Source organism: Gottfriedia acidiceleris (assembly GCF_050457485.1).
GTDB lineage: Bacteria > Bacillota > Bacilli > Bacillales > Bacillaceae_G > Gottfriedia > Gottfriedia acidiceleris_D.
On sequence record NZ_JBCMJM010000028.1, the window covers coordinates 1 to 46,800 of the forward strand.

Below are 46,800 nucleotides of genomic sequence, written 5' to 3' on the forward strand. Positions count from 1 at the left end.
GAATGGACTTGAAATGCCAATCTTATTTATGGTTGGAGAAGGAAACCTTCATGAAATTAAAGGAGCTATTACATATCCGAATGTGGGTAATCATGTCCACGTTTCTGTCATCCCTTTCGCCTCTCATCTTGTACACATTGACCAACCAGAAATATACACTAAGATATTAGAAGAATTCATATCTAAAAATGAACAACCTAGTAACTAGTCTGATTACAATTGGGTAAAAGAACAATTTTTTGAAATTTTTTTTCTTTTCTTTTTCAACTAACGCAGTGCGTTAGTTAAAAAAGTAAAAAGGAGTTGATCAATAGATCAGCTCCTTTTTCAATAATTGACAAGATCGTTTATTAAGGTGTGATATAATAAAAAGGTAAAAAATGGTATTTACACATATAACAACGTCTTAATATATAAGGGGGATAAATTTGAAATATTTAATAACTCTTATTGTTATTATGTCTACTTATATAACAGGTTGCTCAAACCTAATAGGAAACGAAGAACAAAATATAAAAGTTCAAAAGCATATTGTTGATGTAAATAATTATGAAGACTTCAAAGTAATAACTAGTAATAAGAAAGTTCAAAAGGTAAGAGAGATAATAGATAATATTGATTGGGAACATGCAAAGGTTGATATGGTACACCCAGCCGATTACAGATTTATATTCCAATTTAAAAATCCTGAAATAAATGGAAAAGCAGTGTTATATGAGCTTTGGATAAGTCCAATTAATGATAAAGTGGAACTCGTAATTACCGCCGAAAGTAAATATGTTCAATTAGACAAGAACAACTCAACAGAACTATATGAAATACTCATTGGCGGAAAATTGTCTGACCTAAAATAATAATGACATTGAATATAGGAGCTAATTCAGTAATTTCAATTCCTTATTCAACTACCATGGGAGTGTATTAAATACTTCCATAGTAGTTCAATAAGCAAAAAAAGCTTGTATGGTAAATGGCCTTTCATTTCGATACAAGTTTTTATCTTTAGAGTAAGTTGTACTTTGAAATTATCCACTTTAGGTAGATAGGTATAAAAGAGAGCTGTTCCTTTTATTTAAAGCCAGAATGGTAAAAATCTACTACCATTTTCAAATCAGAAAATTGCTTATCTCGTTAAAATCCAGAGTGCGGCACCAAACATCATCGCACCTGATATGCGATCAATATGTGCTTTAGATTTAGAAGAGGAAAATAGTTTTCTTGCAATCTCAGCCATTAAACCGTAGCTTGATACAACGACACTCATCACGATAATAATAATCAAACATAATATTGTGTAGGTATTCAAAGTTATACCAGATACATCAATTACACCAGGAAGAAGCGCCATGTAGAAAACGATTGCAATTGGATTTGAGAGGGTCATTGCGAGTCCAAGACCGATTTCAGCCACGAAGTCAACAGATTTTGTTTTCACGTTTTCATCAAATACTTGCCCTGCCTTTCGCCATTTTTTAATACCTATCCAAACAAGATAAGCGGCACCTAAATATTTTAACATCTCAAACATCGGACCGAGAGCTTCTACAAGGGCTGTGAGTCCAATAACTGCTCCCGTGAGCATTAGCAATTTACCTAGTATTATCCCAATGGAGAGCGGAATACTAGATAAAATTCCACTAGAAAGAGACCTTGACATTAGCCCAGCAATTTCTGGACCTGGTGCAGCTGCAGATGCAGCAAAGGCCAACATAAAAACTGTGTATTCGGTCATATTGATGCTCCTTTTTTGTGTACTTTTCAATAATTTGAAAATATAACTATTACAAATTCGCTGTTTACCTGATTTATCCCGTAAATATATAAAATGAAGCTAACACAAAGCAACTACTCTTTATTAATAGAATTATATTAAAGTAGGGGTATAACAGTATAATTGACTATATAACAGTTGGATGATATGTGATGGATTATTACTCAATTAGGCGATCACATTCCCCATTTAATAATCACTTTGCAAAATGGAAAATCTCATTTTTGCCACTCCAAAATATACCCGAAATTAAAACTTTTAATAATTTCTCTTTCCGAAAAACTGACTTTGTTAGAAAATTGTCATAAACATTTGAATAATTTGTGAATAAATCCGTTTTCAAATATATCTTTTAGGCAGATTATGTATAATGATGTTAATAATGTATGGGGGTCTTCAAATTATGAATATTACAACTATAATTGAATTAGAAAACCACGAAGTTGAAGATATTGTTGATGCCAAGATGATTTTTTCACAAGAACAAATTCAAGAAAACATTGTAGAAACTTGTGTGGAATGTTTTAAGATAGAAGGTTCTAACGAAATCCTAAAAATAGAAGATACAATGCAAAAAGTATTTGACAGCTTAAAGCAAAAAGGAGTCATTCCTAAGCATTTAGAGGATTTTTCTTATATAATGCCATCCTGTGAACGAATAACACGTAATAATGATTATGAAAATAATGTACCGCAAAAAGTGTTAATTTCATATATATCCTAAAGAAGTTCAATGAACTTCTTTTTTTCATTTTAAAAATAAAATAGATCGGCAGTAATGTCGATCATGTTAATGAACTAACGTATGCTTAGTTGAATACCACGGGTACCTAATTGGTACTCTTTCTTATTAAAGTAAATGGCAGTTTAGTTGAATAAGGAACGGAACTTTATAAAGGAATTTTTTGTTTAATATAGAAATAAACAAACTTAAGAAAGTTGTTATTCAGGGGTGAATGTAATGGGAGATTTGATTAAATTAAACCCAATCGATACAGCACATCAGTTTATTAAAAAGTATTTTCCAAACTGTCAAGGAGCTTTATTAGCTGGTAGTGTAGTACGAGGTGAGGGAACAAAAACATCTGATCTTGATATTATTATTTTTGATAGAAATCTAACTTCAGCTTATAGAGAGTCATTTATAGATTTTGGTTGGGCTATCGAGGTATTTGTACATAACCTAACTTCTTATAAGAGGTTTTTTGAAATTGATTTTAAAAGAGCGACACCTTCTTTGCAAAGAATGGTTTCAGAAGGAATAATCCTAAAAGATGATGGAATAATTGGCTCTATAAAAAAAGAGGCTAATAAGATATTAGATAAGGGACCAGAAGAATGGTCAGAAGAAACGCTAATAACAAAACGATATTTTATTACGGATGCATTGGACGATTTTATTGGTTGCTCTAATAGAGCAGAAGAAATATTTATTGCTAATACACTTGCTGAACTGGTAAGCGAATTCCTATTGAGAACAAACCGTAAATGGATTGGTACATCGAAATGGGTAGTTCGTTCATTAAGACATTATGATGAAGAGTTTGCAAATCATTTTGTAGAGGCTTTTGATAATTTTTATAAGACCAGTGACAAAAATCAAGTTATTCAATTAGTAGAGAATATATTGCAACCCTTTGGAGGACGATTATTTGACGGTTTTTCATCGGGTAAAAAGTAAATACCTTATGTAACTAACGCATGCTTTAGTTGCATAAGGAAATTTAGTTAATGTTGTAAAAGGCTCTTATTTTCAACCATGTTTCATACCAAAATATTTTGAATTTCAATGGTTTTTCTAATTTAATGTTTTTGTCATCTTTTAAGATATATACTGTTTCAGCCTCAACTTTAATTTTATCTCCAAAGCTAAAGACAATATCATAACAATCTTTTTTATATTGACCTTCAAGATCATTTGACCATTCTGCTTTTTCAATAGAAAATCGTCTTTTAATACTTTTCTACCTCCAATAATTCCTGTTCAACTATTGCATGCATTAGTTGAACAACATGATCGACTTTATAGTCGATTTTTTTGTTTTAACTAAATGGCAGATTAGTTTAATAAGATGAACGGAAGTTATAAGAGATAACAGTGAAATAAGCAAATATTTTATTTCTACTATGCGTCCTTTTTTTTTGTTACATATGGTAAAATATGGTAATGATTATCATGGGAAGTGGGGGGGCATTTTGAGAAAATATTTAGGTATTGTTTCCATTCTTGTACTACTCATTGCGTGCTTGATTTTTAAAATATTTATCTATGGAAGAGTAGGGGCTAGGTATGTGCCATTATTCCTAATTGCTTATGTCTTATCAGCAATTTGTTGTTGGTTCAGTTACCGAGGTATCTGGAAGGTCATTGCTGCGATCATTCTCCTCTTTATCCTAGTATGTTGCATCTTTATTGCAATAGGTCTTAACAACTCAAACTTTGGAACATAAACACTATCGGAAAGAAGAAAAATCAGTAAAAAATTCACAATTTTTCCTTCTTCAACTAACGCATGCGATAGTTCAACAACGTAGGAGCCTTGATTGGCTCTTATTTTACTATTTGGAAGTACTATTTAAAAAGGTATTAAATTATTTATGTCGTATTATTGTTAATGGAATATAAATCTTAGAAGTGTTGAACAAGGAGAAAAAGATGAAGAATATATATTTTTTTATAGCAGTAGTAGTAACCATAATAATAATATTTAGTTTAAGGTATTCTTTTCACGTTATTAATGATTCTGCACTTCGAATTATTATGCCTACATTATTAATTGCAGTTTTATGGCTAAGAAAGGTCTTTAAGATTGATTTTTCCAAATAAATTTTCTTGTCTTAAGCAACTAACGCATTGCTTATGTTACAGAGTAGAGGTGATTTATTTATGAGGTTAAGTTCAAGACCACAAACAGGCATAAGACAGGTCTCAAAATGTTTTAGATTATTGTATCCTCTTGAGGACCAAGTAAATAATCAAATACAGCAATTTGTTAAAGTTTCTAATAAAATTGAAATTGTACAAATATTTTTTGATACAGAAATTATTGATGATAATTATGTGAAACTGTTAAAACTTAGGGACAAGATTTTACAGGTTGAAACGTCACTAAATTGGGAAGAGTTCTCCAATTTGAATAGTGTAGATCAAGAACTTTCCTTTATAAGAAAATTGCAGAAAGTAACAATTGAAGTAGCAAATAAATATAAGTTGGATCTTGAACAAATAGAATTAGCTTTTTCAACTATATTAGAAAAGATAAAAGAAAATTAAATTTCTTATTGAACTAACGCATGCGTTAGTTGCATAAGATTAGGTAGAATTTTTTCGAAATCTGTGTTCATTTTTTATTTTTAATAAGTATGTAAGTGTAATTTCTTCGAATCCCACTCTGCATAACAAACTTGTATTAACGATAGGTTAGCCTCAGAAAGCAAATTATGTACCCAATTTTCATCTTTATTTAAATCTAGAAGAGCTTGTATTCGAATCTGGCCATCACTTATTATGATTAAAGGAAGGAACTCTTCTTCTAATTTAATTTTTAAATCTAGCTTCGTAGGATTTAAAAAATTTGATTTTTTAAGTACGCTGACGGTACCATCAATTTCTAATATCGCATAGGCTACTTCATTTACCGAAAAAGTTTTCTTAGCCCTAAGTAATTGGAGAAGTTGATCAATATCTAAGCGATTTCTTTTTAGCTCCTCCCATTGTATACGACCTTTTTTTATGAGGATAGAAGCATCTCCTTCAAAAGCTTTTCTAGCAAATATCGATTTTTGTGTAATCACTAATGTTACAAAGCTCAAAGCACCCCAAGTAAAGATAGCAAAAAGTATTTTAGGCACAGTTGCTTCTCTATTAAAAATTCCACCAATTAAAATATTCCCTAAGGCAAGTGAACAAACCAAATAAAATGGGGTAATCATAGAAATTTGCGCTTTACCTAATACTTTAATGACAATATAAATAGCAATATACCCAAAAATTAATTCAAGAAAAATTTCTTTGTAAATCATATAATATGACACCTCAATTTATATTACTTATTAAATTTTCTTACAATCGTATCTATTTTATTCAATTAATTAGTAATCTCAGTGTTTATTAGATTTTTATTTGCATTATTTTACAACCATTTCAATTTTAATGTTTATTGAAAATTAAAATACCTTATCCAACTAACGCATGCGTTAGTTGAATAAGGTTGTCAAAAAGAAGTAACCCGATGTTCCCACGTAGGAAGATTGGGTTACTTCTTTTTTATATGAGATTTATTAAATTAAGAATGCAATGAACTAGTAATCTTTTGACACATTGTTTCTAGCATTTTTAAAGTTTCTTCATTATTATCTATCAAACGAAATTCAGGTGTAAAAACCTGACTTATTCGTAGGTAATAATAATCAATTACAGTTTGCCGAATAGTCATGTTTCGACTAAATAATACCAATGGATCAACAAGTTTTGAGAAGAATGCTTCGTCTTGTAATATGATGAGTTTAGGATTTGTGCAAATGAAAATCCCTTCATCCATACCTTTCTGATAAAAAGAACATAGCGATTCGTTTCTTTTAGTCAATTCTCCTTCCATTTCTTCCCATAAATTTGGATATAACATTCGTAAGTCTTGCATAAAAGTTTCTGAACAAAAGTTAGCTAACATTAACATTTTTTGAAATACAACCAAAAATCGGGATTGATAATCGACTTTAGAGACAACAAGAGTGGTATCCATTTCAACATAATACTTTATAAATAAGTGAACAAAGTTCTTAATAATTTCGTCTTTCGATTCAAAATACTTATATAAGGTTGCCTTTGACAGATCCATATGTTTTGCAATGTCATTAGTCCTCATATTCGCAATCCCAGTTTTCTTAATCGGATTAATCAACTTGTAAAGTAGAGTAGACCTTGTCTCATCGTCACTGTATCGTGATTTTGCAGATTCTGAACCCATTTTCTTGCCCTCCTTTTAAACCATTTTAATTATATTATACACAAAGGTGACAACTAAGTAATATAACCCGAATAAACTAAATAAACTAAAATATACAAAAACAGTTTACCTAGTTTAATGTGCATTGTACTGTTCTTTATCATTCAATATTAAGAAATGTAAAGGGAGGAGCAAATATTGAATACAAAAATTAAAAGTTTGTTCAACATTAAAGGATATCCTTTGTTAGGTATTTGTTTGTTATTAGTTGGTACAGGAGTATCCATTTCGTTGCCTTATGTTTCCCTATATTTAACTGAAAATATGGGGATAAGTGCTGGAGCATTTGGAATTTTTATGGCATTGAGCCAATTAAGCGGCGTTTTTGTCAATTCATTTTTCGCTAAAAGATCTGATAAAGGTATGAGCAGAAAATGGATCGTGCTAATTGCATTGTTTTCCCAAACACTTGGATATGCTTCGTATTTAGTCTTCGGAAACTTTATTTTCTTACTAATTGCATTTACTTTTTTTAGTGGTTTTGGAGCACCAGCCATCCCTCAAATCTTTGCGTATGCACAAGAATCTACCAATGAAAGTAATTTCGAAAATAAAAAGTTAGCACTTTTTTTACTCCGTTCACTTGTTTCTCTTGGTGTACTTTCAGGTCCATTACTTGGAACAGTATTAATAGAGCAATTTGGTTATACTGGGCTATTTAAAGTAACAAGTATTATTTTTCTTATTAATATACTACTTGTTCTTTTATTTCTTAAGGAGAGAAAAAAGATTAGAACAAACGAACCGAACATTGAACAAAATAACAATTCTCTTGTAAAAAATAAGAAATTACGGTTAATGTTTATTTCTTTTGTTGTTCTCTTTACCGTAAACGCAGTTAATTTTATTAACACACCATTATTTATTATAAAAGAATTGGGAGGTGTACATTCGGATGTAGGTCTTGTATTTGGGATTAGTGCAACTCTTGAAATACCTATTATGCTATTGTTAGGCGTACTTGGGAAAAAGTTTTCTAATCATACGATCCTTATTATCGGATCTTTGATTGCTATTTCTTATTTTGCTATCGTAAGTGTCTCTACTCATTCCTGGCACTTGATGGCAGCACAAATCTTAATGGCATCATTCACAGCTATTCTACTTGGAAATGGGTTAAGTTACTTTAATGAACTTCTACCTGAATCTCCAGGTGTTGCTGCTAGTATGCATGCTAATTCTGATATTTTTGGTAGGATTCTCGGTAGTGTTGGTGCAGGAGTAATTGCAGATTTTGCAGGTTTTCGAGTTGTTAATATTGTATGCTTTACAATAATCTTCTTTTCTCTTTTCATTTTATGGAAAACAAAACCTCAAAATGAAATCAGTGTATCTACTGAAAACGGCCATTCTATTAACTTGTAAATATCAGATTGCTTAATCTGATATTTCTTTATCCGGAAAATTAAAAGTAGTCCAGATAGGACTACTTTTTTAGGTATAATTCATAAACGTCTTTTACTATAAAATTAGAAATTTGAAGTTTTTGTTCAATTAAACAGCACTTAGTGCAATAATATTTGATCTCTTTCTAGTTTTAACCTACCTATTTTAAATATGAATTTCGTCAATAATGTCTGGTAAAGCAACAATTATTGGAGGGGATTCATTAATGTTATTATCTAAAGCATGGAAAAGTTACTATAATGATAAGTTAATTGAAGGATACTCAAAAACTACTCTAAAAGCATATAAAATACAAGCAACACTATTAATTAAACACTTCGGTGATATTGAAATTGCTCAAATCACTACTGATGCTTTAAAAGAGTATCTTGTAATTGCTGGAGAAAAGTTAAAACCTGCAAGTCTAGCACATCGAGTTCGTTTTATAAAATCTTTATTCCGTTGGGCTCATGAAGAGGGTGAAATTAATAACAACCCTTCCTCAAAGCTAAAAGAACCAAAACCTGGAACCAGAATTCCTAAATTCTTAACTGTTAAGGAAATTGAACTCCTTCGAGAAGCCTGCAATACGCCAAGAGAACATGCAATAATTGAGTTTATGTATTCATCTGGATGCCGCATCGGCGAAATTGTCTTAATAAATAAAAATGATATAAATTGGACGAATCACTCCGTAATAGTACAAGGAAAAGGTGATAAAGAAAGAGAAGTATACTTCAATATTCGAGCTGAAATTTGGTTATTTAGATACATGAACGAACGAAATGATGCAGATCCTACATTATTTGTAACCGAAAGAGCACCTCGTCGGTTAAGTATAGCTCAAACGCGCCATATAATTAAGGAGGTTTCTTTACAGGGTGAGTTAACCAAAAAGATTTCGCCCCACCAACTAAGGCACAGTTACGCAACTCACTTAATGGATAACGGAGCTCCAATTGAAGCAATCCAAAGTTTATTAGGTCACGAAAAGAGTGAAACAACACGAATATATGCGAAACTAAGTGGAAAGCAACGCCAAGATCAATATTGTAAATACTTTTAAAAAAGGAACTGCAAAGCTCCATTTAATAGCTTCTTATAAAGCTGAAGTATTCGTTGCGTTAGTGAATTAAGCAGTAAAGGGATCTCCCGAGTAGAGGTCAAATCCTAAAACAAAAATCAGATGCATTCCATTCAATGTAGAGTTTATTTAAACAAGAGCATGAAAAGGCAGCAATAATTGAATAAAATAAAGTACGAATAGATAGAAAGTGAAAAACAGAAAATCCCCTTAAAGGTTTTTTCTGTTTTTTTGTCATAAAGATCTAGTGTTTAATCAATAGGAAAGATAGTATTCTTATTCAACATAGATTAGTATCCTCTTTTTACATTTGGCATCATATTTGTTCAGTTGTGAATGTGGATTTTGCTTCTTTTTCTGGCATTGTTAAGAAAATAACTGCGATGACGATACATATACCACCTAGTAGTTGGTATACTCCGAAAGATTCCTTTAGCCAAGTAATAGAAACAATAGTTGCTACAAGTGGTTCAATACTAGATAAAATACTAGTCTCTGTTGCTGATAAATATTTTAGGCTACCGATGTAGAGAAGGAAAGAAAGAGTACCTATTATAATAATTAAAATTAGCAAAGAGAATGTTGACAATGTAAAGGTTTGTGAAAGTTGCTTCCAGTCAAAAGAATGATTGTAAATAAATAATGCAATACCTCCGATGAGCATACCCCAGCCAATAATAAGAGTCGTCCCCCACTGTTGAATAAGGGAAGTGGGGTGAAGTGTATAGAAGGTAAAACCTATAGCTGTTAACAGTCCGAATAAAATAGTTTCCTTAGACATGACAATATTATGGGCCGATCCATTTGTAATTATAAAGTATGTGCCTATCAGTGCAGAGAAAATTGCTATCACTTGCATAGTAGAAGGAAGTTTTTTATGTTGTATTGCAACATAAATAGTAATAAGAACTGGCCCTAAAAATTGGAATAGAGTAGCGGTCACAGCGTTGCTAATATGCACAGTTTCAATAAAAGCATATTGTGCACCAAGCATCCCGAGAATAGAGAAAATGATAAGGTGTAATAGATGAATAGGTTGTTGCCAAATACGAAATATATTTTGTTTTTTTGTAAGTAAGAAACATAAAATAAAGATACCAGCAAGTAAGAGGCGAATTACTAAATAGTCAATCGATGATATTGTCGTACGTTGAAAAAACCACTGAATTAATGGACCTGATAATCCCCATAAAGTAGCTCCTGTAAGAATCATAAATAGTCCAAGACGTCTGCTGTTTTGCATGATCATGATGCTCCTTTCAAAAATTGATTTTATTCGATTTACATGATAAAAAGAATTATATATAACATCTGGTACTATATAAAGTATCAATAATTAGTTTTGTGAAGGGGTCAGATTTAATGTTAGAGTTAACACCAAATTTGAATATTGAGTCAAAAATGCCGTTGTATGTACAGTTATATGTGTATATAAAAGAAGAAATAAGAAGTGGCAAAATCCCTCCTATGACAAAGCTTCCAGCAAAAAGAAAGTTAGCAATGTATTTAGAAGTGAGTAAAAATACAGTTGAATCGGCATATGAACAACTTCTGGCAGAAGGGTATATTGAATCAGTTACACGTAAGGGATATTTTGTATGTGAAATTGAGCAATTGATGCTTACAGATAAAAAAAGAGAATTCGTTAAGGAAGTATTATACAGGGAACAGATATACAAATATGATTTTACTCAAACAGGTGTAGATTCTAAGTCATTTCCATTCGCTGTCTATCGGAAAATTTCAAATGAAGTATGGCAACAAGAAAATAAGGACCTTCTATTTCTTGGTCATCCTCAAGGTGAATCCAACTTGCGTGAAGAGATTGCGAAATATTTATATGAATCAAGAGGTGTTAGATGTTCAGCGAGTCAAATTGTAATAGGAGCCGGAACCCAATTTTTAATAAGAATCTTGTTTCAATTATTAAAGGGAAAGCATTTTGCAGTTGAAAATCCAGGGTATCATCGAAAGTTGGTTGTTTTTGAGAAGGGAGAAGAAAATGTTCAAATGATCCCACTTGATGAGGATGGGATCTCTATTGCAGCTTTAGAAGCTAGCAATGCGAAAGTTATTTTCGTTACACCATCTCACCAATTTCCTTGTGGAATGATTATGCCAATTAAAAGAAGAGGACAACTATTACAGTGGGCTCAAGAGGAGTATGGACGTTATATTATTGAAGATGATTATGACAGTGAATTTCGTTATTCTGGAAAACCGATTCCAGCATTGCAGGGGCTTGATACAGAAGGAAACGTAATTTACATGGGAACATTTTCAAAAGCTTTACTCCCATCTTTACGAATGAGTTATATGGTGTTGCCAAAACAGCTAATTAAATTGTATCATTCACAATATTTATTCTACACACAAAGTGTTTCGAGAATTGATCAAGAAATCATTAGAAGATTTTTAAACGAAGGACATTGGGAAAAACATATTCATAAAATGCGAGTTGTATACAGAAAAAAGAGAGATGTACTTGTTTCGGCGATTGTAAGGTACTTTTCTAATAAAGTGGAAGTGATAGGAGAAGATTCTGGCTTACATATTTTATTAAAGGTTCACAATGGAATGTTAGAAGAAGAATTAATAAAAAGAGCGGCTGAAAATAGTATTAAAGTTTATCCAGTCTCAATGTATTATAGCGAAGGGAATAATCCCAAAAATACAGTGTTACTTGGATTTGCTATTTTATCAGAGGCGGAGATTGAAGAGGCTATTCGATTGTTATATAATTCATGGTTCAAAATATAGCATGTAAAATAAATAATGCTCAGGGGTTTTCTGTTTTTTTATTGTAAATAGAGAATGTCTTTAAAAAAATGAAAACTTCAGCTAATCATGGAATATTATCTGGTGTACCATCTTTAATATTGTGGGGTGGTTTAAATTTATTTAATACTTCAGATTTTTTGTTTTTGTAAAATAATTTCTTCTTTTTTGTGTTATAATTTTAGAGTGAGATTGTAATATATGCATCTTAGAATTTCTAAAAGGAGCAAAATTTTTAAAATGAAGTGGTTAATTGTATTTGGACCAGTAATAGAATTAGGATTATATGCGATAGTTTCTAAGTTTTGGGTAAGTGATTTTAAAGAAATAAAACCAATAATTATTTTACAAATAGTACTTTACACTTTTCTTATTACACCATTATTACTTTGGGGATATATGCTAAAGCACTAATAAATATATTTTTACAATGAAGTAGCAGACCAACGAAAAATCGGGAAGAATGCTTTTTTTTATCCTTATTTTTCTTGGCCTATAGGTTTATTATGCAACTAATCAAGTGAAAAACAGAAAGGCCCATTATAGGGTTTTTCTGTTTTTTGTTATCAAAAATCATTCTTTCCAAAATTGTTCTAGTAGAATAACAATCATGGTACCTACCAGTAATCCATTACTTAAAACATATTTGAAGGTAGATGGTATTCCGCTAAATGCACTTTCTGGAAGAAACATTATTCCCAAACTAATTAATAATGAAATTCCTAATATCGTTAATCGACGTTGATTTAATTCTTCACGTAAAATCGATTGAAATGAAATTCCGATCATTTGGACAAATGTTGCTAAAAGTGCGGCATTTGCAATAGGACCTGGTAGCAAGGATATAAAGCTTACAAAAGAGGGAATAAAAGAAATTCCAGCTAATATGAGATTTGCTATAAGAAACGGCTTCACTTTTTTTTGTCCTGTTAGTTGAATAAATCCTGCTGATGCAGGTAATGGTACAACGCCAATTGTAGAGAACAATGACGTGAAAACATGTGATATACCTCCGACCCATATACCACGGTTCAATGTTTGTCTTTCGTTTTCTTTAGATAGCGGAGCCACTTGCTTTACAGCCGAAATAGCAGCAATTGTGTTTGCAACTAATAGGAATGTAAATAAAGTGACAGTTAGGGTTATCCCAATATCTAAATTAGGCATGCCCCAAGCAAATACTTCAGGAAACTTAACTAAAGGTGTATCAGAAGGAAGATGGGACGGTTTTCCAAATACAGCATATAGAAGCCAACCAACTGAAATTCCAAGTAACACGGCGTAACTTTTCATCCATCCTTTCCCCTTAATTGATAAGAAAGTAATAATGGCAAAAACAAAGAGTGCAATAGTAGCTAATGTATAATTAGGATGAGTTACAGTTCCTTGTAATCCCATCATTCCTTTTAGTAACACACCACTAAGCTGAAGAGCTAAGATTAAAAGAAATGTCCCTGTAACCAAAGGGGTAAATAAACGTAGAATTCGATGCACAAGTCCTGTTATTCCAAGGACGAAAAGTAATAGACCCGCAATAATTAATCCACCTTCTAAAAGTTGGAGTACATCTTTTGCACTTTGTCCCTGATGCATAGCTACTTGACCTAATATGACAAATATACTTACCCATGAACCGGCAGGACCATCCGCAATGGGATAGCGATGCCCTAACCATGCTTGTAAAAAAGAACTCACTCCCACAACTAAAAAAGTTCGCTGCATTAAAGTTGAAATGTCATCAATTGATAAATGGAATATGCCTCCAATAATGATTGGCAATGCAATTGCATTTGCTAATAGAAACACAAACCACTGTAAGATACTAAAGCTAGTATCAACATATTTATTATTCATATTAATCTCCCTTGCTTAAAAAAGAACCTTATAGAAAAAATCCATCTTTTATAGTGGTAGATTAAAAAAGATGGATTTCTAAGGTTTATATAGTGTAAATTTATTTTAATTTAATAGAAATATTTTTTTATAATTTACCATTTACGATAAGGTAAGAATTTACCATTAAGTGTTAGGATTACACGGTCACCATTTGGATCTTCTTTTTTCTCCACACCTAGTTCGAAATCAATTGCACTCATAATACCTTCACCAACTTTTTCTTGAATTAATTCTTTAATAGTTGGTCCGTACACTAATAACATCTCATATAAACGATATAAGATTGGATCAGTAGGAGGCATTTGCATAGCAGCACCTCTATGTGGAATAATCGTTAATGCTTGTACTACTTCTTCATCTAATTCTAATAGTTCAGCCATTTTTTCTGCTTCTGGACGAGTCATTGTAGCTTGTCCTAATAATGCTGTTACAACCCAAGTCTCAGAGTTTTCACTTACTTTTGAAATTTCTTCCCATGTTAAACCTTTTGCAATTTTTGCTTCCATAATTTTTTGCGTAGCTTCATTTCTATTCATATCGAATAACTTCCTTCCATATTAAGGTAATAATAATTAATTTTTCACGGCATTTAATGCTCTATATCCATCAACTAATAAATCTAGTTTTCCTGTGTTAGGATCAATAGCTAAACCATGTACAGGAATGTCTTTAGGAATAAATGGATGATTTCTTACTAAATCAATATTGGCTTGTATTGAATCTTTGACATCATCAAATCCAAATAACCACTTTTCTAGGTCAATTCCAGCATATTCGATAGCTGAGAAAATTTCTGGTGAAGATACTCCACGATCTAATATTTTTTGAAGTGTTCCTTTTGGATTACTTTGGCTCATTCCACATGCATGGTGTCCAATAATATAAATTTCTTCTGCATTTAATTCATAGACAGCTGTGACAACACTTCGCATGATACTACCGAAGGCTTCTGTAATCGTACCACCTGCATTTTTGATGATTTTTGCATCACCATTGTGTAAATCTAAAGCTTTTGGAAGCAGCTCTATTAAACGAGCATCCATGCATGAAACAACAACCAAACGTTTTTGAGGTATCTTTGTTGCTTCATAAGGAAGGTATTCCTTGTTTTGTACAAATTGTTCATTGTACGCTAAAATTTCTTGTAATAACATGTTTTTAACCACCTTTACATTAAGATGTATTTCTTTGTTGAATCCACTATGTTATAAGTAAAGTGATATAAGAGGATAAATTAAGTATAGTGAATTGTATCGATAAGCAGAATAAGTTGGCGAAACACTATCTGGCTTTCTACTTTCATGATGAAAGGATTGATTTATATCATTGATCAAACAGATTTTGAGATACTGAAATTATTAGGAGGAAACTCAAGAATTCAATGGAAAGAACTTGGTCAAAAAATACATATGACGGGGCAGGCTGTAGGAAATCGAATTCGGAGATTAGAGGATTTAGGAATAATTGAGCAATATACAATCGCAATAAACCGAATCAAATTAGGACAAATAGTAACTGCATTTGTTACTGTGTTCGTAAAAACAGCTAATCATCAAGAGTTTAAGATGTTCTTTCAAGAAGAAGAAGCAGTTTCTGAAGTACATCGTACAAGTGGTGAAGGATGTTATTTATTAAAAACTCATTTTGCTTCGAATGAAGAATTGGATACATTTCTAGAAAGACTATTAAAGTATGGAAATTATCGTGTTAACTTATCAATAGGAAAGTTAAAATAAAGCTAATCACATTTGTAAACTGACACAAATTACGAATGGAAACAAGCCAAACCAAAAAAAGCCCGATAAAGGGCTTTTCTAGTTTTGTAATGTAAATAAATAATTGCTAAACTTTACTAGTTTTAACTGTCATAAAATAATCCCACTTGTATACATAGTCACTTTTGTATTGAGCTCAAAAGGAACTTTTGAATAGTCCTTTTCCCAATTTATCTTCTTCCATGTATCAGGATGATAGGCCATTAAATATCTACCAATTCCTAATGCATCACAATTCGCGTCTTGAAGAAGTCTAAATACTTCATTTAGCTCCATTTCGATATTTTTAGCAATTTTGTTTTCTATTTCCTTTTTCTTGATATTACTAGCTAAATCTTCGCCAGTGAACTCGATTAAATCAATCTTTATTTTTAAATCGATCTTTACTTTAGGTTGCTCTTCGTTTTTAATTTGTAGGTTTCTTTTTATACTTTTTACTTTAAAAGAGATAACCTCATTATTGCTCCCCATTGGTTCCGACAAACTCATCGTATTACTTTTTTTATCTTGCAGTAATAGCAATAATTTTGACTGTTTATTATTTAGGATCTTACCGGTAAATCGATTGTTTTCTAAAAGTGCCACACCTTTAATTTTTATTGTTTCATCATCTATTTTTTCTAAATAAGGGAGGACTAAATCAGTACCTGGATCGTCCATTTTTTTGTAAATAGTTTCTTGTGTCTCTTTTGGAATAACAGATATATTTTCAGCTGACTCAAGCATTTCTGAAAGTGATTGACTGATAATAATATCTTTATAAGTTTGCATTTCAATAATACTAGAAGCCTGTCCTTTTACGATTGCTACTCGTGAAGTTAAAGGGTTTCTAATAAATCGGAAAAAGGTATCAAAATAAGGATACAAATTGTTTTTTGCCAGTTTTTCACCTAATAGCATCACTAGCAATTTGTTGGAAGAATAACTACCAGGAATTTGATAATCAATATTGTTACGTACATCTCTTATACTTGCGCCTTGATCATTAACAATATAATTAGTGGCCTCGGTTTGGTCGCCTTTTGTAATATTAGCACTGACGCTTGCTGTTCCCTTAATACTGTCATTAGGAAGTTGGTCAAATGCAATACTTAGTACTAATGCAGAGTCCTTCAAGGAGTGCTGATCCCAGCAGCCTGTTAAAAAGAAGATTAATAAATAAATAATGTAATGATATTTTTTCATGATACTTTAACTTCCTTACTTTTAATCTTAAAGAGTAGGGATATACATAAGATCAACGCTGGAATCAATAGTATAAAAATAAAACTCGAAATAGATAAGATTTTTATTAGGATATCTAAAAATCCATTTGAAGAAGGTACTAAATTACTAACTAGAAAGATAATCAAGCAAATTGCAAGAGTAGAAAATGTACTAACTCTTTTTCTATTTATTAAATTTGAAATACCGATATTAGCCAAATTTAAATAAGCCACATAGGAAGAGGCAATTATGACAAACCACACTGAAAGAAATAGTAAATCGAGTCGCTCTAGTACTTTGAAAAAAGTTAAGGTTTTAAATAAATAAATTGTTGGTTCTGGAATTAACTCCATTTCTTTTTTACTAAAGAATACGAAACATAAAACGACAGTAAATAAATTAATCATTGTAATAAATAATATAGAAAAAATAGAGCTTTTTATTATTTTTCTATGCGGACCTTTTACAAATGGGTAGACAACTAAAAGACACTCAAAACCATGTAGGAAATAATAAGACGTATAACTTCCTTTCAATATATGGGCAAAGTTAACTTGAGCAACTGGTAGTAAAAATTTCCATTCCACCTGATGGAACGCTTCAATACTAAAAACGAAAATGATTAAAAATGTCCAAAAAGATAATTGGAAAAATCGAGTCATTGTTCGAATATTTTCTTTTCCTAAATAGATACCAATTATCAATAAAAGGAGCAAAATACTCCAAAATGGTGAGTTTGGAAAAACCCATTTACTAAAAACAAATAGATAGGATTGATTAATTAAATAAGCAATAAAGATAAAATATAAAATATAACTAATTTTTAATATTCCACCGATCCACTTTCCAAAAAAAAACGTACAAATTTCAAAAATTGTTAAATTGGGAAACCGCTTAATTAAAAATGAATATAGGAATATAGTACATACAGAATATAGACAAGAAAATAATAAAGAAATCCATCCATCATGAGCACTTTCTTTATATAAATACATAGGTAACCTTAATGTTGCAACATTTAATTGGACTATTACCATATAAAAAAATAATTGAAAGGATGAAATGGTCTCGTTTTGCTTAATTATCATTTTTCCACCCTTTCGTTTCTTGGGACTGAATCGTATCAGTAGGATGTGCATTTGTCGGTCGAGTCTTCATTTTCCAATTTGGCACTCTTATCAAGGTATCCTTTAAATCCTTTATTCGAATCGGTGCAAGAGGTGAAAAGTATGGAGAACCAAAGGATTCTAGTTTAGCAATATGAATAAAAATAATCGTTAAACCGAATATAATACCAACGAATCCATAGATTGATGCCAAAATAATCATTGGAAAGCTTAATAATCGAAGTGTAAAACTCATTTCATGAACAGGAACAACAAATGATGCAACTGCTGTAATGGCGAGTACTACTGTCATGGTATTTGAAACTAAATTAGCCTCTACAATAGCTGTTCCGATAACGAGCCCTCCTACAATGCCGATTGTTTGAGCAATTGGGCTTGGAAGTCGAATGGATGCTTCTCTTAATAATTCCAATATCAATTGCATAATGATCGCTTCGACAAATGGTGAAAATGGTACAAATTCTATGCTGTTTTGAATAGTAGTAACTAATTCATATGGGAGAATTTCATAACCAAATGAAACAATTGATATGTATACTGCAGGTAAAGTTATACAGAGAAAAAAACTAAATAGCCTAATGATTCTTAAAAAAGACCCAACTAAAACTCTCCCATTATAGTCATCAGGAGATTGAAAAAACATAAAAAAAGTAGCTGGCATAATTGAAACGGTAGGACTACCTTCAACGATTACGGCAATTTTACCGTCAAACAAATTAGAAATAACTCGATCAGGACGCTCTGTTTTTAATAATTGTGGGAAAGGAGAAAAGGAACAATCCTCGATAAATTCTTCCAGTTTACCTGATGTTAAATTATTTTCAAGTTGAATTGAATGAATACGATTTTTAACATTTTGTAGAATATCTTTATTTACGATATTATCTAAATATAATATTCCAACATTTGTAGCAGGATCGCCAATTTGTACAATTTCCGTTTTAAAATGAGAACTTCTAATTCTATTTCTTATATAATTTACGTTTTTACTTAGGCTCTCAACAAAACCGTCGTGAGCACCTGAAACGACTTTTTCATTTACAGGTTCACTAGTTGATCTCACTTCAAATAAAATAGTATCTATTATATAGGCTTCCTTGGATCCATCCTCTAATATAATTGTATTTCCATTAATAAGAGAAACATTAATTTCGTTAAAACAATCAGTTGTAGAAATATTTGAAACCGGAAGATCAGTCATAATATTTCCATGTTTTATATTTAAAAGTACCTTTATAATTTTTTCATTAATAATATCTTTATTCGAGATTGTATCAATAAAAGCAATACATAGTGGTCTATTATTGAAAATAATCTTTCTAGTTTTGAAATCAAAAACATTTGAAAACTCTTCTTTTAAGTTTTCTAAATTACTATTAATGTCTTTAGATATTGTTTGTTGTGTTTTCAATAATATTCCACCTCCTGTCGTATATTGTTTGTAAAATAGAAAAACATATTCATTGGTCAGATTAAGAATTGAAGGGTTATAAAGAAAGAAAAGGGCTAACTCATAGTTCAGATTAACTGACATGTGAGAGCTCTATTTATAATTGTGATAATAAAATAGAATGCACTAGTACTAGTTGGGGGATTAACATGAAAATCGGTAATCTCCAATGAAGTTACCGATTCTTTTTATTCATTCCTCTATATCAACAGGGGAATTAATCTGATCTTTGTACAAATCAAAATACAGTTGACCATTCGTTCCACGAACACAATATGAAACATCAGCTAAATTCCAGTCTCGTTGCTCGATTTCAGTAATGATCCAATCTTTTGTTAGGTTATTTTGAGTGAGGTTTTTATTTATTATCTGACCATCCATAATGATTTCAATAGGGAAATCAGATTGTGAAGGACTTGAAATTCCCAAATCTTCTCTAGTTACAAAACGATATAATGGTTTCTTTAATATAGATAAATGTCCATCAGGTTCAAAAATAGCGAATTCTACCTCATCTATATCAAATATATCTCTCCTTCTTAGTGCTTGATTGAATGAATCCATTGTAACTTTTAGTTTTTGGATATTTTTTTCCAATATTTTACCATCTTGTATGACAACAGTAGGTTCTCCGTTGAATATTGCTCTGGCTTTTTTATTTTTTAATGAAACTAAGGTAGCAAGGAATAAAAATGTACTGAAGATTACTAAAGCTGTAATATAGTTTCTGAAATGTATGGAAGTATTAAACGTCAAGTTGCCTGCAATAGATCCTAATGTAATTGAAGTAATATAATCATGGTAAGTCATTTTAGAAATTGTTTGTTTTCCAAGAAGATGGGTAATACAAATAAGTAAAACAAATGCGAAAAGAGTTCGAATTATGACATCAATTGTTCCAATCATTACCTTCACCTTTAGGTTTTTTACTATATTTTTACATAAAAGTTATAGATAATACGTAAAAGATTTCAATAAAATATTAAACAAGTTTTATTAAAGATTATGAAAGTCCTGGATTCATGTGATTCAGTGCTTTTTAATTTTAGAAAAATTGTCAAATAGATAATCTATTGTGTCCAGCATGCAGTATAGAGGTGTTGTCGGTTTAAATGTTGAATAAATCTATACGGTTTGCTTAAAAAACTTAGTTTTATTGAACATAGGAGGGAAGGACATGGACCAAAATAACACATCAAATATAGACGCAACTCAAGTACGTGAAAACAAGATTATAATCACCCGCATTTTTAATGCTCCACGTAAACTTGTGTTTGATGCATGGATGAAAGAAGAGCATTTATCAAAATGGTGGGGACCTAATGGATTTACGACGACTTTTCAAAAGTTTGATATGAAACCTGGAGGTACATGGGAGTTTATCATGCACGGTCCTGATGGGGTTGATTTTTCAAACACTAACGTCATTGTCGAGGTTGTTCAGCTCGAGAGAATCGTCTTCAAACATGATGTGTTTCCTCATTTTCTGGCAACAGCGATCTTTGAAGAGCTTAATGGTAAGACGAAACTAACTTATAGTTCACTTTTTGAAGAAGAACCTGCTGTTTTCGATAAAGTAAAAACATATGCCATTCCAGGTGCTGAACAGACAATGGAACGCCTTGAGGAATATCTGACAATTATGTTTTAATGCCTAACTCTGAACGAGCCTTTTAAAATAAGGAAATTGAATGGCGTAGTAAAACTTTCTTCAACTAATGGTATTTAAATTGTAGAAGGTATTTTTCGAATTTTAACGAACTCCCATTTATAAGCATAATAAAGAGTGGGTGGTATATATAGTAAAACAAAAAGAAATTTATAGTAGTGACCAAATTAAAGATCGTATAATCGAGCAACTTCGGAACGCCGGTTGCGTTTTTGCACAAGAAGAGGCTCAACTTCTCATTTCTGAAGCTGATACTTTGGAAGAACTTTTAACAATGGTAAAACTTAGAGTAGCTGGCTCACCTTTAGAATACATCCTAGGTTGGGCGGATTTTTATGGCAATAGGATTGCAGTTGTCCCAGGTGTCTTCGTTCCTCGCCGTCGGACAGAGTTTCTTGTTCAAAAGGCTATTGACTTATCTGTACCTGGTGTCAAAGTGGTCGATCTTTGTTGTGGTTCAGGTGCAGTGGGTGTAGCAATTTCAAAGGCAGTAGGATTGGTTTCGTTATATGCGGTCGATATTGATTCTACTGCAGTCCAGTGTGCCAAGCGCAATGTTTCTAAACTAGGTGGTCTTGTATATGAAGGAGATCTTTATAATCCATTGCCACCTCAATTACTTGGAAATGTTGATATTATAGTGGCGAACGCACCATATGTTCCAACTGAGGCAATAAAGTCTCTCCCTCAGGAGGCACGGCTTTATGAGCCAAAAGTAGCACTTGATGGTGGTAAGGATGGAAATGATATTCATCGAAAAGTGGCAGAAAATGCATCTTTCTGGTTAGCTTCAGGCGGGCATTTATTAATAGAGACGAGTAAAATTCAGGCTCCTCAAACAGTTGAAATTTTTAATCAATATGGATTAATAGCCAGGTTCATACACAATAATGAATTAGACGCCACAATCGTAATTGGTACAAAACCGCCATTATAGAATTATTAAAAAAACAACCAGTGTAGCCCCGTTATGGGTTACTCTGGTTGTTTTTAGTAGCAAAGCTTATTTTTTGTTCGACTTTTTTGCTAAATTCTGTAGTTCACTTTGAGGCTCAGTTGAAAATTCAACGTCTTTTCCGTATCCCTGTGGATTAACACTTGGAGCTTTTTGTCCTCTTCCAGATGATTTTTTACTCATGTGCTTCACCTCCAAGGATAGTGTTTCCGAAGAAAGTAGATTTATGAGTAAAAGTAATCTAGTACATTCTATATTGAAAGATTTTTCTCTTTTTCAAAGTTAGAAGATGTACTAGTGTGAGATAATACACGGTCTAAATATTTTTTTGTAAGTGGCATAAAGTAATTTAGTATTAACCCACCAAAACAAACGGTTAGTATCGTTCCAATGCCGATTGGTCCATTTGAAATTAATGCAGCTATTAAGAAAATGAGATAAATGACTGTTTTCGAAAAAAAGATATTTGTTCTAGTTAATTCTTGTAAGATTAAAGTTAATCGGTCCACTGGAATCGGTGCAAAGTTTGTGTGTAAATAGGTTGCAGTTCCGAGTCCTGAAATAACTAATCCAATACTATAACAAGCTATTTTGCTATACCAAATTTCAGGTGTTACTAAATTGTGTAATAAATAAAGCCACATATCAATACCGATACCCGTAATAAAGGCAGTTACTAATCCTAAAAATTCTGGTCTTTGTCTTTTTATAAAAGAATTTATACATATTAGTAGTAGAGCAATGATTATTTCCCAACTTCCGACAGTCAGCCCCACATTATTGGATAACCCCACTAAAAGCGCATCAAAAGGTGAAGTTCCAAGGTTAGATTGTATATTGATTGAAATACCTAAGGTTAATATTAAAATTCCTAATACGTAAAAAACATATTTCGCTTTAATTAATCGCTTTATCATTTAGTTATTTCTTTTAGCATTAGAATATGAGGGATACCATCTTCTATAAAGACATCAGAGGAAGTACGATAACCAAGTTTTTTATAAAAACCTTCTGCATGTGTTTGGCCATGCAATTTTACTTGCGAAGCTCCTTGTTCTTCCGCGATTTCTTCTAAAGCTTTAATAATGTTTTTGCCAAGACCAAATTTCCGGAAAGACTCCAGGATACAGATTCTTTCCAATTTACCTACTCCATCAACAAACCTAATCCTTCCTGTACCGACTGGTTGTTCATTGTAATGAACTAATATGTGTTCGCAATCTCCATTTAATTTGTCGTATTGATCAAATTCATCGTCTAGAGGTACACCTTGCTCTTTCACAAATATATCTTTCCTTATTGCAAATGCTATTTTTAGCTCTTCTTCATTCATTATTTTTTTTGACTTCATCATTTTTATCAGTCCCTTTTAATCAATTTTTTTGTTTTATTGCAAATACAACAAAAATAAGTTAAATTCAATATATATCATTTTTATTGCATTTACAACAAAATTAAAACTAAGGAGTTAATTATGAAGGAAATTCTTCGTGAAATTGGAATGATCGCAAGGGCTCTAGATTCGATCAGTAATATTGAATTTAAAGAGCATGACCTTACAAAAGGGCAGTATTTATATCTAGTGCGAATAGCTGAAAATCCAGGAATCATTCAAGAAAAATTGGCTGAGATGATAAAAGTTGATCGAACGACAGCAGCGCGTGCTATAAAAAAACTTGAAATGAACGGATTTATTGAAAAGAAAGAGGATAAAGAGAACAAAAAAATAAAAAAACTTTTTGCTACAGAAAAAGGGGAAAATGTTTATCCATTTATAAAAAGAGAAAACGATTATTCTAATATCGTTGCACTAGAGGGATTGTCCGAAATAGAGGTTGAAACCATTTTTAATCTTCTTCAAAAGGTAAGAAAAAATGTAGAAAAAGACTGGGAATTTGTAAAAAAAGGAAACAAGAGAAATTATTGATTAGATTAAGAGGAGAGACGTATTAATATGACGATCAAGATAACAAAGTGTAGTTCAAAGGATTCACATAATCTTCAACAAATCGGCTATGAAACGTTTAATGAGACATTTAAGCATCAAAATACACTTGAAAATATGAATGCTTATTTAGAAAGAGCGTTTAATTTAAATCAAATTGAAGAAGAATTGTTGAATGAGTCTTCACAATTCTTTTTCATTCATTATAATCAAACCGTCACTGGATATTTAAAGGTCAATACGGATGATGCCCAATCTGAAGAAATGGGCGATGAATCACTTGAAATCGAGAGGATTTATATAAAGAAGGAATTTCAAAAACACGGTCTTGGTAAAGTTCTGTTTAATAAAGCCATAGAAATTGCGGAGGGTCTTAATAAAAAGAAAATCTGGCTAGGCGTATGGGAAAAAAACGAAAATGCGATCGCATTTTATAAAAAATTGGGATTTGTTCACAATGGGTCACACTCATTTTATATGGGTGATGAAGAACAAATTGACTTTATCATGACTAAAACACTTGGGTAATATTCTTATTTGATATTGTTCACATTAAAATAATCTCTCTACTACAGAGTAATGGTAAAGACAAAAAAGGAGAGAACGATGGAAACTGCGATAAGACAAGTAAAAAAGGAAGATGTATGGGAAATAAGGCATAAAGTTATGTGGGCAGATCAACCTTTTGATTATATAAAATTGAAAGATGATGATTTAGGGGTTCATTATGGCCTTTTTAAAGGACTTACTTTAATTTCAGTTATTTCTATTTTTATAACCAATGGAGATTGTCAGTTTCGAAAATTTGCGACTCTTCAACAAGAACAAGGTAAAGGATATGGGAGTAGGCTATTAGATTACGTTATAAAGGAAGTTCAGAATAATGGCGTGAAGAAAATTTGGTGTAATGCTAGAAAGAATAAAGTGAATTTTTATAAAAAGTTTGGTTTGAAAGTAACCAATACCAGTTTTATAAAAAATGGGAAAGACTACGTAATTATGGAGAAATATTTATAATAGATCAGTATATTATAAGTAAAAAAGTTGACAATGATACTGATAATCATTATCATTTAAATATGATAACATTCAATACAAATAACCCCAGTGTTGATAAATGGTGTCATAAAACCTTATGTATAATTCCCCACCCCTTTTTCATACGGTTATCCAAAAAAGCTTGACTAGTCACCAAGCTTTTTTGGTATTTATTTGATGATTTTTATGAGGAGAATGAAAAGAGTGGTCAATTTGGATAGTTAATATAAATGTAAAAGAATAAAATTAACATAATTCAATAATAAAATGGAGTAAATAAACCACTTGAAAACTTTAATATTTTGTTCAATTATTTTTTTTCCTATTATTATGAATGGATTAGCTAGATTTAATCGAATATTTAACACAATCTTTAATTTGATCGCAATCATTTCTTATGTAGTTTTTGGGGGAATTTCAGCAATTTCAATTTATGAGATTATAAAACATGATGTTGTTTTCATGACAAATATTCATGCTGTATTTCTTAATATTTATTTTTTAATTTCAGGCTCTTACTTAGGGATATACGGCCTATATCAATTGATTAATCTGATGGTTAAACAGCTTAATCAAACTAATAAGTAATGTATAAAGATGATTCCAATGAAAAACACCACTACGCATCATTTCCGTAAATCATGCATTGTGGTGTTTTTATTATGATTATTTTTCTATTTGCATTTCTTGTTTTGAATCATACTCTTTTTTCGAAAGTTCACCTGGCCAAAATGCAAATCTACCTAATACTGTAGTAATTGCTGGAACTAAAAGTGGACGAACTATGAATGTATCAATTAATACTCCAACACAAGTAACAATACCAAATTGAACTAATACTTGAATAGGTAGTGTTGCTAACACTAGGAATGTACCAGCCAAGATTAATCCAGCAGATGAAATAACAGCCCCAGTTTTTGCGACTCCATTTGATACTGCTTCGCGATGGGTTTGTTTCTTTTTATTTTTCCATATTTCGGAAACCATGAATATATTGTAATCTTCACCTAATGCTACTAAAAATACAAAGGAATATAATGGAATCGACCCCTGTATAGCGCTAGCCCCAAATCCGTAGTGAAGAATTAGCCAGCCAGCACCTAATGCTGAAAGATAAGATAATATGACGGTTAGAATTAAGTAAATCATCGCTGTAAAGGAACGTAAATAAGTTAACAGTAATAATGCAATTAATCCAATCATTACCGGAATGATCACGGATTCATCACGCTCAGTTATATTTTTTGTATCTAAATTCGTTACTGTTTCTCCACCAATCCAGTAATGCTGATCTACTTTTTGTATATTATATTCGTTCAATAGTTGCTTAATTTTCTTTTCTAGTTGAGGTATTCGCTCTAATCCCTTAATAGAATATGGATTATCGACTAAAGAAATTTCATATAATTGTAATTTTTTATTATCTTTACCTGTAATAGGTTCAGATACATCTTTTACGAATGAAAGCGATTCTAATTCTTTTTTCACAGGAATATTTTTATTTTCTGTATCGATTATTACTTTAACGGGTGCTAATAAACCTGATGAATAATGGTCAGATATTATATCGAATCCTTCTCTGGAAGGCATATCTTTAGGAAATGATTGAAGTAAATCGTATGTGTATTGTACTCGAGGTACAAATAAAGCCAGACCTCCTAAGAGAATGATCGAGACTAGAATAATTGTCCAAGGTTTACGAGTAACTAGTTTTCCTATTTTTTGATTAAATGTTACTTTGATTTTTGATTTCTTAATAGATTTTCCTTTTTTCTTAGCTCTTAATGCTTCCATTTCCTCTGTTCTTGGGATAAAAGGAAAAAATGAAACTCTACCAAAAATAGAAAGTAAGGCAGGTAGAATAGTGATTGCAGCAATACCCATAATAAGGACTGCCAAACTAAATGGTACTGCGAAACGATGGAAAGCACCATATTGAGCTAATAAGAGTGTACCTAATCCAATAACGACCGTTAAAGCACTCATCGAGATGGCTCCACTAGATTCTCTGATTGCGAGCTGAAGTGCTTTATATTTGTTTTCTTCCAAAAGTAAATATTCACGATATCTAGATATTAAAAATAAACAATAATCAGTACCTGCACCAAATAATAAAACTGTCATAATCGAAACGGCTTGAGAATCTACCGTTATAATACCTTTATCACCTAATAAGCCTAATAATGGATTTACGATTCCATATGCGAAACCAACGACTATTAAGGGCACAATTGCCATAATTGGCGAACGATATAGAAGGATTAAGAAAACTAATACAAGTGATACAGTTGATAATAAAAGTTTAACATCGGCTTGTGAAAATAAACTTACAGCGTCTGTTTGAATACCAACCGGGCCAGAAAAGCGGACTTTTAGACCAGATTCTGTTAATTTTCGTTTTACTGGGTCTCCACCAGTATTATTTTTAATTTGTTTTTCTAATAAGTTTATATTTTTTTGTAGTACTTTATCATCTGCTTTTTTGTCAAAAAGAACAGCTGTAATGATTGTTGAACCATCCTCTGAAGAGCTTCGTTTAATTGCCTGAATAGGCATTAAATCATATGACGGTGATGTTAATTGATTTTTTAATGGATTATTTCGAAGTTCTTTATAAACAGTTTGAATGACTTTGTAATCGTCCTCATTTAGTCCGTCTTTACGGTTCCAAACAATTAATAAAGGGTTTCCAGAATCAGTTGGAAATTCTTTTTTTATTAGCTGATCCGCTTTTTGTGACATGGATTGCTTAGGTAAGTTATCTGCTGTATTGTTTTCTACTTCGTTTACAGATGGAAAAGTAAATGATAATACAACCGTTAATAAAACCCACATCAACAATGTTATCCATCTTGTACGTTTACTACTTACAAATTTGCCCCAAGAATGAAAGGGGTGCTGTTTCATATATAATTCACCTCACGTAAAATTTATTAACTTAATTATATATACTGGTCAGTTAATTATTCAAGAACTTTTATTATGCTATAATGAAGGGGAATTAAAAGGTTAGGAGAGAAGCATATTGGAACAAATTAAACGGCCTCTTGGAAGACCACCGCAGGATTCAAAAAAAAAGCCTACAAAAACAACAATCGTTGAAAATGCAATCCAATTGTTTCTTCAAAACGGATATCAATTAGTTTCAATGGATGACGTAGCTAAGAAGTGTGGTGTGACCAAAGCAACGGTTTATTATTATTATCCAACAAAAGCAGATCTCTTTACGGATGCAATGGTTCAAATGATGCTTCGAATAAGTGATCGAATTGCTGAGATTTTATCTACGGATAAATCGTTAAAAGAAAATCTCAACGAAATGGTTAAAGTCCATTTAAGAGCAACTTTTGAAATTGATTTAAAAGCTTTTACGAAAGAAGCGAAAGTCTCTTTATCAGATGAGCAATTACAACAGATGAATAAAGCGGAAGAAATGATGTATAACGTGATCGAAAAAGCAATGACAACGGCAATAGAGAATGGAGAAATACCTAAAGGCAATGCAAAATTCTATACGCAATTGTTCTTTGCAATTCTATCGATTGGAAATTATAAGGATGCAGATCAAAATTCAATTTTCTCTACAATAGATGAAATGGCTGAACAAATCATAGACTTCTTTTGGAATGGAATAATGGGTAATAAATAAAAGAAGATTTACTTTTTGAGTAGATCTTCTTTTTTGCGTGTTAAATAAAGCAGGAAATTAACTGAACAAGTTGAATTAAGTACTACAACTGGTAAATGATACAAAAAAATCACATTATGTACTTAACAATTCAGCTTTATTATTATTATAATTTTCTACTAGGCTTTCACTTTGATTCCTTAAAAAAAAGTTTAAAAGCAAGGCTTAGGATGAAACAAATTAAATACCTAAATCTGCTGTCTTAAAAATTTAAACTTTGAGGTGTCTACATTGAAAGATATTTTACTTATTTTATTATTGCAATTGATTTATGTACCTGTCTTAACATTACGAACAATTTTTCTTGTAAAAGGGCTGAGTGTATCTGCTGCGCTTTTTGGTTTTTTGGAAGCTATTATTTATGTATTTGGATTGTCGCTTGTTTTTTCTGGAGACCAAAGTACATTATCAATGATTGTTTATGCAGTCGGATTTGGAATTGGCATTCTAATCGGAAGTTACGTAGAAAATCGCTTAGCAATTGGTTATACGACATTAGTAGTTAATTTAACGAACAAAAATAAGATACTTATTAACAGACTTCGTGAGGAAGGATTTGGAGTAACAGTGTTCCAAGGAGAAGGAAGGGACAGCGAACGTTATCATTTGGATATATTGACAAAACGTAATAGAGAACCTGAACTCATGGATCTTATAGAGCAGTATGAACCAAGTGCTTTTATTATTTCATATGAAGCGAGAAGGTTTAAGGGTGGATTTTTATTAAATTCAATGAAGAAAGCAAAACATAAGAAATCGAATATATTATAGACTCTTTATATAGTAAATAAAAAATCAGAGAAACTGGAATAAAGTTTCTCTGATTTTTTTATTAATTTAACTTTACCTTTCTTGGTATTGACTTAACTCCAAACACATTAAAAAGTTTAGAGCTATAGACTAAAAAATGTTACGAAAGATAAGAGTATTGATGTAATGACGATTGCAATAAGCGGACGAATTGATTTAGTACGTAATTCTTTTAAGTTAATATTTAATCCTAAACCAGTCATAGACATTGTTAAAATAAATGATGTAAAAACAGAAACGTCTGACATCGTTTTATTTGATACCGGAATTTTTTGACCAAGGATGTAGCTTCCAACAAAACTCATAATAACAAAGCCAATTAAGAACCATGGGAACTCCAGTTTTGCTTCTCCGTTTAATTTTCCTTTACGTTTCATCCAAAATAAAAGGATAAAACAAACCGGAATTAATAGAAATACACGGGCAAGTTTGGCTAGCAATGCGTGAGCAAGCGCATCCTGACCTGCAGGTGCAGCTGCTAAAGCTACATGAGCAATCTCATGAAGGCTTATTCCGACCCATGCTCCATATTCAGTTGGGCTAATTGGTAATAAAGGATAGATTAAAGTATACATGATGGAAAATATTGTGCCGACCAATGCAATAATCCCAACGGCCATAGCTGTGTCATCATCTTTTGCTTTAATAATTGGAGATATGGCAGCAATTGCAGCAGCACCACAAATACCAGTGCCGATACTTAATAATAGAGACAGATTCAGATCTGCTTTAAGCCATTTTGCGATAGCCATAAGAACGACAATTGAAAATATGATGGTTCCCATTCCTCTCAGTAATAAAGGCAAACCATCACTAAAAATGACAACCATGTTTAGTTTTAATCCGTACAGTATGATAGCAAATCTTAAAAGTCTTTTTGAAGAAAATTGAATTCCTGCGCGCAATTTTTCAGGGTATCCAAAAAATTGTCTATACACTAAAGCAAGCAAAATGGCACATGCAAGTGGTCCAACATGATCGAACCCTGGTAACTTTGCCATTAGAAAACCTAAAACAGCTATGATGAATGTAAAAGCCACTCCATAGATCATTGATACATTTATCTGTTTACTAGGCTTTTTTTGTTGCTCTTGTTTTGTATTAATTATTGCTTGTTGTTCCATCGTGTTCATCTCCTTGGGGCGTTCTATATTATTTATCGTATCGAATTATCTACTATAAGGAAAATAAATTATTATTATAGTTATGATAAGTAAATACGATAGTTAGAAAAAAATCTATAAACTAACTAATATAAACAGAGCCTTTTTAAATTTTTGTTTTTATATTTTAGAGCTAGTTGAAAGGAGTATAAGTGAATCTAATAAAATCTGTCTTAGTGGGACCTTATTTATTAAACAACGATTTTAATATTAGTAAGACTTACATACAAATTAAAATCTTTAATTTTATTTCATTTTTATTTATGAGTATACTTAGTGTAGTAATATTTTAAATATTCAAAATAATTAATTTATAAAACGCTTCCAAGCGGTTGAAAGGAGGAGAATTCACTTAATGAGTAATAACTTATACGAAAACTTAAATAAAAGCGCAATTAATTTCCCGAATCGTATCGCTTATATGTATGGTGATCAGTGTGTTTCGTACAAGAAATTAAATCAGCTTGTAAATCAATTTGCTGCAGGAATGTCTGCACAAGGAATCGCCAAAGGAGATGGAATTGCCCTGTTATTAGGAAATAGGCCAGAATTTCTCATTGCATACTATGGAATTTTGCGACTAGGTGCCTTTGTTGTTCCAATTAATCCTTTGTTTACCCAAGATGAAATCAGCTACATATTGGAAAATAGTCAAGTAAAAGCGGTTATTGCTCATGAATCTGCTGAGCCAACGTTATCAGAACTAAAGAAACAGTTGGTTAATCTAAATTTAGTCATTTATACAGATGCAAATAAACAGGAATGGACATGGGAGCACCTTATGAAATCGGGAACAAGTTTAAGTGGAAGTCCATTCATTGATCAAGAAGATTTAGCGGTTATTCTGTACACATCAGGTACTACAGGCAAACCAAAGGGTGCAATGTTAACACATCGAAATTTGGCATCAAATGCAGATTCTATTTCAAAATTGCTTGAACTGGATGAAAACGACCGAGTAGTTGCTGTTCTGCCAATGTTTCACGTATTCTGTATGACAGTTTGTTTGAACGCACCGATTGCTTGTGGATCGACAGTTTTAATTCAGCCTAAATTCAGTCCTTTCGATGTAGTCAATACCATACAAAAAAGAAATGCCACTGTATTTGCAGGAGTACCTACGATGTACAATTTTATCAATCAATTACCTGAAGCTTCGTCAAATCATTTCAAATCGATTCGTATTTGTATTTCAGGTGGTGCTTCGATTCCTGTAGAGCTTCTGCAAAAATTTGAAAGTAAGTTCAACGTACCTATATTAGAGGGGTATGGACTTTCGGAAACAGCGCCACTTGTTGCAATTAATCCGTTAAAAGGAATTCGGAAACCAGGTTCAATCGGTAGAAATATTCCAGCTGTTCAAAGCAAAGTAGTAGATAAATTTGGAGAAGAATTGCCAAGAGGTGAGGTTGGAGAATTGGTAGTTCAAGGACCAAATGTAATGAGGGGATATTTAGGGATGCAGGAAGCTACATTGGCCGCTTTTAAAAACGGGTGGTTTTACACCGGTGATCTCGCAACAATGGACGAAGATGGATATATCTACATTGTTGACCGAAAGAAGGACATGATTATTGTTGGTGGTTACAATGTTTATCCTCGTGAAGTGGAAGAAGTACTATATCAACATCCCGCAATTGTAGAGGTAGCAGTAGTTGGCGTACCTAATAAAGAATACGGAGAAAGTGTAAAAGCATACGTCGTAGTTAAAGATGAACAGTTTACAGAGAACGATATTATTCAATTTTGTAATGAAAAGCTAGTTAAATACAAGCTTCCTAAATATGTAGAATTTTTTAAAGAGCTACCAAAGAATTCAACTGGAAAGATTTTGCGTAGAGAGTTAAGAGAATTGACTGAAGTAAAGTAAGCAAATAAATCATTCATAAAGGGAGGAATTCATTATGTCAACAATTTTAAAGGAAAAGGTTAAAGGGTCAGTAGCTTGGAAAGGAACAGACCTAGCAAAAGATGAATCTTGGATTTATTACTTATCTGAGGAAACAATTGTTGAGCTTGAAAATGCACTAGCCCATGTTAAACAAAAGGGGTTAAAAGCACCAAACTTTAACAAACAAGACTTCCAAGTACCAAATCTTTTAAATGAAATTGATTACTTTGTTGAAGAACTTGAGAATGGAAGAGGATTTCTATTAATTCGAGGTTTACCGATTGAAAGATATACAGATGAAGAAGCAAGCATCATTTATTGGGGTCTTGGCCTTCATATGGGTACTCCAGTATCGCAAAATGCTAATGGTGAACTTTTAGGGCACGTTAGAGATCAAGGTCTTAGTTTAGAAAATTCAAACGTTCGAGGTTACCAAACAAAACTGCATCTTCCTTTTCACGCTGATGGTTCTGATGTAGTAGGTTTATTAAGTCTACGAAAAGGGAAATCAGGGGGGGAGAGTAGCATTATAAGCTCGATGGCAGTTTACAATGAGATTTTAGAGTGGAACCCTGAATATTTAGGAATACTTTGTCGTCCGTTTAACTTTGATCGCCGTGGAGAAGAGGGGCCAGGGGAATCGCCAATATTTAAGTCACCAATTTTTAGTTACTATGATGGAAAACTAAGTTGCCGATATGTTCGTTTATTTATCGAATCTGCACAAGCGAAAACTGGTATCCAGTTATCAAAAGTTGAAATCGAAGCATTAGATTTACTGGACTCTCTTCTTCATGATGAAAATTTACATTTCAATATGATGCTGGAGCCAGGTGATATGCAATTTGTAAATAATTATACGGTTCTTCATTCACGAACTCAATACGAAGATTATGAAGAACTAGATCAAAAACGTCATTTATTAAGATTATGGCTCACGATGCCAAATGGCCGTGAAATTTCTCCGGATTTCGCAATGTTTTTTGACGAAAATACTGGAAAACCGGGTCGTGGCGGTGTACCTGCTCGTAATAAAACAGCGGGCGGTATTGTTGAAACTTTAAAGTAATTTTGCTTCTGTAAGAATGAGTGTGAACATCTTTTCTTTTTTGGAAAAGGTGTTCCTTAAATAGTGAAAAGTGAGGATATACTTGTATGTCAAAAACTCCAAAATACGCTTGGGTAATCTTATTATTTCTAGTTCTTACCGGTATGATCAACCAAGTCGATAAAATTATTATTGGTTTGGTTTCCGTTCCATTAATGAAAGAATTACATTTAAGTCCAACGGAATGGGGAGTTGTAGGAAGTTCATTTTTTTGGTTTTTTACATTTTCCTCAATGATACTTGGAGGAATGGCTGATTCGAAAAATACGAAAAAGATGTTGACATGGCTGTCATTAGTTTGGCTAATTGTTCAGTTTGCAACTCCTTTTGCTTCTAGCCTAACTTTGCTTTTGATAACAAGAATGATTTTAGGATTAGGTGAAGGTCCAGCTCCAGCACTTTCTACGGCAATCATGGGAAAATGGTTCCCAAACCATAGGCATGGTATAGGTTTTGGTGCTGTTCTTTTAGGAACGACCGGTGGTTCGGCAATTGCTTCTCCATTATTAATATCATTAATTGATAAACATGGATGGAAATCGGCATTTTTAGTGATGGGTTCTCTTGGACTAATCGTGTTAATTTTATGGATAATTTTCGGTAAAGAAAGTCCAAAAGAAATTGGACTATCAGCTATTCATCAAACGGAGAGCCAGTCTTCTAGCATTCCTAAGGTTTCAATGCGACAGTTTTTTCCACATCTATTTTCTAAAAACTTTATATTAATTGTTTTGTGCGGTGGTTGTGCATATTGGTTATTATCTATTCAAGCAGTATGGTTACCGTCATACTTTACAAAAATTCAACAGTTTGACTCTCAGACTTTAAAACTAGCGGTATCATTGCCTTTTCTTTTTGCAGCTTTTTGCCAAATTGGATTTTCTATGCTATCTGATCGTCTTTACCGTAAAACAGGCAATATTCGTAAAGCCCGTATTAACCTTGCGGGTCTCATGATGATGCTATCTGCTATATGTCTATATCTAGCGATTACCGTGAATTCAGTTACGATGTCTATCGTTTTCTTTACACTAGCACCTGGTTTTGCATACGTAATTCTTTCACTCGCTCCCGCTATATTGATGGAGTTCTTTTCTCCCGAGAACATTGGAAAAGCACAGGGAGCATTCATTGCTCTTGCAAGTATATTTAGTATTATTGCTCCACTAGTCTTCGGATACTTTATCCAACATGCACTAACTGAAGCAATTGGTTATAATTACGCGTTTGGCTTTTCTTCATTAGGAATGCTGATTATAGGAATCGTATTTTGGATTGGTGTACATCCCGCAAATCATAGAAACGCAATAAATGAGTCGGGGGAGCAAATGAGCAGTTAAAGAATGATCTGCAAGTACTTAGAAATAGGAGTTGAGAATAATAGTTTTAACTATTTCGCTATTAAATTAGTAATCTTCAATTTCGAAGGAGGAGTTTTAATGTCAATCATTTTAAATGAAAAAATTCAAGGGCGAGCTGCTTGGAAAGGTATTGATCTTGCTAAAGATGAATCATGGATTTATTTTTTAACCGACAAAACACTTGCTGCACTTGAGAAGGCTGTATTATTTGTTCAACAACGAGGTTTAAAAGCACCTGATTTTAAAAAGGAAGATTTTCCAATTCCTGATCTAGCTGACGAAATTAAGTACTTTGTTGACGAATTAGAGAATGGAAGAGGTTTTCTTTTAATCCGTGGATTGCCAATGGATCGTTATTCCGATGAAGAAGCAAGTATCATTTACTGGGGGCTTGGACTCCATTTAGGACTGCCAATCATCCAAAGTAAAAATGGCGAACTCCTAGGTCATATTAAAAATGTAGGCAAGGATTTTAATGATAATACAAAAGTACGTGGCTACCAAACGAATGTACATCTTGATTATCATACAGATCTTGCTGATGTGGTTGGTTTACTATGTCTTCGTAAAGCAAAATCTGGTGGTTTAAGTAGTATCGCAAGTGCGATGTCTATCTATAATGAAATTCTGGAAAAACGACCAGAATATCTTGAAATTCTCTATCGTTCATTTGCCCATGACCTTCGCGGAGAGGAAATGCCTGGTCAATCTCCTGTCGTTCAATCACCAATCTTTAGCTATTTCGATGGTAAATTAAGCTGCAGATATATTCGCCAGTATGTCCAATCAGCACAAACGAAAACAGGTATCCTTTTGTCGGAAGAGGAAATTGAAGCATTTGATTTTATTGATTCCCTTACTCACGATAAAAACTTCCATATCGATATGATGATGGAACCAGGTGACATGCAATTCGTTAATAATTATACTGTTTTCCATTCACGTACTCATTTTGAAGATTTCGAGGAAGAGGATAAAAAACGTCATTTATTAAGATTATGGCTTATGATGCCAAATGGTCGTAAAATTGCTCCAGGTTTTGAGTTTTATATTGGTGGGGCGCCCATAAATAGCTAAAGAACTAGTGGGAATTTAGCTTATTAAGTAATTGGTGATTTTATTCGATGGGTAACATGAATAAGATCACCAATTTATCATTTAGATTGGCTAATTTCTGGATAAAAGTATAAGTAAAGTAAATTAAAACGAGAGAGGTTGATATTGTTTGGCAAAGTTAGATCCGCAAGTGGAGAAGTTTTTAAGTGCTCTAAAACAGATGCCAGCTATACATGAACTGGAACCCAAAATTGTAAGAGAAATGCTTTCAAAATCACCTCGTCCTCTTGTAAATTTAGAAGGATTATCAAAAGTAGAGGACTTTATGATTCCAGTAAGTAATGATGAAGTAATTAATTGTCGAGTTTACATGCCAGAAGGTCAAGGTCCCTTTCAAATATTCATATACTTCCATGGTGGGGGATGGGTTCTCGGGGATATTGAATCAACGGACGCAAGCTGTCGCTTAATTGCTAATAGAACAAAGAGCATTGTTGTATCCGTAAACTATCGCCTTGCACCAGAATATAAGTTTCCGACAGCAGTGGAAGATGCATTTTCTGCTTTGGAGTGGGTTTATGAAAATGGTATTTCCTTTAATGGGGATGTCTCTAGATTGATCGTTGGTGGAGATAGTGTAGGTGGGAATCTTGCAACGGTCGTTACAATGATTGCAAGAGACAGAAAGGGTCCTAGCATTGCTGGACAAGTTTTAATCTATCCACCTACAAATCTTGAGTTTAATACAGAATCTCATCAAATGTTTGCAAAAGGATTTGGCTTAGATCGAGAACAGCTATTTTGGTTCAGAAGTCATTATTTAAGAAATGAAGAGGACAAAACGGATGAGTATGCTTCTCCATTAATAGCAAAAGACTTAAGTGGCCTTCCGAAAGCATTAATTATTACGGCGGAAAATGATGTACTTCGAGATGAAGGAGCAGCCTATGCCAATCGGTTGAAAAAGTTTGGAGTAGAAGTTGAATATGCGTGTGAACCTGGAATGATCCACGGCTATTTTGCACATATGGCAATTTTTTCGAACAATATTGAATCAACGGTTTCTAAGATAGATAAATTTTTACGATCAGACTGTGACAAACGCTTGCAATCAGTCTGAGAATCAAGTTTTTGGAATTTGTCTACACACACTTAAAGAGCCTCAAACATTATGAGGCTCTATTTCTTTGAACTATTAACTTATAAACTATTAGAAATAAACAGTATTTCCGATGCCGCCAGTTACCGGTATTACTTCTCCAGTAATTGATGCTGATAAAGGTGATGCTAGGAAAGTAACGACGTAAGCAATCTCCTCAGGAGTAATCAAGCGACCGAGAGAATTTAGTGATTTAACTTGTTGAATTGCTGCCTCATTCGTTACTTTGTCTCTAAAAGCTTCGGTATCAACAATTCCAGGATATATTGCATTGACATTAATTCCATGCTTTCCTAATTCCATGGATGCAGATTTTGTTAAATGTACGACAGACGCGTTACGAGGACCAGAGCTAAAGTAATTGCCGCCAATCCTAGCAGCTAGTCCACTGATATTAATAATTCGTCCCCACTTGTTTTCAATCATATGTGGCGCAACGGCTCTAATACTACGAAAATACCCCATATATTTTTCTTCAAAATCCTTTATAATAAGTTCTTCTTTAATACTATTAAAGTCCTCTGGCTCATGTCCTCCTACACGGGCTCCACTATTAATTAATATATCTATGCTTCCCATTACTGCTGCTGATTTTTCTACTAGATTTAAGATGGAGTCTGGATCGGTAGTGTCAGCTACAATTGGATAAATATTTCGATTAGTTTCTTGTGCCAGTTCTTCTGCTGCAATCTTTAGCGTGGATGCATTTCTTGAACAAATCGTACAATCTACACCTTCAAGAGCTAGCTGGCGGGCAACAGCTTTACCAATACCTCGACTACCTCCAACAATAAGTGCTTTTTTTCCTGCTAATTTTAAGTCCATTGTTCAGCCTCCAGTTCGTTTCGATAGTGCTACAAAACAATTGAATGATTTAGTATTTACTCATTTCTATCTTAATTCTACCTATAAATAATATTTATATAAAATTAAAAATTTTAATTTGTAATTTAGTTTTGCTAATATATCGTGGAGTTAAAATTACCTATTTATAATGGTGCATATTTCATATATTAGCAGTATTTACATGTAAGTTAAAATGTTTAATTTTATTTAACTGAAAATTATGAATATAATAAATTTAAGAAAATTGTAATGTAATTAAAGTTATGAAATGAATCTATGAAAATAAAGGGGGGAAGGGCATCTTTGTGGTTTGTTAGAGATGGTGACGAGCAACTTTGTAAGCGCTTTATCTTATTGGAAGAATTGTTAATTTGTTATAAAAGCTTGAGTTAGAAAACAGGTTGCTTTTTGCTTTTTAGAGATGTTCAATAATTAGAAGGAAAGAAAGGGAGATTTTTTTGAACACACCAAAATATTCTTGGATTATTTTATTAATTCTAGTTGCATCTGGCATGGTCAATCAAGTTGATAAAATCATCATAGGATTAGTTTCGGTTCCGTTAATGAAAGAATTACATTTAAGTCCATCACAATGGGGATTAGTTGGAAGCTCGTTTTTTTGGTTCTTTACGATCTCTTCTTTCATTCTTGGTGGCATGGCTGATTCTAAAAACACAAAAAAGATGTTTACTTGGATTATGTTAATATGGTTAATCGTTCAATTTACAACACCTTTTGTATCTAGTTTATCTCTATTAATGTTATCAAGAATGCTATTGGGAGCAGGGGAAGGACCAGCTATTTCTATTTCAACTTCAATAATTGGGAAATGGTTTCCTAAACATAGACATGGTATTGGTTTTGGGGCCGTGCTCTTTGGAGCTACAATCGGACCTGCAATTGCTTCTCCACTATTAATCTCACTAATTAATCAATATAGTTGGAGAGCCGCTTTTGTAGCAATGGGAGCAGTTGGAAGTATTGTTCTACTTTTATGGATGATTTTTGGAAAAGAGAGCCCAAAAGAGATTGGGATTTCTACATATGAGCATGCGGATAAAAACTCAGTGATCCCAAATAAAGTATCATGGAAGCAGTTTTTTCCTCATATTTTTTCTAAAAATTTTATTTTCACCACTGTTTGCGCAGGCTGTGCATATTGGTTATTGTCTGTCCAAGCGGTTTGGTTTCCAGCATACTTTTCGAAAGTTCAACATTTTGATGGTAAAACATTAAAAATGGCCGTATCTTTACCTTTTCTCTTTGCAGCTATTTGCCAAATTGCATTTGCCCTAATTTCAGACCGCATTTACCGCAAAACTAAGGATATTCGAAAAGCAAGAATAAATCTTGCAGGAATTTCAATGATGTCATCCGCTATTTGTTTATATATTGGAAGTGTCGCAAATTCAAGTGCAATTTCCATCTTGTTCTTCATCCTTGCACCGGGTTTTGCAATTGTCATTCTTTCACTAGCACCAGCAATGTTAATGGAGTTCTTTTCACCTAAAAACATTGGAAAAGCTCAAGGGACATATGTTGCTATATCAAGTTCAACGAGTATTATTGCTCCTGTTATATTTGGTAATTTTATTGAAAATGCAGGAAGTGAGTCAATAGGATATGGTTACGGATTTTTAGTGACGTCTTTAGTCATGTTTGTTTTCGGATTAATGTTTTGGATCGCCGTGCGTCCAGCTAATCGAGCAAGCACTACAATCAAGGTAGAGGAACAAGTCATTATATAAAAAGTATGAATTAATCGAGGAGGAAAGATAATGTGTAAAAATAAAAAAGTCTTTGATGGAATCGATTGCTGTGTAGAATGTCAGGAAGAATTATCCATTAGGGAGAGAAATCGTAGTAACTGCTGGAGTTGCCAGGATAAAATAACTGAAACTTACGCTGATGACCATATCGATATGGAAACAGGGGTCAAAACTGAGCAAAACATTAGTTCCAGATAACTAATACATTCGAATAAAGGGAGAAGCACTCGCGTCCACTTTGAACGCAGTTGCTTCTCTTTTTTAGCTATTAATAATTTCCGATTTTAGAAAATGAATATATTTGTTAGCATATGTAGATAAATGTTTATCTTCTGATCGAACTAATCCTAAAGAAATGTTAACAGTACTATGGTTCACTAAGTCGATTGGAATAATATCACCATTTATGACTGATGGATAATTTTGCATGACAAAATCAGGAGCAAATGTAATTGCCAGGTTTTCATTGACCGCTTGGAGAAGTCCAGCCATATTGTTTGTTGTAAATAGAATTTTCATAGGTTTATATTTTTTAAAAAAATCTTGGATAAAATATTGCATTAATTCCCCTTTATATATGACGAGCGTTTGATCGAAAATGTCTTCTGGGGTTACAGAACCAAGAATGGCTAAAGGAGAATGCCTTGAAACGTATACCTTTTGCTTTCCATCAAGGAGTGCTTCAAAAGCGATTCCTTCCATATTTACCCCTAAATCACTTGAGTATGTAATTAGGCCAAAATCAGTCTTATGCTGTCTAACATCATCAATCACTGATGTACCACTTTTTTCAGTAACCTCAAGATTTACATGAGGATAATCATGGCTAAATGTAGAGATTGCTTTAACGAGAAATGCCATTAAACCAGGTAAAGAAGATATATTAAGCTCACCCACCTCCGTGGAGTTGAATAAGTTAGCTGTCTCCTTTATTTCTTCAATTTTTTTTTGAACCTCATAGGCAAGTTTTAAAATGACTCTTCCCTCATCAGTCGGAACCGCGCCATGTCCCCGTGAACGTTTAAATACTTTAATTTCTAGCTCTTTTTCTAAGTTAGTTATGGACTGGCTAATTGTTGATTGTGTAACATGTAAATTTTGTGCAGCTACTGACAAGGAACTGTATTTTGCGACTTCAACAATATAGATTAATTGCTCAATGTTCATGTATGTCCCCTTTTTTTGAATATTAATGATACTAACTTACACATTAAAATCTTTAATTTTTTTTCATTATAATTTATATGTATAATCAATATCAATAAGATTTTAAAAAATTAGAATATTCTTAATATTAGGAGGAAGAGTAGAATGTCAATAGCACAATTATTTGATTTAACAGGAAAGACAGCGATCGTTACAGGAGGCGGAAGTGGGCTAGGTCGTGTAATGGCAATAGCTTTAGCAGAAGCGGGGGCAAATGTAGTAGTTTGTTCTAGACGTTTAGAAATTTGTGAAGAAGTCGTGAAAGAAATAGAGGCATTAGGCAGACGAGCGTTAGCTATATCATTAGATGTAACTAGTCCCGAATCAATTGAAAATGGATTGGAACAAGCTGTTTCCCAATTTGGGAGCATCGAAATTTTAGTAAATAGTAGTGGAACTGTTTTTGAAACGCCAGCTGCAGAAATGCCTTTAGAACAATGGCAATCCATGCTTGACACGAATGTGACAGGGACTTTTTTAATGTGTCAGGCAGTCGGGAAACATATGATTAATAACGATTATGGAAAAATCATCAATATTTCTTCTAGTATAGGCTTTAAAGGTGTTGACCCTGAAGCTGTAGATTCTGTCGGATATACAACAAGTAAGGGTGCCGTTATGACTTTAACGAAGGACTTAGCAGTTAAGTGGGGGCGTCACGGTGTTAATGTTAACTCAATTGCTCCTGGTGTTTTTACTACAGGAATGAATAATCCAGAAATACCGGGAACTCTTGTTCACAAAGCAGGTCCATTCATTGCTACTCAAGTTCCACTTAGAAGATTAGGTAGTGACCATGATTTAGTAGGTGCGACCCTTTACTTTGCTTCAGATGCATCTGACTATTGTACAGGACAAATATTAGTTCTTGATGGGGGCCTTGGTACTAAGTAAATTTCATCAATGTAACCCAGTAATGTAGATTAGCGAAACTAAAATGCAAGTTAGAAATACTAATTTTACTTTACTGAAAATTATAAATATACTGATAATAATAAATTCGAAGTAGTTTTAAGTTGTCATAATTTAAAGGGCTTCTATAGACGAATTTAAAAAACCATAAGGTGGAAGAGGGGATTTAAGTGAGTAATGTAAAGGATGTAAAAGAAGTAGTAGTTCACCATGCTGGAAATATTAATGTAGATGAGTTGCCTTGGATTCCTTATTTTGGAGATTCAAAGTTTAAATTACTTAAAGCAAACTCTGTAACAGGGCAAACTCTTACATTATTATATGTACCTGCGAAAATGCAGCTTCCTGCACATTTCCATCCAGGAACAGTTATTGTATATACTGTTCAAGGAACGTGGAGATATCTAGAAGAGTCTTGGATTTCTAAACCAGGTGACGTTGTTTATGAGCCTGCTGGATCGAAACATACACCTACAGCTGTAGGTGACGAAGATGTTATTACCTTTAATATTGTAGAAGGAACATTGGATTATATCGGTGAGAATGGCGAAATTCTTGCTAGAGATAATTGGGAAACATTTTTAAATAGATACTATGAATATTGTGCAGCTGAAGGTATCGAACCTGTTGATGTGACTAAATTTTAATAAATAGTGTATGAAAAGAGAATCTAAAAACGTCCAGTGACGAACAAGATTCTCTTTTCTTATGAATAATAATCTTAAGATATTTATATATAAGTAAGACTTACTTGTAAATTAAATTATTTAATTTTATTTAACTATTACTTATGAGTATAATTAGTTATAAATTAATATTTTAAAAATTTAGAATATTTAAAAATGAGGAGGTTCATCTAAATATGCCAGCTGAAACAGTGTTAATTACAGGCGCAACAAAAGGTATTGGATTGGAATTTGCAAAGATCTTCGCAGGACATCGCTATAATTTAGTTTTAGTTGCTAGAGATGAGTTGTTGTTGGAAAAACAAGCTGGTTTTTTAAAAAAGGAATACGGAATAGAAGTCAATACTTTTGTCGGTGATCTAAGTAATCATGAAACTGTAGAGAGCTTGTATACATATCTAAAAAGAGAAGAAACCAATATCGATATATTAATTAATAACGCCGGAGCGGGCGGACTAGGGTTAATGACAGAATTAGATATTAAGAAAGAAATAGAATGTTTGCAGCTGAATATGATTTCCTTAACTTATTTAACTAGACTTATAGCGGATGAAATGATTAAGCGAAATCACGGTAAAATTTTAAATGTTGCATCAACAGCAGCTTTTCAACCAACTCCAAGGATGTCGATGTATGGGGCAAGTAAATCATATGTTTTATCATTTACAGAAGCGATAGCCGAAGAACTAAAAGGTACCGGGGTTCAAGTTAGTGTATTATGTCCTCCGTCAACAAAGACACCACTTACTGAGGGACTTGCTTCAACAGGAACTAAAATTTTCATTAAAAACTTAATGGATCCTAAAACAGTTGCCAAGTGTGGTTACGAAGGCTTAATGAAAAATAAAACTGTGATCATTCCAGGCTTTAAAAATAAACTGATGGCAAAGTCTGTTGGAATACTGCCAAGAAAGTGGGTAACTACTTATACCCGAAAGATGATCGAAGAAAAAGTGTAAGTACCCTATTTGGGATAAAGATATTACGAAGAGAGGGATCGTGAATGGAGAATGTATATTTAGTTGAAGCGCTCAGAACTCCAATTGGGTGTTTTGGAGGAGCATTAAAAGATGTAGGTGCTGTACAACTTGCATCAACAGTTATTAAGGAAGTATGGCAACGATCTGGTCTATCTGCTGATTGTGTTGATGAAGTAATATTAGGTAATGTTCTAAAGTCAGGGCTTAAAGGAAATCCAGCAAGACAAGCCGCAATTAATGCTGGTTTACCTGTCTCTATACCAGCCATTACAATTGATAAACAATGTGCATCTGGACTCCGAGCAATTACATTAGCCTATCATCAAATACTAGCTGGTGATTCGAATGTAGTAATTGCTGGGGGGACGGAAAGTATGAGTAATGTCCCACATTTAGTAATGAATGCAAGATGGGGACAAAAAATGGGAGATTTAAGGACAGTAGATGCGATTTTTCATGACGGGCTTCACTGTGCATTAGAAGGTTACCATATGGGAGTTACAGCTGAAAATTTAGTTAAAGACTATCATATATCGCGTGAGGAACAAGACGTATATGCATTAGAAAGTCAGCGAAAAGCAATTAAAGCTAGGGAGCAGGGCAAATTTGAAAAAGAAATTGTTCCAGTTACGATTAAAACTAAACAAGGTCCAATTTTATTTAAAGAAGATGAGAACATAAAAAATACTAGTCTAGAGAAACTACAAACTCTTAAAGCAGCTTTTAAAGAGAATGGTACAGTGACAGCTGGAAATGCTTCATCATTAAATGACGGTGCAGCTGCTGTAATTGTTGCATCTGAACAAGCAGTTCGAGAATATGGTTTAAAACCGCTTGCCAAAATTCGTTCGGTAGCAAGCGCTGCTGTTGCTCCTTCGATTATGGGAATTGGTCCAGTTCCAGCAACACAAAAAGCACTGCAACGAGCAAATCTAACGATACAGGATATAGAATTGGCAGAGATCAATGAAGCATTCGCTGCACAAGTACTAGCAGTAAAAAAAGAATTAAACATATCAGAAGAGATTATTAATGTAAATGGAGGAGCTATTGCATTAGGGCATCCAATCGGCTGTTCTGGTACTAGAATTGTAGTTACTTTATTACATGAATTAATACGTCAAAAGAAACAAATTGGTTTAGCAACTTTATGTGTAGGTGGCGGACAAGGAGTTTCAATTATCATAGAAGCCGTATAATCTAATTAAAAAGAAATGGTAAGCAAATTCTACAATAATTTGCTTACCATTTTTTACATCGGTTTAATTCCATTTGAACGTTAATTTTTTTATCTTAATGAAGATAATCAAAAGTATTTTTTGCTAATAAGATAAAGGTTACTGTAATAAAAAGGATTCGAACGTAGCCACTTCCTTTTTTAATAGCGAATTTAGAACCACAAATTGCTCCTGCTATTTGTGCAAGTCCCATAGCTAGCCCATAGGCATAATGAATTTGTCCCAAGTACATAAACATTAATAATGCAGCTATATTACTACCAAAATTTAAAAACTTTGCGTTGCCTGCAGCTTTTAAGAAATCAAATCCTATCATTAAAAAAGCAAATATTAGGAATGAACCCGTTCCAGGGCCGATGAATCCATCATAGAAACCAATACCAAAAATTAATAGCATAAACAGAATAATACGAGTAAGTGACAGCTTTTTATTGGTAGTCGTATCTCCCCAATCTTTCTTAAAAATAGTATATATAGCAACTGCTCCAAGCATAACCAGCATAAGAGGCTTAAGAACTGTAGGGTCAATTAAATGAACTGTCCAAGCTCCCAAAATGGAACCAATAAATGTGAGTGGGAATAACTTATAGACAGATTTTAAATCAAGCTTTCCAGAACGATAGAACATGATTGTGCTCGTTAAAGAGCCAATTGACCCAGCTAATTTGTTCGTTGCAACGGCAGCAGCTGGAGATAGACCAGTAAATAATAATACTGGCAAAGTAATTAGCCCACCGCCTCCAACTACAGAATCAATAAATGCAGCTAAAAATCCAAATACAATTAAAGTTAATAATAACGACGGATCAATATGGAATATCATCAAATCTACCTTTCTTTTATTTACTAATTTGATAGTAGTTAAAATAGGAAACAAAGTAAATCATTAATTTAGTAATATAAGAATTATTTTTATTATTACACAATAAAAAGCAATAACATTTTTTCCGTATAAGTTAACTAAAGTTATTACTGAAATTAATTTCAACATGTACCACTTTCTAAAATTTTGCATATATTGATATGTGATAATTTAATGATGAGGTGTGTATGGATTGAATTTCGAACATAAAATAACTACTACAGAAATAGGACAAGCCAAAGAAAAATACTTTGAAAAAAACGTCAATCGTTTAATTAAAGAGGTTGTTACAAAAATCGAAATGAAGATGGCGCTTGAAGAACTAAAGGTAAACCGTATTGTCCGATTAGAGGGTCTTGAAAATGATGAAGTTATTAAACAAGTACAAAATGATTTAACGAAAATATTAGAGGATTCAATTAAAGAAATACAACTAAAAATGAGTGGAATTGAGATTTATCTTAATTCATTAGAAGAAATAAAAGGCAATTCAATAAAAAAGGAAAACGATTTTAATAAATAAAAATAGAGTGAGAAACACTAGGTTTCTTCACTCTATTTTTTTGCCTTTGTTTGAATTTGATTCATCTCGGGAAATTGCTTATTTATTGTTAATGTTGATATTAATAGTAATTTTTTTATCACAATGAGATGATGATTGACCATTTTGTACAGCATTTAATATTTTAGCAATTACATCTGTACAGCAATCACAATTCTTGTGTTCGAAGCGGTCACACTCATGGTCTTCGCAGCAGTCACACTCATGGTCTTCGCAGCAGTCACACTCATGGTCTTCGCAGCAGTCGCATTCATGGTCTTCGCAGCAGTCACATTCATGGTCTTCATAGCAGTCACATTTATGTTTGTCGGAATGATTTCGAGTTTTCTTATCTTTTTTGCAGCAACAATCAATATTAATATTCACCGTAATACTGCAATCACATTTCTTTTCGCAACAATCGCATTTCTTGTGTTC

50 protein-coding genes are annotated in these 46,800 nt (G+C 32.8%); 31 read left to right on the forward strand and 19 right to left on the reverse strand.

What is annotated here, in order from left to right; translation table 11 throughout:
* Together ABEY15_RS22555 and ABEY15_RS22560 are read left to right on the forward strand one after the other, a co-directional pair.
* On the forward strand, positions 1–208 hold a 208-nt coding region (locus ABEY15_RS22555), incomplete at its 5' end, for an alpha/beta fold hydrolase (protein WP_429892253.1).
* A gap of 205 nt (positions 209–413) precedes the next feature.
* Positions 414–854: a hypothetical protein gene (locus ABEY15_RS22560; RefSeq protein ID WP_429892298.1), complete on the forward strand. Its 441-nt coding sequence runs from the start codon at positions 414–416 to the stop codon at positions 852–854.
* 269 nt (positions 855–1,123) lie between these two features.
* On the opposite strand, the gene ABEY15_RS22565 is transcribed toward ABEY15_RS22560, so the two are convergent.
* Positions 1,124–1,732: a LysE family translocator gene (locus ABEY15_RS22565; RefSeq protein WP_429892254.1), complete on the reverse strand. Its 609-nt coding sequence runs from the start codon at positions 1,730–1,732 to the stop codon at positions 1,124–1,126.
* Positions 1,733–2,174: 442 nt separating this feature from the next.
* Between ABEY15_RS22565 and ABEY15_RS22570 the strand changes: the two genes are divergently transcribed.
* The 3 genes from ABEY15_RS22570 to ABEY15_RS22580 all read left to right on the forward strand — a co-directional run bounded on the left by ABEY15_RS22570 (position 2,175) and on the right by ABEY15_RS22580 (position 5,045).
* Positions 2,175–2,495, forward strand: a complete 321-nt coding sequence (locus ABEY15_RS22570; RefSeq protein ID WP_429892255.1) for a hypothetical protein — start codon at positions 2,175–2,177, stop codon at positions 2,493–2,495.
* Between the two features lie 237 nt (positions 2,496–2,732).
* Positions 2,733–3,452 (forward strand): nucleotidyltransferase domain-containing protein, encoded by a 720-nt coding sequence (locus ABEY15_RS22575; RefSeq protein WP_429892256.1) that lies wholly within the window; start codon positions 2,733–2,735, stop codon positions 3,450–3,452.
* Positions 3,453–4,658: 1,206 nt separating this feature from the next.
* Positions 4,659–5,045: a hypothetical protein gene (locus tag ABEY15_RS22580; protein WP_429892257.1), complete on the forward strand. Its 387-nt coding sequence runs from the start codon at positions 4,659–4,661 to the stop codon at positions 5,043–5,045.
* 80 nt (positions 5,046–5,125) lie between these two features.
* Here the strand turns inward: ABEY15_RS22580 and ABEY15_RS22585 are convergent, their stop codons facing one another.
* Positions 5,126–5,794: a DUF421 domain-containing protein gene (locus tag ABEY15_RS22585; protein ID WP_429892258.1), complete on the reverse strand. Its 669-nt coding sequence runs from the start codon at positions 5,792–5,794 to the stop codon at positions 5,126–5,128.
* Positions 5,795–6,057: 263 nt separating this feature from the next.
* The gene (locus ABEY15_RS22590) at positions 6,058–6,738 is read right to left on the reverse strand and encodes a TetR/AcrR family transcriptional regulator (protein ID WP_429892259.1); all 681 of its coding nucleotides are present in this window, start codon (positions 6,736–6,738) and stop codon (positions 6,058–6,060) included.
* A gap of 177 nt (positions 6,739–6,915) precedes the next feature.
* Between ABEY15_RS22590 and ABEY15_RS22595 the strand changes: the two genes are divergently transcribed.
* Positions 6,916–8,142: a sugar efflux transporter gene (locus tag ABEY15_RS22595; RefSeq protein ID WP_429892260.1), complete on the forward strand. Its 1,227-nt coding sequence runs from the start codon at positions 6,916–6,918 to the stop codon at positions 8,140–8,142.
* 247 nt (positions 8,143–8,389) lie between these two features.
* Positions 8,390–9,229 carry a tyrosine-type recombinase/integrase gene (locus ABEY15_RS22600; RefSeq protein WP_429892261.1) on the forward strand — a complete coding sequence of 280 codons (840 nt, stop codon included), beginning with the start codon at positions 8,390–8,392 and terminating at the stop codon, positions 9,227–9,229.
* A gap of 334 nt (positions 9,230–9,563) precedes the next feature.
* Here the strand turns inward: ABEY15_RS22600 and ABEY15_RS22605 are convergent, their stop codons facing one another.
* Positions 9,564–10,490, reverse strand: coding sequence for a DMT family transporter (locus ABEY15_RS22605; protein WP_429892262.1), 927 nt, complete (start codon positions 10,488–10,490; stop codon positions 9,564–9,566).
* A 119-nt stretch (positions 10,491–10,609) separates the two neighbouring features.
* Between ABEY15_RS22605 and ABEY15_RS22610 the strand changes: the two genes are divergently transcribed.
* Positions 10,610–12,007, forward strand: a complete 1,398-nt coding sequence (locus ABEY15_RS22610) for a PLP-dependent aminotransferase family protein (RefSeq protein ID WP_429892263.1) — start codon at positions 10,610–10,612, stop codon at positions 12,005–12,007.
* 258 nt (positions 12,008–12,265) lie between these two features.
* Positions 12,266–12,439, forward strand: coding sequence for a hypothetical protein (locus ABEY15_RS22615; protein WP_429892264.1), 174 nt, complete (start codon positions 12,266–12,268; stop codon positions 12,437–12,439).
* 159 nt (positions 12,440–12,598) lie between these two features.
* On the opposite strand, the gene ABEY15_RS22620 is transcribed toward ABEY15_RS22615, so the two are convergent.
* The 3 genes from ABEY15_RS22620 to ABEY15_RS22630 form a co-directional block, all read right to left on the reverse strand.
* Positions 12,599–13,879, reverse strand: coding sequence for a purine/pyrimidine permease (locus ABEY15_RS22620; protein WP_429892265.1), 1,281 nt, complete (start codon positions 13,877–13,879; stop codon positions 12,599–12,601).
* 134 nt (positions 13,880–14,013) lie between these two features.
* Positions 14,014–14,457 carry a cyanase gene (gene cynS, locus ABEY15_RS22625; protein WP_429892266.1) on the reverse strand — a complete coding sequence of 148 codons (444 nt, stop codon included), beginning with the start codon at positions 14,455–14,457 and terminating at the stop codon, positions 14,014–14,016.
* Between the two features lie 36 nt (positions 14,458–14,493).
* Positions 14,494–15,075 carry a beta-class carbonic anhydrase gene (locus ABEY15_RS22630; RefSeq protein ID WP_429892267.1) on the reverse strand — a complete coding sequence of 194 codons (582 nt, stop codon included), beginning with the start codon at positions 15,073–15,075 and terminating at the stop codon, positions 14,494–14,496.
* A gap of 150 nt (positions 15,076–15,225) precedes the next feature.
* On the opposite strand from ABEY15_RS22630, the gene ABEY15_RS22635 reads away from it, so the two are divergent.
* Positions 15,226–15,657, forward strand: a complete 432-nt coding sequence (locus tag ABEY15_RS22635) for an Lrp/AsnC family transcriptional regulator (RefSeq protein ID WP_056467903.1) — start codon at positions 15,226–15,228, stop codon at positions 15,655–15,657.
* A 129-nt stretch (positions 15,658–15,786) separates the two neighbouring features.
* Here the strand turns inward: ABEY15_RS22635 and ABEY15_RS22640 are convergent, their stop codons facing one another.
* From ABEY15_RS22640 to ABEY15_RS22655, 4 genes are all read right to left on the reverse strand, one after another.
* Positions 15,787–16,881: a Ger(x)C family spore germination protein gene (locus ABEY15_RS22640; protein WP_429892268.1), complete on the reverse strand. Its 1,095-nt coding sequence runs from the start codon at positions 16,879–16,881 to the stop codon at positions 15,787–15,789.
* Positions 16,878–17,990: a GerAB/ArcD/ProY family transporter gene (locus ABEY15_RS22645; protein WP_429892269.1), complete on the reverse strand. Its 1,113-nt coding sequence runs from the start codon at positions 17,988–17,990 to the stop codon at positions 16,878–16,880. The genes ABEY15_RS22640 and ABEY15_RS22645 overlap by 4 nt, the downstream gene beginning before the upstream one ends.
* Complete coding sequence (locus ABEY15_RS22650) at positions 17,980–19,440, reverse strand: spore germination protein (protein ID WP_429892270.1); 1,461 nt, start codon at positions 19,438–19,440, stop codon at positions 17,980–17,982. The genes ABEY15_RS22645 and ABEY15_RS22650 overlap by 11 nt, the downstream gene beginning before the upstream one ends.
* A 231-nt stretch (positions 19,441–19,671) precedes the next feature.
* Entirely contained in the window at positions 19,672–20,385 is a 714-nt protein-coding gene (locus ABEY15_RS22655) for a YetF domain-containing protein (protein ID WP_429892271.1), read from the reverse strand.
* Between the two features lie 271 nt (positions 20,386–20,656).
* On the opposite strand from ABEY15_RS22655, the gene ABEY15_RS22660 reads away from it, so the two are divergent.
* Together ABEY15_RS22660 and ABEY15_RS22665 are read left to right on the forward strand one after the other, a co-directional pair.
* Positions 20,657–21,130 (forward strand): SRPBCC family protein, encoded by a 474-nt coding sequence (locus tag ABEY15_RS22660; RefSeq protein WP_429892272.1) that lies wholly within the window; start codon positions 20,657–20,659, stop codon positions 21,128–21,130.
* Positions 21,131–21,269: 139 nt separating this feature from the next.
* On the forward strand, positions 21,270–22,085 hold the full coding sequence (locus tag ABEY15_RS22665) for a putative protein N(5)-glutamine methyltransferase (protein ID WP_429892273.1): 816 nt from the start codon (positions 21,270–21,272) through the stop codon (positions 22,083–22,085).
* Positions 22,086–22,151: 66 nt separating this feature from the next.
* Here the strand turns inward: ABEY15_RS22665 and ABEY15_RS22670 are convergent, their stop codons facing one another.
* The 3 genes from ABEY15_RS22670 to ABEY15_RS22680 all read right to left on the reverse strand — a co-directional run bounded on the left by ABEY15_RS22670 (position 22,152) and on the right by ABEY15_RS22680 (position 23,454).
* Positions 22,152–22,286: a hypothetical protein gene (locus ABEY15_RS22670; RefSeq protein WP_056467807.1), complete on the reverse strand. Its 135-nt coding sequence runs from the start codon at positions 22,284–22,286 to the stop codon at positions 22,152–22,154.
* A gap of 68 nt (positions 22,287–22,354) precedes the next feature.
* On the reverse strand, positions 22,355–23,020 hold the full coding sequence (locus tag ABEY15_RS22675; RefSeq protein WP_429892274.1) for a YczE/YyaS/YitT family protein: 666 nt from the start codon (positions 23,018–23,020) through the stop codon (positions 22,355–22,357).
* Positions 23,017–23,454, reverse strand: a complete 438-nt coding sequence (locus tag ABEY15_RS22680; protein ID WP_429892299.1) for a GNAT family N-acetyltransferase — start codon at positions 23,452–23,454, stop codon at positions 23,017–23,019. Before ABEY15_RS22680 ends, ABEY15_RS22675 begins: the two co-directional genes overlap by 4 nt.
* A gap of 123 nt (positions 23,455–23,577) precedes the next feature.
* Here ABEY15_RS22680 and ABEY15_RS22685 point away from each other — a divergent pair, with 123 nt between their 5' ends.
* The 4 genes from ABEY15_RS22685 (at position 23,578) to ABEY15_RS22700 (ending at position 25,674) form a co-directional block, all read left to right on the forward strand.
* Positions 23,578–24,030 carry a MarR family winged helix-turn-helix transcriptional regulator gene (locus ABEY15_RS22685; RefSeq protein ID WP_098231418.1) on the forward strand — a complete coding sequence of 151 codons (453 nt, stop codon included), beginning with the start codon at positions 23,578–23,580 and terminating at the stop codon, positions 24,028–24,030.
* Between the two features lie 27 nt (positions 24,031–24,057).
* Positions 24,058–24,576 carry a GNAT family N-acetyltransferase gene (locus ABEY15_RS22690; RefSeq protein ID WP_429892275.1) on the forward strand — a complete coding sequence of 173 codons (519 nt, stop codon included), beginning with the start codon at positions 24,058–24,060 and terminating at the stop codon, positions 24,574–24,576.
* 78 nt (positions 24,577–24,654) lie between these two features.
* The gene (locus ABEY15_RS22695; RefSeq protein ID WP_429892276.1) at positions 24,655–25,065 is read left to right on the forward strand and encodes a GNAT family N-acetyltransferase; all 411 of its coding nucleotides are present in this window, start codon (positions 24,655–24,657) and stop codon (positions 25,063–25,065) included.
* Positions 25,066–25,371: 306 nt separating this feature from the next.
* The gene (locus ABEY15_RS22700; protein ID WP_429892277.1) at positions 25,372–25,674 is read left to right on the forward strand and encodes a transposase; all 303 of its coding nucleotides are present in this window, start codon (positions 25,372–25,374) and stop codon (positions 25,672–25,674) included.
* A 78-nt stretch (positions 25,675–25,752) separates the two neighbouring features.
* Here ABEY15_RS22700 and ABEY15_RS22705 read toward each other — a convergent pair whose 3' ends face one another.
* Positions 25,753–27,993: an MMPL family transporter gene (locus tag ABEY15_RS22705; RefSeq protein WP_429892278.1), complete on the reverse strand. Its 2,241-nt coding sequence runs from the start codon at positions 27,991–27,993 to the stop codon at positions 25,753–25,755.
* Between the two features lie 118 nt (positions 27,994–28,111).
* On the opposite strand from ABEY15_RS22705, the gene ABEY15_RS22710 reads away from it, so the two are divergent.
* Both ABEY15_RS22710 and ABEY15_RS22715 read left to right on the forward strand, forming a co-directional pair.
* On the forward strand, positions 28,112–28,735 hold the full coding sequence (locus ABEY15_RS22710) for a TetR/AcrR family transcriptional regulator (RefSeq protein ID WP_429892279.1): 624 nt from the start codon (positions 28,112–28,114) through the stop codon (positions 28,733–28,735).
* A gap of 270 nt (positions 28,736–29,005) precedes the next feature.
* Positions 29,006–29,545 (forward strand): DUF2179 domain-containing protein, encoded by a 540-nt coding sequence (locus ABEY15_RS22715; protein WP_429892280.1) that lies wholly within the window; start codon positions 29,006–29,008, stop codon positions 29,543–29,545.
* 122 nt (positions 29,546–29,667) lie between these two features.
* Here the strand turns inward: ABEY15_RS22715 and ABEY15_RS22720 are convergent, their stop codons facing one another.
* A complete protein-coding gene (locus ABEY15_RS22720) occupies positions 29,668–30,708 on the reverse strand; it encodes a YeiH family protein (protein WP_429892281.1) in 1,041 nt (346 codons plus the stop codon).
* A gap of 394 nt (positions 30,709–31,102) precedes the next feature.
* Between ABEY15_RS22720 and ABEY15_RS22725 the strand changes: the two genes are divergently transcribed.
* From ABEY15_RS22725 to ABEY15_RS22745, 5 genes are all read left to right on the forward strand, one after another.
* Positions 31,103–32,617, forward strand: coding sequence for a long-chain-fatty-acid--CoA ligase (locus tag ABEY15_RS22725; protein WP_429892282.1), 1,515 nt, complete (start codon positions 31,103–31,105; stop codon positions 32,615–32,617).
* A 34-nt stretch (positions 32,618–32,651) separates the two neighbouring features.
* The gene (locus ABEY15_RS22730; protein ID WP_429892283.1) at positions 32,652–33,707 is read left to right on the forward strand and encodes a TauD/TfdA family dioxygenase; all 1,056 of its coding nucleotides are present in this window, start codon (positions 32,652–32,654) and stop codon (positions 33,705–33,707) included.
* An 86-nt stretch (positions 33,708–33,793) separates the two neighbouring features.
* Entirely contained in the window at positions 33,794–35,086 is a 1,293-nt protein-coding gene (locus tag ABEY15_RS22735) for an MFS transporter (protein ID WP_429892284.1), read from the forward strand.
* A gap of 99 nt (positions 35,087–35,185) precedes the next feature.
* Positions 35,186–36,184 (forward strand): TauD/TfdA family dioxygenase, encoded by a 999-nt coding sequence (locus ABEY15_RS22740; RefSeq protein WP_429892285.1) that lies wholly within the window; start codon positions 35,186–35,188, stop codon positions 36,182–36,184.
* 148 nt (positions 36,185–36,332) lie between these two features.
* Positions 36,333–37,283: an alpha/beta hydrolase gene (locus ABEY15_RS22745; RefSeq protein ID WP_429892286.1), complete on the forward strand. Its 951-nt coding sequence runs from the start codon at positions 36,333–36,335 to the stop codon at positions 37,281–37,283.
* 90 nt (positions 37,284–37,373) lie between these two features.
* Here ABEY15_RS22745 and ABEY15_RS22750 read toward each other — a convergent pair whose 3' ends face one another.
* The gene (locus ABEY15_RS22750) at positions 37,374–38,147 is read right to left on the reverse strand and encodes an SDR family NAD(P)-dependent oxidoreductase (RefSeq protein WP_429892287.1); all 774 of its coding nucleotides are present in this window, start codon (positions 38,145–38,147) and stop codon (positions 37,374–37,376) included.
* A 479-nt stretch (positions 38,148–38,626) separates the two neighbouring features.
* Here ABEY15_RS22750 and ABEY15_RS22755 point away from each other — a divergent pair, with 479 nt between their 5' ends.
* On the forward strand, positions 38,627–39,916 hold the full coding sequence (locus ABEY15_RS22755; RefSeq protein ID WP_429892288.1) for an MFS transporter: 1,290 nt from the start codon (positions 38,627–38,629) through the stop codon (positions 39,914–39,916).
* Between the two features lie 30 nt (positions 39,917–39,946).
* Positions 39,947–40,135, forward strand: a complete 189-nt coding sequence (locus ABEY15_RS22760) for a hypothetical protein (RefSeq protein WP_429892289.1) — start codon at positions 39,947–39,949, stop codon at positions 40,133–40,135.
* Between the two features lie 63 nt (positions 40,136–40,198).
* Here the strand turns inward: ABEY15_RS22760 and ABEY15_RS22765 are convergent, their stop codons facing one another.
* Positions 40,199–41,104: a LysR family transcriptional regulator gene (locus ABEY15_RS22765; RefSeq protein WP_429892290.1), complete on the reverse strand. Its 906-nt coding sequence runs from the start codon at positions 41,102–41,104 to the stop codon at positions 40,199–40,201.
* 144 nt (positions 41,105–41,248) lie between these two features.
* Here ABEY15_RS22765 and ABEY15_RS22770 point away from each other — a divergent pair, with 144 nt between their 5' ends.
* The 4 genes from ABEY15_RS22770 to ABEY15_RS22785 all read left to right on the forward strand — a co-directional run bounded on the left by ABEY15_RS22770 (position 41,249) and on the right by ABEY15_RS22785 (position 44,920).
* On the forward strand, positions 41,249–42,037 hold the full coding sequence (locus tag ABEY15_RS22770) for an SDR family NAD(P)-dependent oxidoreductase (RefSeq protein ID WP_429892291.1): 789 nt from the start codon (positions 41,249–41,251) through the stop codon (positions 42,035–42,037).
* Positions 42,038–42,225: 188 nt separating this feature from the next.
* Positions 42,226–42,702 carry a 2,4'-dihydroxyacetophenone dioxygenase family protein gene (locus ABEY15_RS22775; RefSeq protein WP_429892292.1) on the forward strand — a complete coding sequence of 159 codons (477 nt, stop codon included), beginning with the start codon at positions 42,226–42,228 and terminating at the stop codon, positions 42,700–42,702.
* A gap of 215 nt (positions 42,703–42,917) precedes the next feature.
* Positions 42,918–43,700, forward strand: a complete 783-nt coding sequence (locus tag ABEY15_RS22780) for an SDR family NAD(P)-dependent oxidoreductase (RefSeq protein WP_429892293.1) — start codon at positions 42,918–42,920, stop codon at positions 43,698–43,700.
* A 44-nt stretch (positions 43,701–43,744) separates the two neighbouring features.
* Positions 43,745–44,920, forward strand: coding sequence for a thiolase family protein (locus ABEY15_RS22785; protein ID WP_429892294.1), 1,176 nt, complete (start codon positions 43,745–43,747; stop codon positions 44,918–44,920).
* A 94-nt stretch (positions 44,921–45,014) separates the two neighbouring features.
* Here the strand turns inward: ABEY15_RS22785 and ABEY15_RS22790 are convergent, their stop codons facing one another.
* Positions 45,015–45,782 carry a TSUP family transporter gene (locus ABEY15_RS22790; protein WP_429892295.1) on the reverse strand — a complete coding sequence of 256 codons (768 nt, stop codon included), beginning with the start codon at positions 45,780–45,782 and terminating at the stop codon, positions 45,015–45,017.
* Positions 45,783–46,014: 232 nt separating this feature from the next.
* On the opposite strand from ABEY15_RS22790, the gene ABEY15_RS22795 reads away from it, so the two are divergent.
* A complete protein-coding gene (locus ABEY15_RS22795) occupies positions 46,015–46,344 on the forward strand; it encodes a hypothetical protein (protein ID WP_429892296.1) in 330 nt (109 codons plus the stop codon).
* A gap of 243 nt (positions 46,345–46,587) precedes the next feature.
* The coding region (locus tag ABEY15_RS22800) for a hypothetical protein (RefSeq protein ID WP_429892297.1) at positions 46,588–46,800 on the forward strand (213 nt) is incomplete at its 3' end.

Bases quoted from the DNA above. Each gene is read 5' to 3' on its own strand.
- ABEY15_RS22565 (WP_429892254.1), bottom strand. From the start codon at position 1,732: ATGACCGAATACACAGTTTTTATGTTGGCCTTTGCTGCATCTGCAGCT.
- ABEY15_RS22570 (WP_429892255.1), top strand. From the start codon at position 2,175: ATGAATATTACAACTATAATTGAATTAGAAAACCACGAAGTTGAAGAT.
- ABEY15_RS22575 (WP_429892256.1), top strand. From the start codon at position 2,733: ATGGGAGATTTGATTAAATTAAACCCAATCGATACAGCACATCAGTTT.
- ABEY15_RS22580 (WP_429892257.1), top strand. From the start codon at position 4,659: ATGAGGTTAAGTTCAAGACCACAAACAGGCATAAGACAGGTCTCAAAA.
- ABEY15_RS22585 (WP_429892258.1), bottom strand. From the start codon at position 5,794: ATGATTTACAAAGAAATTTTTCTTGAATTAATTTTTGGGTATATTGCT.
- ABEY15_RS22590 (WP_429892259.1), bottom strand. From the start codon at position 6,738: ATGGGTTCAGAATCTGCAAAATCACGATACAGTGACGATGAGACAAGG.
- ABEY15_RS22600 (WP_429892261.1), top strand. From the start codon at position 8,390: ATGTTATTATCTAAAGCATGGAAAAGTTACTATAATGATAAGTTAATT.
- ABEY15_RS22605 (WP_429892262.1), bottom strand. From the start codon at position 10,490: ATGCAAAACAGCAGACGTCTTGGACTATTTATGATTCTTACAGGAGCT.
- ABEY15_RS22610 (WP_429892263.1), top strand. From the start codon at position 10,610: ATGTTAGAGTTAACACCAAATTTGAATATTGAGTCAAAAATGCCGTTG.
- ABEY15_RS22615 (WP_429892264.1), top strand. From the start codon at position 12,266: ATGAAGTGGTTAATTGTATTTGGACCAGTAATAGAATTAGGATTATAT.
- ABEY15_RS22620 (WP_429892265.1), bottom strand. From the start codon at position 13,879: ATGAATAATAAATATGTTGATACTAGCTTTAGTATCTTACAGTGGTTT.
- cynS (WP_429892266.1), bottom strand. From the start codon at position 14,457: ATGAATAGAAATGAAGCTACGCAAAAAATTATGGAAGCAAAAATTGCA.
- ABEY15_RS22630 (WP_429892267.1), bottom strand. From the start codon at position 15,075: ATGTTATTACAAGAAATTTTAGCGTACAATGAACAATTTGTACAAAAC.
- ABEY15_RS22635 (WP_056467903.1), top strand. From the start codon at position 15,226: ATGAAAGGATTGATTTATATCATTGATCAAACAGATTTTGAGATACTG.
- ABEY15_RS22640 (WP_429892268.1), bottom strand. From the start codon at position 16,881: ATGAAAAAATATCATTACATTATTTATTTATTAATCTTCTTTTTAACA.
- ABEY15_RS22645 (WP_429892269.1), bottom strand. From the start codon at position 17,990: ATGATAATTAAGCAAAACGAGACCATTTCATCCTTTCAATTATTTTTT.
- ABEY15_RS22655 (WP_429892271.1), bottom strand. From the start codon at position 20,385: ATGATTGGAACAATTGATGTCATAATTCGAACTCTTTTCGCATTTGTT.
- ABEY15_RS22660 (WP_429892272.1), top strand. From the start codon at position 20,657: ATGGACCAAAATAACACATCAAATATAGACGCAACTCAAGTACGTGAA.
- ABEY15_RS22670 (WP_056467807.1), bottom strand. From the start codon at position 22,286: ATGAGTAAAAAATCATCTGGAAGAGGACAAAAAGCTCCAAGTGTTAAT.
- ABEY15_RS22675 (WP_429892274.1), bottom strand. From the start codon at position 23,020: ATGATAAAGCGATTAATTAAAGCGAAATATGTTTTTTACGTATTAGGA.
- ABEY15_RS22680 (WP_429892299.1), bottom strand. From the start codon at position 23,454: ATGAAGTCAAAAAAAATAATGAATGAAGAAGAGCTAAAAATAGCATTT.
- ABEY15_RS22685 (WP_098231418.1), top strand. From the start codon at position 23,578: ATGAAGGAAATTCTTCGTGAAATTGGAATGATCGCAAGGGCTCTAGAT.
- ABEY15_RS22690 (WP_429892275.1), top strand. From the start codon at position 24,058: ATGACGATCAAGATAACAAAGTGTAGTTCAAAGGATTCACATAATCTT.
- ABEY15_RS22695 (WP_429892276.1), top strand. From the start codon at position 24,655: ATGGAAACTGCGATAAGACAAGTAAAAAAGGAAGATGTATGGGAAATA.
- ABEY15_RS22705 (WP_429892278.1), bottom strand. From the start codon at position 27,993: ATGAAACAGCACCCCTTTCATTCTTGGGGCAAATTTGTAAGTAGTAAA.
- ABEY15_RS22720 (WP_429892281.1), bottom strand. From the start codon at position 30,708: ATGGAACAACAAGCAATAATTAATACAAAACAAGAGCAACAAAAAAAG.
- ABEY15_RS22725 (WP_429892282.1), top strand. From the start codon at position 31,103: ATGAGTAATAACTTATACGAAAACTTAAATAAAAGCGCAATTAATTTC.
- ABEY15_RS22730 (WP_429892283.1), top strand. From the start codon at position 32,652: ATGTCAACAATTTTAAAGGAAAAGGTTAAAGGGTCAGTAGCTTGGAAA.
- ABEY15_RS22735 (WP_429892284.1), top strand. From the start codon at position 33,794: ATGTCAAAAACTCCAAAATACGCTTGGGTAATCTTATTATTTCTAGTT.
- ABEY15_RS22740 (WP_429892285.1), top strand. From the start codon at position 35,186: ATGTCAATCATTTTAAATGAAAAAATTCAAGGGCGAGCTGCTTGGAAA.
- ABEY15_RS22750 (WP_429892287.1), bottom strand. From the start codon at position 38,147: ATGGACTTAAAATTAGCAGGAAAAAAAGCACTTATTGTTGGAGGTAGT.
- ABEY15_RS22760 (WP_429892289.1), top strand. From the start codon at position 39,947: ATGTGTAAAAATAAAAAAGTCTTTGATGGAATCGATTGCTGTGTAGAA.
- ABEY15_RS22765 (WP_429892290.1), bottom strand. From the start codon at position 41,104: ATGAACATTGAGCAATTAATCTATATTGTTGAAGTCGCAAAATACAGT.
- ABEY15_RS22770 (WP_429892291.1), top strand. From the start codon at position 41,249: ATGTCAATAGCACAATTATTTGATTTAACAGGAAAGACAGCGATCGTT.
- ABEY15_RS22780 (WP_429892293.1), top strand. From the start codon at position 42,918: ATGCCAGCTGAAACAGTGTTAATTACAGGCGCAACAAAAGGTATTGGA.
- ABEY15_RS22785 (WP_429892294.1), top strand. From the start codon at position 43,745: ATGGAGAATGTATATTTAGTTGAAGCGCTCAGAACTCCAATTGGGTGT.
- ABEY15_RS22790 (WP_429892295.1), bottom strand. From the start codon at position 45,782: ATGATATTCCATATTGATCCGTCGTTATTATTAACTTTAATTGTATTT.